A 57,671-nucleotide genomic window follows, 5' to 3' on the forward strand; every position below is an offset into this window, starting at 1 on the left:
CGGCAAGGACCGTCAGCAAGGGCAGGGCCAGCACTCTCATCTCATCATTACCTTTCTGTGCGCGTCATGCGCAGTTTGCCGTCCTGAACCGCAAAGGCCATGCGTCCTTCGACCAGATCAACGGCGTCGCGGCCAAATTGTTCATAACGCCATCCCTCCAGGATCGACAGTTCGTCCCGCACGCCCGCGGCAAGCATTTCGATGTCGTCGGATCGGGCGAGCAGGCGCGAGGCGACATTGATTTCCCGCGAACGGATTTTAAGCAACAGCTTCAAAAGGTCGGCGACCAGTGCGCCCTCCTTGCCCAGCCCCGGCTTGCGTGGATCGCGTTCAGGCATTTCATTCTTGGGCAGAGGCTGCGCCTCGTTTAACGCGTGTATCAAACGCGCGCCGATGTCGTTGGTTTTCCATGCCGCCGAAAGACCGCGGACCTTGCCAAGGTCCTCCTGCGTGCGAGGCGGGTGCGACGCGACGTCGGCCATGGTCTCGTCCTTGATAATCCGTCCGCGGGGCAGATTTTTGTCCTGCGCCTCCTGTTCACGCCAGGCGGCAAGCGCTTTCAATCGGCCAAGCACATCAGGTTTGCGGCTGGCGATACGGACGCGTCGCCATGCTTCGGCGGGGATGGTGACATAATTGGACGGGTCGGCGATCCGCTCCATTTCCTGATTGAGCCAACTGCCACGCCCGGTCTTGCGCAATTCGTCCAGCATCATCGGGAAGATCATCGATAAATGCGTCACATCGCCAATGGCATAGTCGATTTGCCGTTTGTCCAGCGGCCGCCGCGCCCAATCGGTAAAGCGTGCGCCCTTGTCCAGGCTGATCGACAGATAGGCATCGACCAGATTGGAATAGCCGATCTGTTCACCCTGGCCCAATGCCATGGCCGCGATCTGCGTATCGAACAGTGGAAACGGGGTCTGGCCGGTCAGATTGTGAACAATCTCTATGTCCTGTCCGCCCGCATGAAATACCTTCAGAACATCGACATTTTCGGTGAGCAGGTCGAGCAGCGGCTTCATGTCCAGACCGGGCGCTTTCGGGTCGATCGCGGCGGCTTCCTTGTCGTTCGCAATCTGCACCAGACACAGTTCGGGCCAATAGGTATTTTCTCGCATGAACTCGGTATCGACAGCAACGAATTCAGATTTGGAAATGCGGCCGCATAAATCGGCCAGACTTTTGCTGTCGGTAATCAACGGATGGATTTGCATATGGTCTTCGATCTTATTATTGGCTGGCCCCCTTGGGGGCAGGATATGTCAAACTATTCTGCCCTTAACAGGCCAGAACGGGTTGACAAAGGCCCGGACCTTCCCCTGTTGCATGTTTTCTTGATTTAGCCCTGATCATAGCGGGAAAGATTTATTTTATGCACCTTTATCGTACCCACAAATGCGCGGAATTACGCGCAAGTCATGTCGGGGAAACCGTTCGGGTTTCCGGATGGGTGCACAAGAAGCGCGATCATGGCGATCTGGTCTTCATCGATTTGCGCGATCATTATGGCATTGTCCAGATTGTGACGGAGGTGGACGGCCCTGCATTTGCGGTAATCGAATCGCTGCGCAATGAAAGCGTCGTTACGGTAACGGGCCGGGTCGTTGCACGTGCAAGCGAGGCGGTGAACCCCAATCTTCCTACCGGCGATATCGAAATCCGCGTCGATGAGGCAACGGTCCAGTCGGTTGCGCAGGAACTGCCCCTGCCGGTCGCGGGCGATCAGGAATATCCCGAGGATATTCGCCTGCGCTATCGCTTCCTCGACCTTCGGCGGGAACGGGTGCATGCCAACATCATGTTGCGCAGCGCGGTTATCGCATCGCTGCGCCGTCGCATGGTGGAACAGGGCTTTACTGAATTTCAGACCCCGATTCTGACCGCCAGCTCACCTGAAGGCGCGCGTGACTATCTGGTGCCCAGCCGCGTTCATCCGGGCAAATTCTATGCGCTGCCGCAAGCGCCACAGATGTTCAAACAGCTGTTGATGGTCGCAGGTTTCGACCGCTATTTTCAGATCGCCCCCTGTTTTCGCGACGAAGACGCCCGCGCCGATCGGTCGCCGGGCGAATTTTATCAGCTCGACCTGGAAATGAGTTTCGTCACGCAAGACGATGTTTTTGCAGCATTGGAGCCGGTGCTGGGTGGCGTATTCAAGGAATTTGCCAACGGCAAGAGCGTGACTGAAGGGGCGTTCCCGCGCATTCCCTATCGTGAATCGATGCTGAAATATGGCAGTGACAAGCCGGATTTGCGCAATCCCATCGAGATTGTGGATGTGACCGATCATTTTATCGGCAGCGGCTTCGGCATTTTCGCAGGAATCGTTGAAGGCGGTGGCGTCATCCGCGCCATCCCGGCACCGGGCGCGGGGGCGCTCAGCCGCAAATTCTTCGATGATATGAACAATTGGGCGCGCAGCGAAGGGCATGCGGGCCTTGGCTATATCAATATCAAGGACCGTGTACCCGGCGGCCCCATCGCCAAGAATCATGGCGACGAAGCCACCGCCAAGTTGATAGCGGCGCTCGGCCTTGGTCCCAATGACGGCGTGTTCTTTGCCGCTGGCAAGGAATTGCAAGCCGCCAGACTGGCTGGCGCGGCGCGCACCCGTACAGGCGAGGAACTGGGTCTGATCGAACAGGGCGTGTTCAAATTCTGCTGGATCGTCGATTTTCCGATGTTCGAATATGACGAAGAGAACAAAAAGGTCGATTTCTCCCATAACCCCTTCTCCATGCCGCAGGGCGAGATGGAGGCGTTGGAAACCATGGACCCGCTCGATATCCTTGCGTGGCAGTACGACATCGTTTGCAACGGCGTCGAATTGTCGTCCGGCGCGATCCGGAACCACAAGCCGGAAATCATGTACAAGGCTTTTGAAATCGCGGGCTATTCGAAGGAAGACGTGGAAGCGAACTTCTCCGGCATGCTCAACGCATTCAAATATGGTGCGCCGCCACACGGCGGTTCCGCGCCGGGTGTGGACCGCATGGTGATGCTGCTGGCCGATGAGCCCAATATCCGCGAGGTCGTTCTGTTCCCGATGAACCAGAAGGCGGAAGACCTGATGATGGGCGCGCCCGGTCAGGTTTCGGCAAAACAGCTACGCGAACTTAATATTCGTGTAGTAGAACCGCAAAAGGGCTGAGCGGAATTTACTAACTCCGTTCGCCCTGAGTAGCCATTGAGCGAAGTCGAAATGGCGTATCGAAGCGTTCATTTCCCGATGCCTCGATACGACCCTTCGTCAAGCTCAGTCTCTACTCAGCATAAACGGTTAAGGATAGGCTCGGAATGACCATAAATCTGCGCGATTTTGAAAACGGCAAGAAATATGGCGGCGATTATGACGCGGATCTGAAGGACCTTCAGCACCGCCTTGCGCGCATCCAGGTCGCCCATATTATCCATCGGCGTCGCAGCATGATTGTACTGGAAGGATGGGATGCCGCGGGCAAGGGCGGGATCATTCGCCGCATGGTGGCCGATTGGGACCCGCGCTACTTTGAGGTCTGGCCTATTTCAGCGCCGACGCAGGAGGAAAGGGATCGTCATTTCCTTTGGCGGTTCTGGCAGAAACTGCCTGCCTGTCAGGACATCAATATCTTTGACCGCAGTTGGTATGGCCGCGTCCTTGTGGAGCGGGTCGAGAGCTTTTGCGGTGAATCCGAGTGGCAGCGCGCTTATGACGAGATCAACGAATTCGAGGCGCAGCAGATCGATAGCGGCACCAACATCGTCAAACTGTTCGTCCATGTGACGCAGAAAGAGCAGGACGAACGCCTGGCTAAACGTCTCGATACCCCATGGAAACGATGGAAAACCGGGACGGAGGATTATCGTAATCGTGCGCGCCGGGATGATTATCTGAATGCGATGCACGACATGTTCCGCCAAACGGATACGCGCTGGGCGCCATGGCATGTGATCGACGGCAACGACAAGAAGGCTGCCCGCATTGCCGCCTTGACCTTTGTGGCTGACCGGCTGGAAACCATGGTGCCAATGGAAATGCCCGATGCCGACCCCGAAGTCGTGAAGCTGGCCAAGGATGCGTTCGGGTATAAGGGTTAGGGTATGCGCTGTTCCGGATAGGAAATAGCCAAAACCTCATATTCCTTCTCGCCCACGGGCAAAGTTACCTTGCGTAAATCCCCGGTCGCCGCGCCACGCAACGCTCGCGATAGCGGCGCGTTCCCGCCGATCCTACCCGCCGAGGCATCTGTCTCATCATCGCCCACCAGAGTGACGATGCGCTGATTGTCATCCTCATCGGCAATCGTGACGGTCGCGCCGAAATAGACGCGGCTCTTGTCGGGCTGTTGCCCCGGATCGATGACCTTTGCCGCCTTCATTTTTTTCGATAGCCGCCGCAATTGCCCATCGATTTCCCGCATTCGCTTGCGGCCATAAAGATAGTCGCCATTTTCGCTGCGGTCGCCATTGCCTGCCGCCCAGCTTACGATTTCGACGATCTGGGGTCGTTCGACGGCGAACAGCCGCTCATATTCGGCGCGTAATGCGGCAAAACCGGCGGGGCTTATATAATTGGGACGATTGTTCAACCTGGCTTGTTCTTGCCAAGATAGCGGCTGAGCGGCGCCTTTGAGGTTGCCTGTGCCGTGCCGGGATTGAGGAGGTCGTAAACCACCGCGTTTTCCAATACGCGTTGAACATAATTCTTGGTTTCGTAGATCGGAATATTCTCGATCCACCAGAGCATGTCGACACTGGGCAGGCGCGGGTCGCCATTGGCGGCGATCCATTTGTTCACATTGCCCGGTCCGGCATTGTACGCGGCGACGGCCAGAGGATAGCTGCCGCCAAAATAGCGGAGCATCGACCGGAAATAGGTGCTGCCAAGCTGAATATTATAGCCGGGGTCCTGTGTCAGGGCGGATGGAGTATAGGACAGGCCGATCTTGCCCGCAGTTTCGCGAGCGGTGGCGGGCATAAGCTGCATCAGGCCGCGTGCGCCTGCATGACTGACGGCCTGCCTGTCGAACTGGCTCTCCTGCCGCGCGATGGCGTGGATCATCGTCCAGTCGGCCTGATAGCCGCTGGGGATGGAGATGCGCGGGAAACCGGCTTCGCTATAGGCCAGTTGTCCGTTCGCATTGGCGCGTCGTCCGGCCATCACGCCCAGATCGGGCCTGCCGATGGTCTTTGACAATTCGTCGGCCAATAAATGATCGGCGGGCGTGATGGCGTTGTTGGCGATGGCGCGGACAAATTTGCTCTGATCCTGCCATTGGCCCTGTCGGCCCAGAACCCGTGCGGCCTGAACTACACCGCGATTGTAAAAGGCGGTGCGTTCCTCATTCGTGACCTGCACCAGCAGGACGGCAGCGGGGATGGGAATGTCGCGGCCCAGCCGTTCAAGCGCCAATTGCCCATAGAATTGGTCGGCGTAGGCGCTTGCTTGCCCCAACCATGTACTTGCCTGCGCTGTGTCGCCAGCCTCCTGAGCGGCGCGTCCCGCCCAGTAATAGCCCTTGGATACGGTTTGAGGCGACCGTGCGGCCTCGGCATAGCGCCGGAACATATCTGCGGCATCGCGCGGACGCTTGAGTTCATAATAAGCGGCGGTGCCTGCCAACCAGACAAGGCTGGTGTAATCATCGCGTTCGCCAATCGGCTGATCGCGGATATTGGTGCCCGGCATATAGGCGTCATCGACCCGGCTGGCGATGGCATAGGCGATCGACCATTGACGATCATTGGCGGCGGCGCGGGCATTGGTGAGCAGCGCCTCATACCATTTTTCGGGATTGGCGGGCGGTGTCGTCACGACGGCCCGTTTGGCCAGCAGATCGCGCGCGGCCCAGCTGTTGCCCTGATCACGCAGCCACATCGCCTTGTCGGCGATATAGCCTGCATCTCTGGCGCCAGCGGCTTCGGCGGCCTGCATCTTCAATAATGCATCCGGGCTTTTACGGTCGAGCGCCAGCCGCGCCTCGAACACTGGTCTGCGAGCAGGGGACGTATAGGCGATTTGGCGGCCGGCGGCGCTGAGAGCATTGGCCCACAGCAGCGCGTCCATTCGCACGTCATGGTCGGCGGCGGTAAATGTGCGGCCAAACAGGCTCATCAGCCGTATTTCATCGTCAAGATTGAGCGCGCCGCCTCTCCACGCCCGTCGTGCCGCATCCTGCGCAGCCGACCCATCTCCGGACCGTCCGCTTGCCGATAGGGCGATGGCATAGCGCGCCCACCCGGTATTGGAGAGTGGCGGGTATTTGCTGAAATGGGCTATGACCTGAGAAGGGGAATAGCTGAGCGGATTGATCGCCTGTTCGGCGGTCTTGCGCATCCGCTCTTCCCCCGGCCAGCCCGGATGTCCCGTCAGAAAGCTCGCATAATCAAGGAAGCTCAGCGTGTCGCTCTGGCTTAATCGGCGCCACTCATTAACCGCCGCTGTAACCTGTAACGGGTCTGGCTCCGGCGCGGCGATCGCTTTACGGACGCTTTGCCAGTCGGTTTGTGGTGCCTCCGGGGCTGCGGCCATGCTGAATGACGTGCTGCCGACCAGGGCTGTTAAAAGTGCAATTCTTGATACCATGCTGGACATAATGCCCATTCGATCCTTATCAGGCGCTGAACGCCACGCTATATAACAAGAATATTATCATCGCGTGTGTGTATTATGCCTTGTTGCAGCGCTGGATTGAAGGAGTTTTTTCATGTTTTCAGGGTCGATACCGGCTCTGGTGACGCCTTTTCGCGATGGAAGGCTGGATGAGGGCGCTTTTCGGGCGCTCGTCGACTGGCAAATCTCCGAAAAAAGCGCTGCGCTTGTTCCCTGCGGCACCACCGGGGAAAGCGCCACCATGTCTATCGAAGAACATAATCGGGTCATTCATATCTGCGTAGAGCAGGCGGCAGGGCGCGTCCCCGTGATTGCGGGCTGTGGATCGAACGACACGATGACCGCAATGGCACATATGAAGGCGGCGCAAGCCGCTGGCGCTGATGCTGCGCTGGTGGTTGCGCCCTATTATAACAAGCCGAATCAGGAAGGCGTTTTCCAGCATTTCGCCTTTCTGGCTGAACGCAGCCCGCTTCCGATCGTCATGTATAATGTGCCATCGCGCACCATAACCGACATCAGTGTCGATGTGATGCGGCGATTACGCCAATATCCAACCATCGTCGGGGTCAAGGACGCGACCGGTAATTTGGGGCGAGTCACCGCACAGCGCCTTGCCTGCGGCAGCGACTTCTGCCAGCTTTCGGGCAATGATGAAACAGCGCTCGGGTTCGCTGCCATGGGCGGTGTGGGATGCATTTCCGTGAGCGCCAATGTCGCGCCGCGCCTGTGCGCCGAATTTCAGGCGGCTTGCGCCGGCGGGGATTGGGCCGGGGCGCTGGCATTGCAGGACCGCCTCTATCCATTGCACGATGCGTTGTTCAGCGACGCTTCACCCGGACCCGTAAAATATGCGCTGGGTCGCGTGCGGCCTGACATGCCGTGTGAAGTGCGGTTGCCCATTACCTGGCCGTCGGAGGCAAGCCGCGCTGCTGTCGATCGAGCATTGGATATTGCTGGATTGATTTGATGGCCCGCCCGCGTCACGCAGAATTCGACAAGGTCAAGACCGTCGCCGAAAACCGGCGCGCGCGCTATGACTATTCGATAGAGCATGTCTATGAAGCGGGCCTTGTGCTGTCCGGCACCGAAGTGAAATCCTTGCGGTTTGGCGAAGGATCAATCGCCGAAAGCTATGCTGAGGTGAAGGGGGGAGAGGTTTGGCTGGTTAACAGCAACATCCCCGAATTCAGCCACGGCAACCGCTATAATCATGAACCCAAAAGGCTTCGCAAGCTGTTGTTGAGTCAGCGTGAGATAGCGAAAATGCATGGGGCAGTCGCACGGCAGGGCATGACTCTGGTGCCGCTCTCCATTTATTTCAACAGCCGTGGCCGGGCCAAAATCGAACTGGCGCTGGCCAAGGGTAAAAAAACGCATGACAAACGCGAAACCGAGAAGGAGCGGGATTGGAAGCGCGAACAGGGTCGATTGATGCGGGAGCGGGGCTGATTCGGATGCCGCCGAAAAAGAACTGGGTTGCCCGGAATCTTCCGACACAGGAAGCGATGCGAAGGAACCGTTTTATCGCACCCTTTGCCAGCCGGGTGCTGGCGCCTGAATTGTGGCGGTTTACGCGCCGATCGGTGCCGCGCGGTGTGGCGCTGGGCGCGATTGTCGGCATCATCGTTCCTTTCGCGCAGATCGCGGCGGCGGCGTTCCTGGCGCTTAGTTGCCGGGCGAATGTCCCGGTGGCAGCGCTCACCACCTTCATCACCAATCCGATCACGACGCCGTTAATCTGGGTCGTCGCTTACAAGGTCGGACAATGGATACTGCATCTGGACGCCATGACTTACGGCCAGCCACTCAATACGCAGGTGCGCAGCGGTGATCCGGGCACCTGGCTGCAATGGTTTACCGGCGCAGTTCCAGTCACCGCTTTTGGCCTCCTCGTGCTGGCAGCGATTTTTGGTGGGCTGGGCTATCTGGTGGCAGGCTGGGGCTGGGAGGCATGGATTGCGCGGAAATGGCGTAGAAGGCATCGTCATAAAAGGACGGGGGCCTGAAAGGCTGAGGTATAAAAGAACGGGTGCGCATTCGGGCCATGTCGGATATTCAGCTACGGCCCAAATTTTTGGCGGAAAGGTAATCTGTGCCGACGCAGGCCGTGCTGCATAATAATGACGATGTAGCGATGCTGGCAGGGCAGGTTTCGCTGCGCGGTCTGATCCCTCTGATTGCCGCGACGGCCGTTCTGACGGCTGGTCTTCTTTACTGGATAATCGGAGAGCCCGCGTTTGCAGCCGGTTTCGCGGCCGCCATTCTGGGGATCGCGGGCCTTGCCATCTATTTCAGGCGGCTGTTTCCGCCAGCGCCATTGGTGCATGGGGTGTTGCCGGACTGGACCATCGCGCGCGCGGCGGCGGACAGTTCCAATGTCGCCATTGCCGTTACCGATCGTGCGGGGCGGCTGGTCTGCGCCAGTGACCTTTTCGGCAACTGGTTTGAAGGATTTCCTACCCCGCCAGCTATTGGGGTGGAGGGAAATGCTGCCGACAAGCTGGGGACCGCGGGCCGTGCTGCCTGGCGCGACGGCGTAGGGCGGATCAATGGACTTGCAAAAGGCGCGCTGAAATTCGATGTGGAAATCACCCGCACCGGCCGATCGGAGGATTATCTGCTCTGGCGTTTCATGCCGGTCAAGCAGGCCAACATCATCGACGATTATATGAAATTGCTGCTGGGTGAACCGGGGCGGCAGTTCACCGACGCAGGCATCATGGGTGCGCTGATCGGCGGGGAAGGGCGGATCAGGGCGGCCAATCCTGCGTTCCTTTTGCGCGCGACCGGGCGTCATGATGCGACGATCACAGGGCGCGATTTTGCGTCCTTCATGCGTGTGGATGCCAAGGGGCGCGTCTTTTTTGCGCGGGAAGAGCGCAGCGCCATCCCCATACGTCTGTTGCAGATTCCCGTGCGGCGGGATCGTCCCGACGGACCGATGCTGCTTTTGATGCTCGACGAACAGGCCGGCGGCGGCGATGGCGGCAGTGCGCTTTCCTATATTGAAACGCTGCTGTCGTTGCTGCCTTTTGGTCTTGCCATGGCGGATCGGGAGGGGCGCTTCCTGTTCATCAACAATGCTTTTGCCCGTGCCGTCGGGGTCAAGGACGGCGAAAAGCCTTCCTATCCCGGCGATCTTGTCGTGCGCGAAGACCAGTCTGCGGTGGCCGATTCCATCCGTCGCTATGCTGTGGGACAACAGCTTTCGGGCGACATAGCCGTGCGTATGCGCAACCAGCCCGATGAGCCGGTTGCGCTCAGCCTTGCCGGTGTTCGCGGACTTGGCGAGGCGGCTGTGCTGCTCAGCCTGAAGGACAATAGCGAAGAATCAAAATTGAAGCGGCAGGTGGCCCAGGCAACCAAGATGCAGGCGGTTGGTCAGCTTGCGGGCGGTGTCGCGCATGATTTCAACAATATCCTGACCGCGATCATCGGCCATTGTGACTTGATGATGATGCGCCATACGCCGGGCGACAGCGATTATGACGACATTCAACAGATCAAGGGCAACAGCAATCGTGCCGCCGCACTGACCCGCCAATTGCTCGCTTTTTCGCGGCAACAGACGCTGCGTCCGCAGATCCTGCAATTGCCTGACATCATTTCGGAAGTTTCCAACCTGTTAAAGCGCCTGATGGGTGAAACCGTGACTCTGGAGGTCAATCATGGCCGCAATCTGGGCGCGGTGCGGGCCGATCCGGGACAGTTGGAACAAGTGATCGTCAACCTTGCCGTCAATGCTCGCGACGCCATGCCCACGGGTGGACGCCTGTTCATTCAAACCTATGGCGTGACCGCAGGCCAGGTGCGCGAAATGCGCAGTGATATTCTGCCCGTTGGGGATTATACGGCGCTTCGTGTCACAGATACCGGGACCGGCATTCCGCCCGACATGCTTAACAAGGTTTTCGAACCGTTCTTCACGACCAAGGAAGTCGGCAAAGGGACCGGTCTTGGCCTTTCCACCGTTTACGGCATCGTCAAACAGTCAGGCGGTTTCATTTTCGCGGAATCGGAAGTGGGCAGGGGAACCAGCTTCATTATTTATCTGCCTGTCTATTCGGCCCCAGCCGCTGCGCCGGCGGTCAAAACGCCCGCAGAGAAGAAGAGCGATATTTGGGGCACTGGCACGATTTTGCTGGTTGAGGACGAAGACATGGTTCGTTCCGTTGCGGAACGGGCACTCTCGCGGCAAGGGTACACGGTTTTGACCGCAACTGATGGTGAAGAGGCACTGGAGGTGCTTGGCCGGGGCGAGGCGATCGACCTTATGATTTCCGATGTGGTCATGCCCAATATGGACGGTCCGACCATGGTGCGTCAGGCGCGGAAGTCCTTTCCAGAGCTGCCGGTGCTGTTCATGTCGGGCTATGCTGAAGAGCAATTGCGCAAATCGATTGATATTGACAATGTGTCGTTCCTCCCCAAGCCCTTCTCCGTTACCCAATTGGCGGAAGCCGCGCGGGATGCCTTGGGAAAAAAATAGACGATCTGGACTGAATGATTGTGGATAGAGTGTAATGCCGGAACGAAAGACAATATTCATTGTCGAAGATGAACCGATGATCGGACTGATGCTGGAGGATTTTCTGGAGAGTCTGGGCTATGGTTTGTCCGGTCTCGCCGATACGCTGGAATCGGGCTGTTCAGCCGCGCGCGCGGGGGGCTTTGATGCGGCCATACTCGATTGCAATCTGCACGGGGACAAAGTTTGGCCCGTTGCCGAAGTGCTGATCGAAAAGAATGTGCCTTTCCTTTTTGCCACCGGCGGCAGCTCAGATGATATCCCGGCGCATTTCACCGCTTGCCCGACTTTGGAAAAGCCCTTCACGATGGCGAATGTGGAAAGCGCCTTGCAGCAGCTTTTCCCTGACGAATAAAAATTCGTTCCCCTATTGTTCCAACAGAACAAATGCGGTACATGGCAGTCACGCGTTGATTGGAACGCGCGATCAACCTACGAGGGACCGGGGCTATGGCCGCACAGCTGAAACTTATCGATTCCGAGGACAAAAAAGCCAATATGGATAGACAAAAAGCTCTCGAAGCCGCCTTGTCGCAGATTGATCGCGCTTTTGGCAAAGGCTCTGCCATGAAGTTGGGCAGCCGTGAAAAAATGGAGGTCGAATCGATTTCTTCCGGTTCGCTGGGTCTGGACATTGCGTTAGGCATTGGCGGTTTACCGCGCGGACGCGTTATTGAAATCTACGGCCCGGAAAGTTCGGGCAAGACCACATTGGCCCTGCACGCCATTGCCGAGGCGCAGAAGACCGGCGGCACGGCTGCGTTTGTCGACGCCGAACATGCGCTTGACCCCATTTATGCCAGGAAGCTGGGCGTAGACATCAATGAACTGATTGTATCGCAACCCGATACCGGCGAACAGGCACTGGAAATTGTCGATACGCTGGTCCGTTCCAACGCCATCGATGTGTTGGTCATCGATTCGGTCGCCGCTCTTGTTCCGCGTGCGGAAATCGAGGGTGAGATGGGCGATAGTCATGTCGGTCTGCAGGCTCGGTTGATGTCGCAGGCATTGCGCAAACTGACCGGCTCGATCAGCCGTTCGCGTTGTATGGTGATTTTCATCAATCAGGTCCGTATGAAAATCGGCGTGATGTACGGCAACCCGGAAACCACGACGGGCGGCAACGCGCTTAAATTTTATGCTTCGGTTCGCCTCGACATTCGTCGTACCGGTCAGATCAAGGATCGTGACGATATCGTTGGCAACACGACACGCGTCAAAGTGGTGAAGAACAAGGTGGCGCCGCCATTCAAGCAAGTCGAATTCGACATCATGTATGGTGAGGGCATTTCCAAAATTGGCGAGATTCTCGATCTTGGCGTCAAGGCGGGCATCGTCGAAAAATCCGGTGCCTGGTTCAGCTATGATTCGGTCCGCATTGGTCAGGGCCGTGAAAATGCGAAGACATTCCTGAAGGAAAATACCGAGCTTGCGGAAAAGCTCGAAAAGGCGATCCGCGGCAAAACCGAAAGCGTTGCCGAAGCCTTGATGACCGGTCCCGATGCGGATGACGAAGCCGAATAATTCGTCAGTCACGCGTCAAAACATGAAAAGGTCCGTCGCACGGGAGTTCGCATCCTGATCGGCGGACCTTTTGTTTTGCTATTCTGTCTGGTGTCCTTTGGGGGATTGAAAAAAATTCGACGATTCAGTCGTTGCGTGATGCAGATCACAGCATTGCCGGAGGAATATGGTAAATATCCGCTTGCGACCCGAGGGACGGAGAGTTTGACTCCAAGTCCTGACTACTGGCCCGGCGGACTATGTTCGCCGGGTCTTCTTTTGCAGGTTTTGTTGCGGGCGGACCGTAAAGCAAAAGGGCCCGGATTGCTCCAGGCCCTTTCGTTTGTCTTGGAGCGGGCAGCGTGAAATCTGAATCACCCCGCCCGCTCTATGTTTTTGTTGTCACATCGTTTACTACGGAAAACCGGTTCCCACTTTTCCGCACGATGCTCTAGCTGATGGATCAGCTGCTGTAGTACATGTCGAATTCGACCGGGCTGGGGGTCATTTCCCAACGCGCGACATCTTCATACTTCAATTCGATATAGGCTTCGATCTGATCCTTGGTGAACACATCGCCCTTGATCAGATAATCATGATCCGCAGCCAGTGATTCCAGTGCTTCGCGCAATGATCCGCACACGGTTGGCACCTGGCTCAATTCTTCAGGCGGCAGGTCGTACAGATTCTTGTCCATGGCCTCGCCCGGATGAAGCTTGTTCTGGATGCCGTCCAGACCAGCCATGGTCAGCGCCGAATAGCATAGATACGGGTTGGCCATCGCATCGGGGAAACGCACTTCGACGCGCTTGGCCTTTGAGCCGGTGCCATAAGGAATGCGGCAGGAGGCCGAACGGTTGCGGGCTGAATAGGCCAGAAGCACGGGTGCCTCATAGCCCGGAACCAGCCGCTTGTAGCTGTTGGTCGACGGATTGGTGAAGGCATTGAGCGACTTCGCATGCTTGATAATGCCGCCGATGAAATACAGGCACATATCGGACAGTCCGGCATAGCCGTTGCCTGCGAACGAGGGCTCCTTGCCATTCCAGATCGACAGGTGGGTGTGCATGCCCGAACCATTATCTTCCTTGATCGGCTTGGGCATGAAGGTTGCGGTCTTGCCATAGGCCTGCGCCACCATGTGCACGACATATTTGTAGATCTGCATGCGATCGGCGGTGGTGGTCAATGTGCCAAAAGTCAGGCCGAGTTCGTGCTGAGCCGCGGCGACTTCATGGTGGTGCTTGTCGCAGGGCAGGCCCATTTCAAGCATGGTGGAAACCATTTCGCCGCGAATGTCCATGCAGCTGTCGACCGGCGCGACCGGGAAATAACCGCCCTTGGCGCGGGGGCGGTGGGCCAGATTGCCGCCTTCGTAGGATTTGCCGGTGTTGGTCGGCAATTCGATGTCGTCGATCGCGTAATAGCTGGTTGAATAGCTGGTTTCGAACTTCACGTCATCAAACATGAAGAATTCCGCTTCCGGGCCGATATAGACGGTATCGCCAATGCCGGTGGTCTTGAGATAGGCTTCGACGCGTTTTGCCGTAGAGCGCGGATCGCGGGAATACAGTTCGCCGGTGGATGGTTCAACGATGTCGCAGAACAGGATCATCATTGGCGTCGCGCTGAACGGGTCGAAATAGACGGCGTCCAGATCGGGTTTCAGGATCATGTCGGATTCGTTGATCGCCTTCCAGCCTTCGATGGACGAGCCATCGAACATGAAGCCATCGGCCAGTTCGTCTTCGCCCACGACGACGGAACACATGGTCAGATGCTGCCACTTTCCCTTGGGATCAGTGAAGCGCAGATCGATCCACTCGACTTCCTTTTCCGCGATCATTTTCAGAATATCTTTGGGCGTATTCGCCATGTTTGCTTACCTTCCTTGTTTAACTTGAAATGTGCCGTGGTTTCGAAATTATGATCATGCGCGGACAGCCCCCATGTCAAACCCGCGTCATGCAGAATGGGTTGATGTCAGATTGCGTCTGAATCCCGTTCGCCGGTGCGGATGCGAAGCACGGTTTCGACCGGCACCACGAAAATCTTGCCATCGCCAATACGGCCCGTCTGGGCGGCTGCGGCAATCGCTTCCACCACGCGGTCGGCCAGATCGTCGTCGACAACCACCTCCAGCTTCACCTTGGGCAGAAAATCGACGACATATTCGGCGCCGCGATACAGTTCGGTATGCCCCTTCTGTCGCCCAAAGCCCTTTGCTTCAGTCACCGTGATGCCGGACACGCCGACTTCGTGAAGCGCTTCCTTGACCTCGTCCAGCTTGAACGGCTTGATGATGGCTTCGATCTTTTTCATTTCGGTCTTCATCCCCCAATAGCGGAACGCCGAACTGCAAGCAGGTTGCAGAGTGCGCAAATTTTCAAGACTCGCGCGCGCGGACCGCACGCTCTTGCACAATCAATTAGCGTGCCAATTCACGAATCGCCAGAAAAGCATCGGCGATTTTGAAAACTTTGTCGATTCTGCCCACTTTAAGGGCAATATAGGACAGGCATGCCTAATTATTGGGCAACCAAAACAGGTTTCAGGGGGCGTAAATTTGCTGCGCCGCAAGATGGGATGCGAAATTCGGCTTTGGTCCGATCTGGAAGTTTAGGAAGTTTAGGACTGTGACGGGCATATCTGACGCACGGCAGAGCTATTCGGAACGACGGTGAGAAAGAGCCGGTCGGATGATAGTGGGGGGCGGGCATGTAGGAAAGGGCGTTGTGATGTCGGCTGTGCGCGACATTTGTGTCGTTAGAGCGCCGTGACCGGCTCCCTAAAAGCGGACCGGCAGCTTTTCCGATGTAGGCAGCAGAAGCAATGTCTGAAAAGTCGGGATTCCTGTCTGACGGCTTTCGGGCAAAAAACTGGTGAGGCTGCCCTTCGCTCAAATTTTGTCAGGAAGAAGGCTAACCACGAGCGACCGCCTCATCGTTCGCCTGAGCGAGGTCCGTCAAATTGGACCGGCGAGCGAGAGCGACGATGTGATGCGCGTCGAACAATTGAACGCCAAGGGCTTTGGCCGTGTCCTGTGCAGGTTTGGTAAAGCCATTCACGGCGAATACGACCGGATGCGCATTGGATCGGCTGCAAACGCCGGCAATCTCACGGATCGGTGCGACAGAGATGGGTGTTGCATGCCCTTTGCACTGGCGCCACATGACCGCGTCGCCGATCTTCACGACTAGATCAACACCGCCATCGCCGGATACTTTTGTCGTCTCGACCTCACATCCACGCTTCTGAAAAAGCCGCATCAAGGCGCGTTCGAGATCGACCCCTCGCATTTCTCGCCAGAAGACCAAACCAGTCTCAAGTTGGCTTTCCATCCAATCATCGCATTTGGCTTCCCATGCGGCCTGAGCGGCGTCGTAAGCGGCAAGCCGCTGAACTTCCTCGTCATTGTTCAGGGTATTGTCCAATTTGGCTTTGACATAGCCGAATATAAGCCATAGCGACAATCCGGCGATAGAACCCAATGGCCATTTGTTGTCGCTTGGGTTTTCGAGAACATTTGGAAAGAAGTTCACCGCAACAAAATAGGTGACTATCGTCGTATAGATGGCCGAAATGACGAACGCTTTGATTGCAGCATTGGTCCTCTTCGACTGTTGTTCTGCCTCGAAAGTGTTGCGCATGAAGGAAGCCGGAAATCCATAATCGACCATCCTCGGGCGAGGCACATCAAACCCTGCCTTCACTGCGCGATCATATTTGCTCCGAAACATCATGCGGCTTGCCCCTTTGTCCCTCCAATTCTTATCAGCATCACACCTCACCACAATCGTACTGCTAAATCGTTCTCGTCCTGCCATTATGCTGGCATGACAGAGCCTGTTTTCTTGCCACGCGCCAAATCACCCCAGACGACCCTCACCCGCAGTGGGTTAGTGCTTCGGCTCAATTTGAGAGACAATCTTTTTTGCCGTTGCACGCGCTTCCTTTAGATGTCCGTCCTTCAGGTAAGGAACCAGCGCCTGAAAATAGGTCGATAATTGAGAAGCCTTTTGGTCGGCGTCATCAGACAATCTAGGAATTTTGAACCACGCTTTCCGAAAGGTCACAAGCGCGGATTCGCCGACAATATTCGATTGCGTGTAGTTTATTTTCCCTGTCGCCCATGGATGCATTGCTGGGGTTGGTATTGATGCCAATGCGTGATCGGCGGCAATGTGCAACGTACGTACTGTTGTCGGGCCTTTTGGAGAAGGCCAAAAAAGAAGGACAACGCCAATAACAACCAGGGCGACGCTAATCCATCCTCCCCACTGCCAATGCGCGATCTGAGCCCATGATAAGTGGTCAGCAATGTAGTCCAATATCCGATCGATACCCCACCCGAATACTTCATTTATGACAAATGCTGCCACAATAAACAGGAGACCAGCGAATCGCTTTCGGGTGTTGGGGCTGCGAACCATGACGGCTCTGTAACACTGCCGGTGTATCGCTTGGAGTCTGTTGGGAACATTTCAAACGGAACCGCTACCGTGTTTATAACCGGCATCCGTGGCGTCCGCTGTGTCGGCGTGAATCGACACCGCATTTTCCGATGAATGAACGGTCGCTTTACTCGGTTGCCGCCCAGAACCCGCCTTTCCGGAATCGGCAACGGTTCGGCGATACGGTATCCCAGCGTTCCCCAATCTATTGAGCGAGCGCATCGGTGCCTTCAGGTGATTCATTCGATGCAAACGATTGGCCGATATGCGTGCGATATGGCGAACAACGGCAAATCATATCCCGGCGACCAGGCTGGCCCAATTCCGCTACGACTGCTCGCGGACCAGTATCGACGCGCTGCGGACGTGCTTCGGGACAGCGGTCAGCGAGGCCACCCGATGAGCTGGGCACCTTTCCGCCTCACTGCCGTACAGGCGATTGAATTATATCTGACGGCGTTCCTTCTCCATCGCGGCTGCGGCGCCGTCGAGGTGAGGCGGATGGGGCACCATCTTGGATTAAGAGCGGATGCCGCGGCCGCAGCTGGCCTGAAACTGCGGAAGCGGACGTACGAGCATCTCGTCTCATTGAGCGTGTCGCGGGAGTATCTCATAACCCGGTACTGCCCTGACGGCCTTGAATCTGTGTCTCAGATCAACCGCCTAACTGCAACACTTGCGGAGGTGACCCACAAAACGGCTGTCGTCGGTGCGTCATTCCCAAGTCAATCGGACATCGATCGCTAATCTCCGGCGCATCGAACGTTGGCCGCAGCTGGTCACGATTGGTGATACCACACCTCCCACACCCTGTCCTTTATTGTGGAGCTATAGAAATAATGGGGCGCGGCCTTGTGCTCATATTTGTTCAACAGTCGCGCTCGGCTCAAGCTTCGGCGCGAGCCCGTCACAGTTTTCGGCCGACGTCTCGGCGCTACGTTTAACCCTCCGCCGAGTGTAGCGGAAGTTCGTCCGCTTTCTTGTATTTCCGCTCCAGAAGCCGCCTGCCCGGACACGGCAACAAAGCTGCCCGGCGACAGAGCGCCAATTACTTTCAGTCCACTTAGCACCGCCATATCTCAAAAATCGATGATGTGGCGGAAATGCGCGAAGTACATTTGGCCGTCGCTCACTTGGTTACGCACGCCCAAACTGCGGATGAATGATTTCCGCTCCATCGCGAAGCTGTTTCAGTGCCCTGATCTGTATGACGGTGAGCATTGGGGCCTCATATCCAGAATGACCGTTGAGGCCCCCAGATTCGAGCCCCCAAATCATCCGGATGAGGATGAATTGGGCTGGACAATACCGGAAAGTCGATGCCTCAATATACCAGTATTTCCGATGTTTTTCGAGGATTTTCGGCCCCCTAGACGGAGGGATTCTGGTGCCGCTTACAGGACTCGAACCTGTGACCCCCGCATTACGAATGCGATGCTCTACCAACTGAGCTAAAGCGGCCTGTTCCCTGGTAACGCTCTACTGACATACTCCAATGGAAGCCAGTCCTGATTGTCGCGTCCGCCGGGACGGGATGGCGGCGCTTACCAATGTCCCGGGCGCCTGACAAGCCGGGATTGCGCGGCCCGGCAATATTATTGGCGGCCCCGGCAAAGGTTAACGCTGCCGCAAGACAGATTCATCCGATCTTTACCATCGCCATGGCAAAACAGTCAGCGATCAGGAATTTTTTGACAAGGCCAGACGATGGATAATCCGCTTGGACATGAGGCCGCTCATAATCTGGAGGATATGGATTATGCGGCGGAGGATTCCGGCATAGAGGCGCCGCCCGAAATCGGCAATGATGAGCGACGGATGCATGTGCGCGCCTATAATTACTGGGCGTCGCTGTTGCAGGACCGCAGTTTTCCGTCGATTGAGGATCTCGATCCCGCCGACATCGAAGATTTTGGACCGCATAGCGTTTTGCTGGATTTTACCGCGGGAGTCGAAAATCCCGCCCTCGTCTATCTGGGTTCGGCGCTTCGTCAGGAGTGTGAGATCGAGAGCGAAATCCATTATATCGCCGAAGTGCCTAGCCGGTCGCTTCTCTCGCGCCTGACCGATCATTATCTGCAGATCATCGCCAATGGCGCGCCCATCGGTTTTGAAGCGGAGTTCACCAATCAACGCGGTGCGGAAATCCTCTATCGCGGCATACTGATGCCGTTTTCGTCCGACGATGACACCATCGACTTTGTTTATGGCGTCATAAATTGGAAGGAAATTGCCGACCGTAATCTGACCGACGAACTGGTGCTGGAGGTGGGTCAGGCGCTGCGCAGCGCGCCGACGATAAACGGAACCACGCCGGTCTGGGCCGACGGGCCGTCAGCGGGAGGCGCTTTGACCAGTGGTGTGGCCAAAATGCCCGCGCTTCTGTTGCCGGTCGAAGATGCTGGCGAACTGGTACTGGCTGAGCCGGACGGCGATGCATCGCTTGCCGACTGGCTGGCGCTGGCGCGCGATAGTGCAGGCGAAGCGGTTAGCTGCGAAGGGCGCAGTCGGCAGGCGCTGTACCGGGCCATCGGGCTTGCCTATGATTTCGCACTGGTCACGCGGCGTTGCCCGGACGATTATGCCGAACTGCTTGCCGATGCGGGGATCAAGGCGCAGGCGCGGGCGCAAATGACGCCGATCGTCAAGCTCGTCTTTGGCGCGAATTACGATAAAACCCGTCTGGCTGAATATGCTGCCGCCCTCGATCATGCGACCGCGCGGGACATGGCATGCGGAATGCTTGCGGCCTATCTGGACGCCTATGAAGGCGGTCTGAAAGCGCTGGTCCGTGACGAACGGCAAGCCCGCCGCAAGGTGAAGCCAGCGGGTGTCAGTCGGGTCGATGCAGCGCGCGGCAGGTTGCGGTCTGCGCCAGCGATTTCGCTCGATGACGTGCCTACCGACGTCCACGGCTTTGCGGTACTGGTGGCGCGGCGGGAGGAGAATGGCGCCTTGTCGATCGTGGCCACGGTTCAGGGTGACTCGGCCCTTGCCGAACAAGTGGTTCGGAAGGTTGGAAGCTGACCTTAAGGCATTCTGACAAATGCCGTATATAAGCAGCATGTTCTATCGTTTTATTTCTTTCTTTCGAAACTTTATTTCTGATTTCGGGTTGAGAGTCCTGTACGGGGCAAGTTATAATTAAAAAATGGAGCGACTTCCTGAGGCTCCCGACAGGATGAACCAATGGCTACCAAAGTCGCCGAATCTGGCGCGAATCATATCGTCCATGCGTTACAATCCGCCCTTCGCCATGGCGCGTTGCCAGGGGAAAATGAAGGATTTGACGAAGGGGCGTGCGAGGAAGCGGCCAAATTCCTGGGCAGGGCCATTCACCTTCGCCTGACAGGGGATCCGGTCATATCGCTGGAGACATTGGCAGGGCCAGAGGGGCAGCGGTTGATGCGCCTCGCCATCATCAATGACGACATGCCTTTCCTGGTGGACTCCGTTGCTGGAACCTTGTCGGCGCGGGGACTTGCCATTCACCGGCTGATCCATCCCGTTGTGCGCGTTGCGCGTGACGAACAGGGTGTGCTGACGGATATATTGCCGCCGGACAGCAGCGGTGCACGGCGCGAATCCATCATCTATTTTGAGGCCGATCGTGCCGACGCCCGGCAACGTCATGCCTTGATAGAGGATGTGCGGACTACATTGTCGCATGTGCGCGCCGCCGTTACGGACTGGCCGGCAATGCAGCAGGCGCTGTTACACGATGCGGATGCCACGCACGACAACGAGGGTGCGGCCCTCTTACGCTGGTTTCATGATCGTAATCTGACTCAATTGGGGCATGAAATCCGCAAGCGTGATGGCGAAGCGGAAGCGCAAATCGGCATTTGCGCTGTTGCGGGCGAACCCATGCTCTCTCCTTCATCAGTCGAATCCGCTTTCACCTGGTTCGAAGAGGGCAAGCCAAGCCCGCTGATCGTCAAATCCAATCGCATTTCCTGCGTGCATCGCCGGGTGCTGATCGACCTTGTCATCCTGCCGGTGCGGGAGGGGGGCAAGCTTGTCGCACTGTCCATCCACGCAGGACTGTGGACCAGTTCAGCATTGAGCGCACCGCCCGAAAAGGTTCCTTTGTTGCGGTCCGCCCTTGCAACGATGATGGAAAAGTTCGGGTTCGATCCATCGGGCCATGCCGGCAAGGCGCTGTCGCATACGCTGACTGGTTTGCCGCATGACCTGCTGATCGGGTTCAGTAGCAAGGCGTTGGAGCATGTCGCACTGACGGCCATGTCCTTGTCGGATCGCCCGCGTCCCAAAATGGCGGTGGTGAAAAGCTCGCTCGGCCGTCACTTGTTTGCGTTCGTATGGCTGCCGCGTGACGACGTATCGACGGGCCGCCGCGTTGCGATTGAAGATATGTTGGTGGATGCGGCTCATGCACGCCTGTTAAGCTGGTCTATCGCCCTGGAGGATGGCGGCCTTGCCCTTATCCGCTATGTGCTGGACCTACGTGAGGGCGGGCGGATGCCCGATACGGATACGCTCAACCGGCGGTTGGAGGAAATGGTCCGCGGCTGGGCGCCTGCCGTTGAAAACAGTCTTGCCGAAATGGGCGAACACAGCCGGGCCATTGCATTGGCTGCGCGCTATGCGGCATCCTTTCCGGCGGCTTATCGTGTCGGAGCCGGTCCCCGGGAAGCGGCCGTCGATATATTGCAGATTCACGGTTTGACCAATGCGCGCAGCCGTAGCGCCCGGCTTTATCGTAATCGCGAAGATGCGCCGACGCGTTTGCGCTTGAAACTCTATAGTGTGGACTCGATCGTGCTGTCGGAAGCGGTTCCCGCGCTGGAGAATTTCGGTTTCCGGGTGATCGAGGAAATGTCGACGCCGCTGGGCGACGGCACTTTGGGACATATCCAGAAGTTCATACTCGACCTCGCGCCGGGGCTGGATGGGGCGCAGGTGATCGAACGGGCCGACACGGTGCAGCAGGCGATTGCCAATGTGCTGGAAGGGGCTGCGGAAAATGACCGGTTCAATGAACTGATCATCGCGGCCGCGCTGGACCCGCGCGCGATTATTCTGTTTCGTTCGATCTTTCGGTATCTGCGTCAGACCGGCGTTGCCTATGGTCTTGCCACCTTTGTCGATGCGTTGCGCCGCGAACATCCGATTGCCCGCAATCTGGTCGAATTGTTCGAGGCGCGGCATGATCCCGCACGCGGCAGCAAGGGGCCGTCCGACGCGGCGAAGGCCGATAAAGCCATCGATGCCGGACTGGAAGGCGTATCGGCGATTGACGAAGATCGCATGTTGCGGCTGGTCCGCGCTGTGATGATGGCGACATTGCGCACCAATTTCTATGCGCCCGCTGCCGAGGAAGCACTCGCGTTCAAACTGGACAGTGCTCAGGTGCCTGGCCTGCCCGCGCCGCTGCCCTGGCGGGAAATCTGGGTGTACAGTCCCCGTGTGGAGGGCATTCACCTGCGCGCCGGACCTGTCGCGCGCGGCGGCCTGCGCTGGTCCGATCGGCGCGACGATTTCCGTACCGAAGTTCTGGGCTTGATGAAGGCGCAGCGCGTCAAGAATGCCGTCATCGTGCCGACCGGCGCAAAGGGCGGCTTTTTCCCGAAAATGCTGCCCGACTCTGCGCTGGACCGCGATGCGTGGCTGGCGGAAGGAACCGAAAGCTACCGTATCTTCATCCGTACCCTGCTTTCGGTCACTGATAATCTGGTCGATGGCAAGGTCGTCCATCCGCAATCCGTCGTCATTCATGATGGCGAGGACCCGTATTTCGTCGTTGCAGCGGACAAGGGCACAGCGACCTTTTCCGATGTCGCCAACGCCATCGCGCTCGACCGCGATTTCTGGCTGGGCGACGCCTTCGCAAGCGGCGGCAGCCATGGTTACGATCACAAGGCGATGGGCATCACCGCCAAAGGCGCCTGGGTCAGCGTTCAGCGGCACTTCCTGGAAATGGGCGTCGATGTGCAGAAAGAACCAGTGCGTGTCATTGGCTGCGGGGATATGTCGGGCGATGTGTTCGGCAACGGCATGTTGCTCAGCAAGGCGATCAAGCTGGTTGCTGCCTTCGACCATCGCCATATTTTCATCGATCCCGATCCCCATCCGGCGGCAAGCTGGAAAGAACGGCAGAGGATGTTCAATCTCCCCCGCTCAAGCTGGGACGATTATGACAAGAGCCTGATTTCCAAAGGCGGCGGCGTATTCCCGCGCAGTCAGAAAAGCATCCCGCTATCGCTACAGATGAAGGCGTTGCTGGATGTAAGCGACGATGAAATGGAGCCTGCACAGCTCCTTTCCGCTATCCTCAAAAGCCCGGCCGACCTGCTCTGGTTCGGCGGCATCGGCACTTATGTGAAGGCGGCGGCGCAAAACCATATCGAGGTGGGCGATCCGGCCAATGATCGCTTGCGCGTCGATGCCGAAGATTTGCGCGTAAAGGTGGTGGGCGAGGGCGCCAATCTGGGCGTGACGCAGGCCGCGCGCATTGCCTATGCCCTGCATGGCGGACGGATCAACACCGACTTCATAGACAACAGCGCAGGCGTCGATTGTTCGGATAATGAGGTCAATATCAAGATCGCGCTGAACAAGGAAATGCGCGCGGATCAGCTTGCCTTTGCCGACCGCAACACGCTGTTGGTGTCGATGACCGATTCAGTGGCCGACATCGTGCTGGAGGATAACCGGCTTCAGGCATTGGGTCTTTCGATTGCGCAGGCCGGCGGCGTGGCGAGCCTGCCCTCCTATGTCCGTTTGATCGAGATATTCGAAACCAGTGGGCGGTTGAACCGGCGGGTCGAAGGGCTGGCCGGAAATGAGGAATTGCTGCGCCGCATCCCCGATGGTCATGGACTGACCCGGCCTGAACTCGCCATTTTGCTTTCGACCGCGAAACTGGCGTTGCAGGACGCGATTGAACAGAACGGCATCGCGCAAGATCCAACGATGGCGGGGGAACTGACCGCAGCCTTCCCGCCTGCCATGCAGGCCGGGCATGCGACAGCCATCGCGGAACATCCGCTTCGCTGTGAAATCATCGCAACCAAACTCGCCAACCGGATCGTCAATCGTCTGGGCATCATCCACCCCTTTGAACTGGCGGAGGAAGAGGGGTGTTCGCTCGCCGACATGGCCTGTGCCTTTGTCATGGCCGAACGGCTGTTTCATGTGTCTGATCTGTGGAAAGATATTGATGAAAGTCCGATGTCTGAAAGCGCGCGTCTTGGCCTGTTCAACGAAATTGCAGGCGCCATGCGTGCGCAGATCGCCGATCTGATCCGCAGCCTGTCATCGGGCACGCTACCGGGTGAGGGCGTTGCTTTGCTGCACCCTGGCGTGTCGCGTCTTGCCGACGTCGTTGACAGTCTGTTGCGGCCCGAAACCATCCACAGGGCTGATGCGATTGCCGCGAATCTGGCGGCGATTGGCGCGCCCGACCACCTGATCGATCGCGCGGTAGGGCTTTTCAAGCTGGATGGGGCGGTGGGCTTGTCTTGTCTCGCCTATCGGCTGGAGGTCAGGGAAACGGATGTTACAAAGGCTTTTACGCGATTGGGTGAAACGCTGGGCATCGACTGGGTGCAATCGACCGCGGCGCGCATGCAACCATCCGATCCGTGGGAACGCCTGCTCGTCGCGGGGGTCGCACGCGATTTGCAGCAAATCCGGTTTGAATTTCTGGGTGAAGCAAAGGGCAAGGATATCAGCGCCTATGTCGATAGCTGGCTGAAGGCGAAGGAAAGGCGGGTCCAGCAATTCCAGGCGCTTGTCAAACGCGCGCGCGCGGCGGCTTCACCCAATGCGGCAATGCTCGCGGAACTGACCGGGCAGGCGAGAGGATTATTGGCAAAATAGCGACGACAAGGCCTTACAACATGTAAGGCCCGGCTGCCGATGCCGCGAACATCAAACTGGCGAGCATGATTCCACCGGCCAGCAAACGACTGCCATGCAGGCGGGTCCAGAGCAGAAATCCGGTCAGGCTCATGGCGACCAACGCGCCCGCGATGGTGTCGATAAACAGAACCCAGGCAAGCCCCAGGCCGCTACCCTTGTGCAGATTCTTGATGACGCCAAAGATATTGTTCGCTTCCTGCCGGACGGAAACGCTGCGGGACCCCGGTACATATTCGACGGTCAGCCTGCCATTGGGTTGATTGAAGCGCTGCACCCATTTTTCCGCTTCCTCACGCTGCACCCCCATGAAGCGTTTGCGCTCTCCCTTGCCGTCACCCTTTCCTTGTGCGTCGCCACCGGGGCGTTCGGCACGCGGTTTGGTCCTGACGCCAAGCTCCTTAGCCGCCCATCCCGTCAGCGCCTTTTCATCGGGCACGCGGGCGGGATCGATGGCAATATCCATGGCGCTGACTTCAACGGCCTCGCCCGTGTCGATTTTCCAGATGCTGCGATGATTGAGCAGTGCGCCGCTTAATCCCAACAGGAAGAACAGGATCGCACCCCAAAATCCGGTCCAGGCATGCACCTTTTTCAGCCAGCGAACCACACTGGCGCGTTGCCAGCGGGCCGGGACAAACAGCAGGCCGGATTGGTTCAGACGGAAACGTGTCAAAGGTCGGCCCATTTGCGCAAAAGATTGTGATAGGTGGCGGTCAGGCCCAAAACGGCAGGATGGCTGTCGCCCAGTTCGCCACGGGTCAAGGTGATCGATCGATCGAAGCGATAGAGCAATTCGCGGTTGCCATCATCGCGGACCATCGATTGTGCCCAGAAAAAGGCCGCCCATCGGCTGCCGCGCGTCACGGGTTCTACACGATGCAGGCTGTCCGCCGGATAGAGGACGGCATCGCCCGCATCGCACTTGACCCGCTGTTCGCCATAGCTGTCCTCGATCACCAGCTCGCCCCCGTCATAATCGGCGGGGTCACTCAGGAACAGGGTGCATGATACGTCCGTCCGCATCCGCTGGCGCGCGGATGAAATGTAGCGGATGGCGTTGTCGACGTGCGCGGTAAAGCCCATGCCTTCGTCATAGCGGTTGAACAGCGGCGGAAAGACGCGAAGCGGCAGGGCGGCGGCATTGAATGTGCCATTGCCGCCCAGCGCCCGCAATATGATCTCGCCCAGCGCCTGCGCCTCGGGGGCATCTTCCGGCACCTGCAGATTGTTCTTCGCAACCGCTGACTGCACCCCGGCCGTTACCCGGCCGTCAACCCATGGCGTTTGGGTCAACACCGTGCGGCAATGCGCCACTTCCTCTGGAGATAACAGGGCTGGGATGCGGATCAGCATGGATATGTCCTTCGCGGCTTCTGTACGCTGCGGCGATCAGAAGGCAACGCCGAATGTCGCCACAAAGGCGCGGCCACCCGCCGGAACGACACGGCCGCCATTGACCTGCGCGTAATAGAGTTCGTCGGTCAGGTTATAGCCGTTCACCGCAATCCGGTAATTGCCGAAGCTGTACCCGATCAGCGCATCGAACGTCGTATAGGACGGGACGACCTGCGAATTATCCACATTCGCATAGACCCTGGACTGATAGTTGAGGCCGCCGCCGACCTCCAGCCCCTTGAGCGGTCCTTCGACCGGCTTGTAGTTCGCCCACGCCGACAGCGCATGTTCGGGGACGTATCGCACCTGATTGCCGACCACTTCCGGATCAAGTTCGCCTGCCGCGCTCGACCGGATCTCCGCATCGACATAAGCATAATTGACATTCAGCATGATGTCGGGCGTTACCATCCCGCTGGCGCTCAGTTCAAAGCCACGCAGGCGCTGCTTTGGTTCGGACGAAGCGATCAGGCTGTTAGTCACCGGATCGATCTCGACCGAATTCTTGCGATTGATCTGATAGACTGCCGTCTGGATCAGCAGGCGCTTGTGGAACAGATTGAGCTTGCCGCCCAGATCAAAGGTCTCGGTCCGTTCGGGATCAAGGTTGGCGCGGCTGATCGAACCGCCGTCAGCAGGTACTTGCAACGTATCGCCATTGGCGACCGAATTGCCCGGCGGGTTCGATGCGCGGCTATAGGTGGCGTAGAACGTCATTTGTTTTGATGGTTCCCAAATCGCTGACACCTTGGGACTCCACAAGTCATGGGTCGCGCTGCCCTCTTCGAAACAGGTCGTATAGGTGCCCGTCACGCCATTGCAGCTTGTGATCGCACCGCCGGTATTACTGGAAAATTCGATCTGCTCCTGCGTCGCTTTGTAATGTTGAAAGCGCAGTCCGGCATTGATGGAGAATTTGGGCGTCAGCCATAGTCGGTCATCGATAAAGAGGGAAATGTCCGTCGCACGGCTGTCGCGTTGGCTGTAGATGGCGGTCGAATAATTGGGCAAGGGCGAACGGACGGGATTGAACAGGTCCTGTTCATAGGGATCGGGACGCACCTGATCCGATCGGTCATTGGTCTGGTAGGACATGTCCCAACCGATGACCAATTCATTGCGCATCGCGCCCAGCGGCTTGGCCACGGTCAGAGCCGTGACGTTCTGAATGCCCTTGGTCGTTTGGAAATAGGCGCCGCGCGGCGTGGTGCGAGCGACAGGAACGGTGGCGGGATCGCCGTCGAGCAGGAAATCGCCGCAGTTCTCGTTGGTCCGGCAACCCGGCACCGTCTGCCGGAAACTGCGCTTGTAGACACCCAGCTTGGTGTCGCTGGTGACGGTCAGCCAGTCACCGGCGCGATGGCTGAACTTGCCGGTCACCGTGTTCACGACGACATCGTCCCTGTCCGCGCCGAAGCCGTAGAAGTTGCTGCGGGGAACACCGAATTCCGTCACCGGACGTTCCATGTCGTCAGGGTCGGTGGTCTGGGCAAATGGCACGCCGTAATCGACCAGCTTATTCTCTTCCTGATGGAAGTAGATCAGCGTGAAGCTGGTGTCCGTGCCAAGGCCGAAGCCGATGGCAGGCGCAAAGCCCCAGCGGCGGGCATAAATCTCATCACGGTCAACGGCGTCATTATCATGCGCCATGAAATTGAGCCGAAGGCCGATCGTATCGGTCAGCGCCTTGTTGGCGTCCACCGTAATGCGGCCATAGTCGCCAGTACCATAGCCGCCCGTAGCGCTGAAGAAATCCGTCGTATGCGGCTGCTTGGACGTTGTGTTGATCGCGCCGCCCGTCACGCCCCGGCCCAGCGCGGTGGAGGACGAACCCTTCAGCACCTCTACCGATTCATAGTTGAAGGCGTCGCGGGTAAAGACACCGAAATCGCGCAGGCCGTCCGTGAAGATGTCGTTCTTGGCCGATTGGCCGCGAATGGTGAACTGGTCGCCGTTGAGCGCGCCGCCCTCGCCGACCTGTGTGGTGACGCCCGCCACATTGCGCAGCGCCTGTTCAAGCGAGGTGATCTGGCGGTCGCGCAGTGTTTCGGATGTAATGCTGTTGACCATTTGCGGCACGTCGATGATCGGACCGCGCACGGTGGGAAGGTCGATTTCCTGCCTCTCGCCGTCGACGTGAATACCGTCCTGGCGCGCGGCCTCCATATCCGCATCGGCGGCGAAGGCCGGACCGGCCATGATCATGGCGGCGGCAATGGAGCATGGAGCGATGAGCAGAGGACGAGCGGCGGGATTGATAGACATCTGAATAGGGACCCCCTTGGTTGAGGAGGCGACAGCTATTGCGAATCATTCTTACTGTCAACACTATTGAGAATGAATATCATTAAATATATGCTCGTTAAACAGCCACAGCCGTATGGCGCTTGCCAGATTCGGTGGATCGTCGACGGATATGCGCGCAAGATCGATTTGCGCGATCAACGCATTCAGCGGCAATGCGCGCCGCGCCGCCTCTTTCCGCAAAGCATCCCAGAACAAAGGCTCAAGGCTGATCGATGTCTGATGGCCCGCAATCGTCACGCTACGTTTGACAGGGCCAGACAGATAATGGGTCATGAGGCCCCCAGCCTCAATACATATGCTGACCGCCATTGATCGACAGGGTCGAACCCGTGACAAAGGCACCCTCATCCGCACAGAGGAAAGCCACGCCCCGGGCGATTTCCTCGGCATGGCCAAGGCGGCCGACCGGGATTTTGGCGACGATCTTTTCCAATACTGCTTCGGGCACTGCGGCGACCATGTCCGTGTCGATATAGCCGGGCGCAATGGCATTCACCGTCACGCCATATTTGGCGCCTTCCTGGGCCATGGCCTTGGTAAAGCCGTGGATGCCGGACTTGGCCGCGGCATAATTGACCTGGCCATATTGGCCTGCCTGGCCGTTGATCGAACCTATGTTGACGATCCGGCCCCAACCGCGTTCCCGCATGCCGGGAAAGCATGCCTTGGCCATATTGAAACAGCCGCCCAGATTGACGCGGATGACCTCATTCCAGTCATCGAAGCTCATGCGTTGCAACACGCCGTCGCGGGTGATGCCGGCATTATTCACTACAACGTCAACGGGGCCAAGTTCGTTGCTGACCTGTGCGCAGCCATCCTGACAAGCGTCATAATCGCCGACGTCCCATCTGTAACTGGCTATGCCGGTGCGGTCGGTAAAGGCTTTGGCCTTTTCCGCATTGCCGGCATAATTGGCCGCCACCGTCATGCCCATATCCTTGAGGGCGAGGCTGATCGCTTCGCCGATGCCCCGCGTGCCGCCGGTTACTATTGCTACTCTGGACATCCTAACCTCTCCTTCGCCTGTGATATATGACCCACCACTACGGGCGCTGCCACCAGCCCGATAGTTCGCGACCCAGAATCTTGTCGTACATCAGGATAGCCTCGTCCTCGGCGTTTAAACAGGGAAGAAACGCGAATTTTTCGCCGCCATGGCGTAAAAAACTGTCTCTTCCCCGAAGCGCGATTTCCTCCAGCGTCTCGATGCAGTCCGCGCTAAAGCCCGGCGTTGTTACCGCAATATGACGAATGCCTTCTTCGGCCAATCGGGCCAATGTCTTATCAGTCGCCGGCTCCAGCCATTTTGCCCTGCCAAAGCGTGACTGGAAAGCAGTGACAATATCCCGGCCCAACGCTTCGCCCAGCAGGCGGGCCGTCTTCTGGCAATGGCAATGATAGGGATCGCCCAGTGCCAATGTACGCTGAGGCATCCCATGAAAGCTTGCGACCAGCACATCAGGCACGAAATCCAGCGCCGATAATTGTCGTTCGATCTGCGACTTGAGCGCATCGATATAAGCCGGATCATCATGATAGGGCGCCAGCGTCCGGATCGCGGGCTGCCTGCGCAGGGTGCCGAGTACGCGAAAAACTTCGTCCTGAACGCTTGCCGTGGTGGCCGCGCAATATTGGGGATAGAGCGGCGCGACGAGCAGGCGCTCGCAACCCGCATCCGTCATGGCGAGAAGGCGGCTCTCAATCGACGGATTGCCATAACGCATGGCCCAGTCGATCATCAGATCATCGCCCATATGCGCCTGAAGCGCCTGTGCCTGCGCTTTGGTAATGCTGGCCAGCGGCGATCCATCGGGCGTCCAGATCTGGCGATAGGCATGGGCGGATTTTTTCGGGCGCACATTCAGGATGATGCCGCGCAGAATCGGCTGCCAGATGACCGGCGGGATTTCGATAACGCGCGGATCGGACAGAAATTGCTTCAGATAACGTTTGACCGCTTTGGGCTCGGGCGCGTCCGGCGTGCCCAGATTGACCAGCAAAATGCCGGTACGTGGCGCGGATATGGGCGGATGTTCGTCTGGCAGGCTTGTCATTTCATCGTGCCGCCAGCAATGGCAGGGTACGAAAGCGCTCGCCCGTGGCGGTAAACAGCGCATTGGCGATGGCCGGAGCGACTGCCGGCACCCCGATTTCGCCGATACCGCCCGGTTCTTCATTGCTGCGGATGAATTCCACCACCACCTCTCCTATGTCGGCAAGGCGAGGCAGGCCCAATTCGCCCAGCCGCATGGTTGTGGGCATGGCGCGTTCATAGGCGGTCGATCCGCCCAATGCAGATGTCAGGCCAAAGATCAGGCCGCCTTCTATCTGTTGCCGGGCGATGTCGGGATTGACCTGCGCTCCACAATCCACCGCCGCGACGATGCGCCCGACATGCACGCGGTTCTGCTTGATCTCCGCTGCGACCAGAACCGCAATATGGCTGCCCGCCATGCTGTGACAGGCGATGCCCTGACCGCTGCCCGCGATGCCGCCTTCCCAACCGCCCAACGCCGCTGCGGTGGACAGGCAATGGGCAAGGCGCGGCGCGTTGCCCAGCATCTGCATACGAAATGACATTGGCTCTATGCCTGCAACCTGCGCCAGTTCATCGATGAAGCATTCGTTGAAAAAGGCATTATAATGATCGGCATTGCCGCGCCAGCGACCGGCAGGGATGCCGACAGCCGCAGGATAATGATCAATGGCGAAGGCCTTCATCGCATAGGGCGGCAGCGCCCCCGAAATCGCTGCACGCTCAGTCGTTTGCGCGGCCTTGTCCATCGCTTCATGCGGCAGGGCGCCATCGGTCATCCGCGCCCAGAGCTCCGTCATGGTGGCGGGTGCGGCGATCTTGGCCAGCCATCCCTCGATATAGCCGCCACGCGCAAGCTTTGCCGCCATGCGCGCATGGGCGGGGGCGCGGGGACGGTCGTGCATGATGTCTTCTGCGCGCGACCACAAAAGCTGCACTGGCCGCCCCATCTCCTGCGCGATGATCGCGGCCTGCACGGCGGCCTCGGCCTCCATCTTGCGCCCGAACGATCCGCCTGCGAGCAGCGGATAGAGAATGACGTCGGATTGCGCGAGGCCCAGCGCATCGGCGACGGCGGCACGGGCAAAGGCGGGGGCCTGCGTCGGCATCCAGATTTCCGCCTGCCCGTCATGCACATGCGCGGTTGCCGCCATCGGCTCCATGGCAAGGTGGAGCGCAGGCGCTACCTGATATTCGCTGGCAACGATTTGCGCCCCGCCGAACACCGCGTCCAGATCGCCCTGATGGACAAAACGTTCGCCATCGTCACTGTCAAACGCTCTCTCCAATGCGGCATCGATCGCTTCATTGTCGATCAATCTGCCATCGACCGTAAATACCGGGTCGAGCAGATTGAGCGCCTTGTTCGCCGCCCACCAATTACTGCCGACCACCGCGACCCAGCGATCTTGTTTGATGATCTTCAAAAAGCCCGTGACCTTTTTCGCCTCGGCCTCGCTGAAGGACTTGACCCTTGCATTGCCGATCGGTCCCTGTCGGATGGAGGCGAAGACCATGTCCGGTAAACGAATGTCGGCGGCATAATTGGCCGATCCGTCGATCTTTGCCGGCAGGTCGAGGCGCGGCAGGTCCTGACCGACCAGGCCCTCGTCATCTTTGCCATCGCTGCTGGGCCGCATCGGCAATATGGCGGGCAGGTCATAATCCATCGCCTCTGCGGCCAATTCGCCAAAGCGCAGCTTTTGATCGCCCAGCACGACAAAGCCGTCCTTCGTTTCGCACGCTTCCCAGTCCACGTCCCAGCGCGCCGCCGCCGCCTTGCACAGTAAAATGCGCGCCGCCGCGCCTGCATCCCGATATTGGGGCGCGAACATCCGCACTGAGCTCGACCCGCCGGTCAACATCATCGCGGATCGGATGGCATATTCGCGCGTAGCCCAGGCGCCGGCCTTGCCAACCAGGCTCGGCATGTCGTTGCCCAGCCATTGCCCGGCAATCAATGTATTGGCATAAAGCGAGCTGATCGGCGCAGGCTGCACCGCAATGGTGCGCCAGTCCGCGCCCAGCTCATCGGCCAATATCTGGGGCAATACCGTATAGACGCCTTGCCCAAGCTCGGCCTGCGGCACGATCACGATAATCTGCCCGTCTTCCGCGATTTTCAGGAAGGCGTTGACGACATGCTCGCCCTTCGCCGCATTCAGGTTGGGCGTATAACTGCGCGGCCACACCGCCCACGCCAGCAACAACCCCACGCCCGCTCCGCCACCGATCAGCAGGTGCCGACGGCTGATCCCGCTCTTTTCCTCTATACTGCCCCGCAATCGCGTCATTCCAGTCTGATAGAGGGGGAATGGGCGTGGTGGAAGGGGGGATTGTTCAGGATTCGACCGGCGCGATGCCAAGGCGCGGAATTTCGATCTTGGGACAGCGGTCCATGACCACTTTCAGACCCGCCGCTTCGGCCCGCGCGGCGGCGGCTTCGTTGATAACGCCCAATTGCATCCACACCGCCTTTGCGCCGATCGCAATGGCTGCATCCACAGCCTCACCGGCCGCCTCGCTATTGCGGAATACATCCACCAGATCGACAGGAACACCAATCTGGTCCAGTCCGGCCCAGACGAATTCGCCATGAATATGTTCGCCCGCAATCTGCGGATTAACAGGCATGACGCGATAGCCCTGCTGTTGCAGGAAGGCCATCACGCGGTAACTGGCGCGCTCTGGATTGTCCGACGCCCCGATCATGGCGATCGTGCGGGTGTCGCGCAAAAGCTGGGCAATATCTTCATCGCGGGTCAATGGCATGGATATTCTCCTTCACCCATCATGTAGGGAGCGGGTTGGAGATTCCAAAGGTCGCCGGGATAAGCCGGAATAAGAAGTAGCCATCAATCCCCCTCTCTCCTTCAGGGGAGAGGGCCGGGGAGAGGGGGCCGTGGGTCGCCCTTCCCCTCTCCCGGTTCGGCTTCGCCTCACCGCCCTCTCCCCTGAAGGAGAGATGGCAGAGAAGACCCGCCTTAACGCGGGCGGCTATTCTCAATCCACCGCGCAACTTTTTCCGCGATCGCCATGAATGGCGCACCCTGTTCGCCATCTGTCGCTGCGGGTGGCTCGCCTGCGTCGGACGCCGTGCGGATCGCAATGTGCAGAGGGATGCGGCCAAGGAACGGCATGCCCATCTGCCTGGCTGCCGCCTCCGCGCCGCCCGTGCCAAAGGGATCGGAAATTTCGCCGCAATGGGGACAGGCATATCCGGCCATATTCTCAACCAGGCCGATCATCGGAATATCCGCCTGTTCAAACAGATTGACCGCGCGGGTTGCATCGATCAGCGCCAGATCCTGCGGGGTTGAAACGATGATCGCGCCTGCGGGTTTGTGTTTTTGCATCATCGACAATTGCACGTCACCGGTGCCGGGCGGCAGGTCGACGATCAGCACGTCGATATCGCCCCAATGCGCGTCGATCAACTGGCCCAGTGCATTGCCGGCCATCGGTCCGCGCCAGGCGATTGCTTGACCGGGCTGGGCAAGCTGGCCCATCGACAGCATCGGCACGCCATAGGCATTGGGAACAGGGATCAGCTTCTTGTCTTCTGCCTGCGGCCGCGTGCCTTCGCTGCCCAGCAGGCGCGGTTGGGAGGGGCCGTAAATATCCGCATCGACAATGCCGACCTTCATCCCCACGCGTTTCAGCGCAATCGCCAGATTTGCCGATAGCGTCGATTTGCCGACGCCGCCCTTGCCACTGCCCACGGCGATCAGGCGGACCACCTTCTTTTCCGCTGTCATGGCGATCCGCACGTCGGTGATGCCGTCCAGGGATTTCATCTGGCCCCGAATACCGGCCTCTATCACCTCGCGCTGCATTTCGGACAGGCCGGTCACGTCCAGAACCAGACTGAGCACGCCATCTTTGAGGCGGGGTGCGCTTGCGCGGCCTTTGGCGGCTGTTTCCAGCACCTTCGTGATATCTTCAATGTCGGTCATGGCGGTGCCTTAGTGGAATATGATCGGAAAGGCACTGTTTTTCCATGCCGGGGCTTCCTATAGAGGGTGCATGACAAAAATTACCCGATGGTTTGCACAGGTTGGCGCAGCAATGAATACAGGCGGCCCATGGGGCGGCGGCTCCGATGGCGGCGGCACAGGCGGCGGCGATGATGGGGGCGGTAAAGGTCCGCGCAATCCATGGAATCAACCTCCGCCGGGGGGGCGTCCGCGCGGACGTGGCCCCACGGCGCTTGATGAGTTGTTGCGCCGGGGCCGCGAGGGCTTTGGCGGCGGCATGCCTCAAAGTCCCGGCGGCAGGCAATTATGGCCGATTCTGGCGATATTGTTCGTCATCATCTGGATTGCTTTGACCAGCGTTCATCGCATCGGGCCGCAGGAACGCGGCGTGCTGACGCGACTGGGCAGCTATGTCAGTACCATGACGCCGGGTATCAGCTTCAGCCTGCCTGCACCCTTCGATAGTGTGCAGGTTGTCGATGTGGAGGAAATCCGCACCATCGATATTCCCACCGGAACCGGGGAAAAGCTGGTACTAACCGGCGATCAGAATATCGTCGACCTGGCCTATTCGGTACGCTGGAACATCCGCCGCGCCGATTTCTACAAATTTGAACTGGCCAATCCGGAAGAAACCATCCGGGAGGTCGCGGAATCAGCGATGCGTTCGGTCGTTGCCACTGTTTCGCTGAATGACACCATCGGTTCGGGCCGCACCGAAATCGAACAGCGCGTGCAACAGCGGATGCAGGAAATTCTGGACGGCTATCGTTCGGGCATATTGGTGCAGGGTGTCGCCATCAAGCAGGCCGATCCGCCCGAAGCGGTCAATGACGCCTTCAAGGAAGTGTCCGCCGCACAACAGACAGCGCAAACCTATATGAACGAAGCGCGCGCTTATGCCCAGCAATTGACCGCAAAGGCGCAGGGTGAAGCCGCCGCCTTTGACAAGGTCTACAGCGAATACCGTCTGGCGCCAGAGGTTACCCGCCGCCGCATGTATTACGAAACCATGGAGGAAGTGCTGGCCAACCTCGACAAGACCATCGTCGAAACTGGTAACGTGACGCCTTATCTGGCCTTGCCCGAAATTCACAAGCGCACGCAGCAGGCAACCCCTGCCAGTCCGGCCGGGGGAGGCCAATAATGAATTATTTGATGCGTAATCCGGTTGTGCTGGCGATTGTGGTCGTTGCGCTGCTGATCCTGATCGGCAGCACATTTTCGATCGTTCCGGAAACTCGGCAGGCGGTGATCGTCCGCTTTGGCGAACCTGTGCGAATAGTGAACCGCTTCAAACCCAATGAAGGTTTCGGCAACACCGGCGCGGGCCTGATCGCCCGTATCCCCTTTGCCGAACAGATCGTGTGGATCGACAAACGCGTGCTGAGTGTCGAAATGGAGCGCCAGCAGGTATTGTCCACCGATCAGCTTCGCCTGCAGGTCGATGCCTTTGCCCGTTACCGCATCATCAATCCGTTGCGCATGTATATCACAGCGGGCAGCGAGGGCCGCGTGTCGGACGAATTGCGTCCAATATTGGGTTCGGCATTGCGTAACGAACTGGGCAAGCGACCATTTGCGGCGCTGCTCAGTCCAGAACGCGGACAGGTGATGCGCAACATCGAGGCAGGCCTTAATCGTGTCGCCCGCCAATATGGCGCGGAAATTATCGACGTGCGGATCAAGCGGGCCGATCTTCCCGATGGCACGCCGCTGCAAAGCGCGTTCCAGCGCATGCGCACGGCGCGCGAACAGGAAGCACTCACCATCCGGGCGCAGGGTGCCAAACAGGCGCAGATCATCCGTGCAGAGGCCGACGCCACCGCATCGCGCATCTATGCGGACAGTTTCAACAAGGACGCGTCCTTCTATGAATTCTATCGGGCGATGCAGAGTTACCGGATCACCTTCTCGCAACAGGCGAAGGGCGAGGCATCCGTCATATTGTCGCCCAATAACGCTTATCTGAAGGAATTTCAGGGGCGTTAGTGCTGTAGCCAGTTTGAGGAACCGGCTTATTCAATATAGGTTAAGACTACAGGCGACATAGGGCCAGTCCCGCGAGGTCGCTTTCGGAATGAGAGGAATTTTGAACGTGCGTTACGCTTACGCGATTACTGCAGCTCTTCTCCTGGGTGGCACAGCCATCGCCGTAACATCGCAGCAGCCGTTGGGCGCGCAAACCGCCCAGAACGAGGGCCCAGCGATGCAGGCCGCGGCACCGCGCGGTGCACCGACGAGCTTTGCCGACATGGTCGAACGCTTGCAGCCCGCCGTCGTCAATATTTCAACGCGCCAGCGCGTGAAGGTCCAGAACCCCTTTGAAGGCACGCCTTTTGGCAGCTTGTTCGGCCCGCCCGGCGGCCAGCCGCAAACGCGCGAGGCGCAGTCGCTGGGTTCAGGCTTCATCGTATCGTCCGATGGCTATGTCGTCACCAACGCCCATGTCGTGTCGGGCGGGACCGCCAATGCCTCGGTCGATTCCATCACGGTCACTCTGCCCAATCGCAAGGAATATGAAGCAAAGTTGATCAGCCGCGATGTCGCCTCTGATCTGGCTGTGCTGAAGATTGATGCAAAGGGTCTGCCCTTCGTAAAATTCGGCGACAGCACGAAAACGCGCGTGGGCGACTGGGTGCTCGCCATCGGCAATCCCTTTGGTCTTGGCAGCACGGTCACGGCCGGCATCGTATCTGCGATCCACCGCAATACGGGGCAGGGCGGCGCTTATGACCGCTTCATTCAGACCGATGCATCGATCAATCAGGGCAACAGCGGTGGCCCGATGTTCGACCTTAGCGGCAATGTCATCGGCATCAATTCGCAGATTCTGTCACCCACCGGCGGCAATGTCGGGATTGGTTTCGCCATCCCCGCCGAAACCGCCGGGCCGATCATCGACAAGCTGAAAGGCGGCGAAACAATCAGCCGCGGTTATCTGGGCGTCGGCATTGGTCCGATGTCGGATGATCTTGCCGAATCGCTTGGTCTGCCAAAGAATCGCGGCGAATTCATCGGCCAGGTCGTGCCGGGCGAAGCCGCGGCCAAGGCCGGTATCAAGGCTGGCGATGTCGTCGTAAAGGTGAAGGGCGAGGACGTCACGCCTGACAATACCTTGTCCTATATCGTCGCCAATCTGCCGGTCGGCAGCAAGGTGCCGATCGAACTGATCCGCGACGGCAAGCGTATGACGGTAACCGCCATAGTCGGTGAACGGCCATCCGAAGAGGATCTGACCAGCTTTGGCCAGCAACCGGATGATGATTTCTCCAATCAGGACCCGCAGGGCAGTCAGCAGGCGATGCAGCAATCGCTGGGCGTTGCGGTAACGCCGATAACGCCGACCATCGCGCGCCAGCTTGGCGTTGGTGCGAGTGTGAAGGGCGTAGTCATCACGGGCGTCGATCCGTCATCGGACGCTGGAGCAAAGGGCCTGCGTCGGGGCGACATCATCCTGACCGTCAATAATGATCCGGTGACGACCGAAGCGGCGCTGACGAATGCGGTCAAACAGGCACAACAGGCTGGCCGCACCGCTGTCCTGTTGCAGGTCCAGCGTGGCAGCGGGCAGCCTGCGTTCATCCCGGTACGCATAACGAAGCAATAGAGCGACGGGGCGAGAGCCGCCCTTGAACCGACTAAAAAAGGGACGGCAGCATATCCCAAACCGCCGTCCCAATCGGTGCGACCCGCCGGGATTGCATATGTTGCATCCCCACAAATGCGGTTTCCCCTCAACCGTCCTTGCGACGGAAAGTTCCTATCAATCTGATTTAGCGAAGTTTTTTATCGTCAAAAAAATACGCCCCAGCGCACGCTTGTGGGCTGGGGCGATAAAAGCAGCCGTTTAGAACTTGCCGCGTAATGTAATCCCATAGGTGCGTGGTTCGGCCAGATAGGCGGAAATCAACTGGTTCGCCATGGCCGCCGTCGGGAACTGGCCGGTCGACGATGTACCTGGGCTGCTGCTTTGCAATGGGGCGCTGAACGCGATCTGGGTATAGTCTGTGTCAAAGATGTTCTGGCCCCAGAATTCGATTGCCCAGCGCTGATCGGGACCGCGTAAACCGATGCGGGCATTGACCACGCTATAGCCATCCTGCGTCTTTTCCGGGTACAGATCGGACCCGGTATTATAATCGCTGGTCATGCGGCCATCGATATAAAACAGGGCCGACAAACCATTGGAACCGATGTCGGGCGTCCACGCAAGGCTGGCCGTGGCGACAATCTGCGGCGCGTTGGAATTGATGTTACCGGGCAAAAGGAACAGCGCCGGATCAAGCGGAATGGTGCCATCGCTGCTGCCAACCAGTTGATTGGCATATTTTGCGCGCGCATAGGTCAGGCCTCCCGTCGCGAGCACATTGCGGACCGGACTGGCGCTGAGTTCCAGCTCGACGCCCTGGCTGACAAGGCCGGGTTCCACATCATCCTTTGCGCATCGTCCGCCGCCCGCCGCGTTCGTTCCGGGGGTCAGCGTGCCGCCGCATCCATTGATGTTCTGCACGACAAAGCTGGTGCCGTTGAACGTGTTAAGCTGGAAATTCGTAAATTCCTGACGGAAGGCCGCGATATTGGCGCTCCAGTTCCGCGTGGAATATTTCAGGCCCAGTTCGAACGCATCCACCGTTTCGGCGGCAAAGCGCAACGTGGCGGCATCGGCATCGGATCGTGGCGAAAATACCGCCGGAATGACATTGGTGCCGGTGGTGCCAAGTTGGAAACGATCCAGATTATAGCCGCCCGCCTTGTACCCGCGCGAATAGCTGGCATAGACCAGCAGGGGATCAATGGGCTTGTATGACAGCACCGCAGTGCCCGAAAATTCGCCTTTGCCGAAGCTGTCCTGAAGGTTGAGGGCATTAAGCGCGTTGCTGCTGTTGCCAAGGCATCCGAGTGTCAAGATTCCTTGTGCCAGCGCGGTGCCTGTGCCGAACGATCCCGTCGCCAAGTCATACAGGTCATTGGGTCCACCAGGATTTTGCGCCTGCAATGCCGCGCATGTTGCATTGTTGTTGTTGAGATCGGCCGAGAAATCCTTGCTTTCATGGGTGTAGCGCAGGCCCAGCGTCAAATCGACCTTGTCTGTGATATGCACGATATTATGCGTGAACAGCGCCCAATTTTCGCTTGTCTGGAAATAGCGCGTATCGGTATCGCCCGTTCCGGCGGGTATGCCGGCCAGCGCTTGCAGACCACCCAGCAGGATTGGATTGGCGCCCACAGCCGTGAATGGCAATGTCGCCTGCAAAGCGGCGGCATTGTTACAGGGCAAGGCAAGCTCCGCACCTGTTGACGTGACGCCCGCCCCTGCAAGCAGGCGACAGGTCGTAAAGGTGCCATAGTCCGCACCAAAGCGGATATTATCGCGCAGCGTCAGCTTTTCATGGGCATAATAGCCGCCCACCAACCAGTCGAGCATCTCGCCAAAGGCCGACCCCTGCAACCGCAATTCCTGGGTAAAGGTCTTGAACTCCCGGTATGTGCCGGGGTCGCGATAGAGCAGGTCGGCGGTGTTGTAATCATAATCGCCATAATCCTGGCTCTTGTAATTACGATAGGCGGTGATGCTGGTCAGTTTGGCCGCACCGAAATCCCAGTTGAGTTCGCCCGATACGCCCCAGTCTTCCAACTTGCTGACATATTCGCGGCCCGGCGTGATGGACAGGTTGCGGTCATAAGGATCGCCGGGGAAATAGGCGCCTTGCCGCTCCAGCAATGCGACGATCCGGTTATAGGGATTGACGGTAAAGCCGCCCGCCGCCGCCGGAACCCGCTCGCGCGTTTCGATATAGGCCGCGCCGCAGCAGCTTTCGTCGCGATTGGTATAATCGCCGATCAATCGCACCGACAGCGTATCGCTGGGTTCCCACAATGCCTGGCCACGCAGGAAATAGCGGTCCCGGTCATTGGTGTCGCCCACCTTGTTGCCGCTGGTGTCGACCAGATCGTAAAAACCATCACGCTTTGACCATACCCCATCCAGGCTGAGCGCCAGATCCTGTGTTACAGGACCAGTTACCCGGCCAGACAGCCGCCAATAATCGTAATTGCCATAGGTGATTTCGCCATTGGCGCCGAATTTGAACGAAGGCGACTTGCTGACGATGTTGAGCAGACCGGCCGAGGAATTGCGCCCGAACAACGTACCCTGCGGTCCGCGCAGCACCTCCACCCGTTCAATTTCGCCCAGATCGTTCAGGCCTGCGCCGGTTCGCGAACGGTAAACGCCATCGATGAACACCGCGACGGAGCTTTCCAGCCCCGGATTGTCGCCAACCGTGCCGATGCCCCGGATACGCGCGGCCCCATTGGCTTCTGTGCCTGACGAAGACACCAGCAGCGAGGGGGCAAGCTGGTTCAACTGGCGAATATCGGATGCGCCGCTGTTCTGCATGGAATCGGCGGTTACCGCCGACACCGCGATCGGAACGTCGCTCAATGGGCTTGCGCGCCGGGTCGCGGTCACGATGATCGCGTTGCTGTCATATGTTTCCAGCGCGGATTGCGCTTCGGTATCATCCTGCGCATGGGCGGGAACGATAAGGGCGGTGACGCCGGCGGACAGCAGCAACAGGCATTTTTTCATGATATGTCCTCTCCCATATGTCGCTAGTTAAACCACAATTAATCCTATCGGTACGCCATATCCATGCAAAACAATTGGCATTCCCGCTGCTTGTTAAAATTTGCAGCATTTTTGCAACAGTCGGTATGGTCAGTGCGCATATGTTCGCCCTCTTTTACCGCAAAACATTAACCGTTCTCTAAATCCAGCACGTAAAAAGAGCGAAATCACGCCCCGTCGCCAGTCCATGGTGGTTATGCGTGATGAATATGTCACGGCTTTGAATGGGGCATTCTCTATTGTATAGGCCGCGCCATGACCGCTCCCCCTGTTCCTGCCTCCGTCATGGTCGCAGCCCTTTATCGCTTCGCGCGCTTCGACGATCCCGCTGCCCTGCGCGCGCCGCTGCAGGCGGTCTGTGACGCTGCGGGGGTAAAGGGCACGCTGCTGCTGGCGCATGAAGGGATCAACGGAACCATAGCGGGCGAGGACAATGCGCTCGCCGCCGTCATCGCTCATATCCGCACCCTGTCGGGGTGCGCCGATCTGGATGTCAAATATTCCGCTGCAAGCGACATGCCCTTTTACCGGATGAAGGTGCGGATCAAGCGCGAAATCGTCACCATGGGGGCAGGGGAGCTTGATCCCGTGACGAATGCCGGAACCTATGTCGAGCCGCGGAACTGGAACGCGCTGATTTCCGACCCGGACACGATCCTGATCGACACGCGGAATGGCTATGAAGTCGCAATCGGCAGTTTCGAAGGCGCAATCGACCCCCAAACCACCAGCTTTGGCGAATTTCCTGCCTGGTTCGATACCTATGCGCAAAAACTGGAACAGGGGAAGCAGCCGAAAATCGCCATGTTCTGTACCGGCGGCATCCGATGCGAAAAATCGACGGCTTTCGTCAAAAGCCGGGGGTTTGAAAACGTCTATCATTTAAAGGGCGGCATTCTAAAATATCTCGAAACCGTGGATCAGGAAGACAGCAAGTGGCGGGGCGAATGTTTCGTGTTCGATCAGCGCGTGGCCGTCGGCCATGGTCTTGCGGAGGGCGAATATGGCCTGTGTCATGCCTGCCGCATGCCGCTGTCGCCGCAAGATCGCGCCTCACCCCTTTATGTGGAGGGTGTCTCTTGTCCCCATTGCCATGACGAACGGGACGAGGCGCAGCGCGCACGCTATCGGGAGCGTCAGCGGCAGATAGAAGCGGCGCAGGCGCGCGGCGAAGCACATATCGGGGCGGCGCCGGGCACGAAGGCGTGAGCGCCGACTATCCCATTCTCTACAGCTTTCGCCGCTGCCCCTATGCGATGCGCGCCCGCATGGGGCTTTGGGTCAGCGGGACCCTGTGTCGCCTGCGTGAAGTAAAGCTTTCCGACAAGCCCGAAGCCCTGCTGACCGCCTCACCCAAGGCGACGGTCCCCGTGCTGGTTCTTCCTGATGGTACGGTCATCGACCAGAGCCTCGACATTGCCTGTTGGGCGCTTGGTCGTTACGATCCAGAAGACTGGCTTGATTATCCGCCAGAAGCCGACGCGCTGATCGCCCGCAATGACGGCGCGTTCAAACATCATCTCGACTGCTGGAAATATCACGCCCGCTATCCCGGTGAAGACCCGGACCTTCATCGCGCCTCGGCTCTGGAAATCGTTCAGGATCTCGATGCCCGGCTGGCGGCCAAAGGCGGGGCATTGTGCGGCGCCCGCCGGACATGGCCCGACATCGCCATTTTTCCGTTCATCCGCCAATTCGCGCGGCACGACCAAAGCTGGTTCGACGCACAACCGCTGACGCTTCTGCACCGTTGGCTTGCGGACCTCGTCGCCAGCCCGCTCTTTGCCGCGATCATGCAGAAATATCCCGTATGGCAAGACGGCGACGGCGAAGCGATCTTCGGACAAACGGGTCAGACTGCGCCAGCCGGCCTTTAATATGGTGGAATCGAAACTCTCAACATGCAAGTTCGTCACCCTGAAACCGGTTGGCAATTGTGCCCTTGAAACATGTAGCCAATCTCCCTCTCCCCTGTGGGGATCGTTGCATAATTCCATTTTACCGTCATCCCCGCGAAGGCGGGGATCCATCTCCTGACCTAACCGCTTGATTTTGCGTCGGGAGATGGGTTCCCGCCTTCGCGGGAACGACGAAAATCAGGAAATGCACGAATGATGCGACAGTCCCTTCAGGGGGGGCTATGATGGCGAGCCCAGCCTACTTGTCGCAACGGTATGATTCCCAACTGGTTTCAGCGACTTGCCAGCCGCACGCCCTGATCGGTTTCAGCCCCATCGGGCAACAGAAAGTGGACACGCTTGTTGCCAAAATCCACGGCGACCCGATCAAACCGGCGCAGCACATCCATGCCCAGCAACAGCGCCGGTCTGTCGTCCAGCCCAAGTTGATGAAACGGGCTCACGTCCGTGAACACCACCGCCAGTTGCTTGATATTGACGCCACCGATGCGGACCTGTTCAATGACATTCCACCCCCCGATCAGCCTGTCGCCGGTGACGCTTATCATTTCCACTGGCCGCAGGGCATCGATCTTCCGTTTCCGGGTCAATTTGCGCAGCAACGCCAGATTGCCGATGCTCCGTTCCGTTCCGGTGTCCAGTATGACATGAATTTTTTCGCCATTGGCCTGCGAATCCACCAGGACGAGCTGCCCGAAGCGGCGGCGGGCGCGTACGACGATGGCGTCAGGATCGCGGAACATGGGTTGGCTGCTGTTACTGATTTCCATTTTCTGTTTGCGAAAATCGATAAGCAGCCGTTTGGATTCCAGGCCGTCCAGACCCAGAAGCCCTGCCGCACCCAGATTATCCGCATCCAGCACGGGGGCCTGCATGTCGGGCATTTCGCCATGGCCATAGGACAGGCGGGGGATCATGACGGTATCGACCTGGGATATGCCGCCAATGCTGTTCAGCTTTACCGGCGTATCGGCGACAAGCGCCAGCCTGGTCGCCAGCTCGCGCGATATGACGGTGCGCTCTGCCCCGGTGTCCACGACGAAATTGAACGGTCCCTTGCCGTCGATATGGATTGGCAAGGTGATCCGTTTTGATCCGTCATTGCCCGTTGCTACATGGATTGCCGCTGGATTGGTAATCGACGGCGCGTCTTGCGCTCCTGCCGCGACCGCAGGCGTCAACAGCATCGCTGCCGCACTCAACCCGCTTGCAAGGATTGTTCCCCGCATGACATCCGCTCCGTCTGTCCTGTGCGTGAACAATAGCACCGGGCAGGCACATCGGCAACGATGCGGCGCGCCCCGCTTGCGCTGTATCGACACGCAGTTTCCATCGGCTCGGCATGTCGAAAAAAAAGGCCGCCCAAAGGACGGCCTGAAAGTTTTAGGAGAGGATGCCTGAAAGGCAGGTTATTTGTGCACTGCAATAATGTTTTTTGCAAGAGGAAATTTTCATTTTTTAAGTCCCGGCATTTTTCTTTCGGTCGGAACCGATCATTCGGCATTATCTTGCTTTTTTATGGCTTAGCAGAAACTGAAAATGTCGACGCTGTAAACGAGAATACAATATAAATCATTTAATATCAATAAGTTATAAAAAATAATACCGCTGCACCAGCCGCTGGCGCGCAAGTCATGCAAATCTCTGGGGGAACAGTGTCAGCGCGCCGACAGGGAAGCGGATGGCCCATCATCAGGCATTTTTTCTACCGCCCAAAAAAAAGGCCGCCCCGAAGGACGGCCCGAAAGTTTTAGGAGAGGATGCCTGAAAGGCAGGTTCTTTTTGCGTCGCAACAGACCGATTTGCAAATGCGAAAAGCTCAAGCGCGATTGCATTTTTTGCAATCGTGCGATTTCCCTTACAGAATATGTCGTTTTAAGGTCACTGATGGTGAAGTTTTATTTCAGTGCCCCGCTTGCGGCCCCCGCTGCAGGCCCGACTGCGCAAGCTGATCATCGATCTGTGTCATGAGTCGCGCAAGGCCCGCCTCATCCTTTGCTTCGGCACGGGCGACCAGGACGTCCTGCGTGTTCGACGCACGCAGCAACCACCAGCCATCGGCGGTATTGACGCGGGCGCCGTCGGTATCGTTCACCTCCGCGCCACTGCTGCTCAGGCGCGCCAATATCTCGTCGATCACCGCGAATTTCCGGCTTTCATCGACCTGAAAGCGCATTTCGGGCGTATTGACCATGGCGGGCATTTCGCTGCGCAACTGCGTCACGCTCTTGCCAAGCGTCGTTGCCGCCCGGATCAGGCGCACCGCGGCATAGATGGCATCGTCAAAGCCATAATATTGGTGCTTGAAGAACACATGCCCGCTCATCTCGCCTGCCAGCGGACTGTCGGTTTCCTTCATTTTGGACTTGATCAGACTGTGCCCGGTTTTCCACATCAGCGGCTTGCCGCCCAGTTCCGCAATCCGGTCATAAAGCGCCTGACTGGCTTTCACATCGGCGATAATCGTAGCGCCGGGCAGTTCCTTCAATACCGGTTCGGCAAAGATGGCGAGCAATTGGTCGCCCCAGATCACCCGGCCTTGCCCATCGATCGCCCCGATCCGGTCGCCATCGCCATCGAAAGCCACTCCGAAATCGAGGTTTTTCTCCGCGACGAGCGCCTTCAGATCGGCCAGATTCTTTTCTTCAGTGGGGTCAGGATGATGATTGGGAAAATTGCCGTCGACATCCATGAACAACAGGTGATGCTCACCCGGCAACAGCTTGACCAGCTTTTCGATCACGGGTCCTGCCGCGCCATTGCCTGCGTCCCATCCGATGCGATAGGCGGCTCCGTCGAAATCCTGCAACAACCGCTGGACATAGCGATCCATGATCTCGACGCGTTCGGACCCCGCCGTGCCCTCCACCCAGTCACCCTGCGCCGCCATGCGGCCCAGCTTCTGGATGTCGGCGCCGAAAAATGGGCCGTGCTGAAACACCATCTTGAAGCCATTATAATTGGCGGGATTATGGCTGCCGGTTATCTGGATGCCGCCATCGACATCCAGCACCGCCTCGGCATAATATAGCATCGGCGTTGGCCCCATGCCGACGCACACGGCATATATGCCGCTGGCGTTCAACCCTTCGACCAGCGCGGCCTCCAGCACCGGCGAGCTCAACCGCCCGTCATACCCCACCGCCACCCGGCTGCCCCCGGCGCGGGCGATCAGCGTACCGAAACCCCGGCCAATAGCATAGGCGTCCTTTTCGGTCAGCGTTTCGCCGACAACGCCGCGTATGTCATATTCACGAAGGGACGTCGGGTGGAAATTGTGGGTCATGCTGTGTCCTTCTGATCGTGTCTGATCCGGGCGTTCTGGCTTAATCGCGTTCCGGCGGCACCTGTTTTTCGGTATAATGACGCAATAGCACGTCGCGCGCGGCATTGACCTTTCGGGCGAGTGCCTCGGTCCCGCCACGGTCGGGATGCGTCAGGCTGATAAGCCGGCGGTGAGCGGCGCGTATGGCATCGGGATCGGCATTCTCATCAACGCCCAGTATCGCCCGTGCTTCGGTTATATCAAGGCTGACCGGATCGGCCGGGCGGGTGATGGTGGGCGTGCGCAGACGCCATAGGGCATAGACGCCCGTCATTATCATCGGGGCCAGGCCAATCAACGGCTTGCCCTTGGCCAACAGCATCGCCCCGATCACACCCATGCCGATCGCCATACCGTCGCGACCGGTGATGCGCCGTAATTTGCCGGTCCACCACAGCCAGGCTGCAATCCCGGCAATGATCAGCGCGAGTGGCCCCATCAAACGGCGCCTTGCTCCGCCCTCAACTCCAACCCCAGCGGCAGGGACAGGCCCGACACCATTTCGCGCAATTCCTGCCGGGCGGCGATATGGCTGACACCCAGTTCACCCAATTGCCCCTTGTCCAGCAGGGTCAGGCCCGAAGGAAACAGCTCACGATAGACAACCCGCTCCGACAGGCCGGGAATCACGCGAAACCCGACCCGTTTCGACAGTTCCAGCAACGCATCGCCCACCCGGCGCATGTTGCGCGCCTCGATATGCTGAAGCCGGTTGCGCAGCAGCACCCAGTCGATGGTGACGCCATCGCTTTTGGCCCGCGTCTTGCGCGCTTCCCAGATCAGTTCGGAATAAAAGCTCAATTTGCGCACCTTGAAACTTTCGGGATCGACCTGCCCGATCAGGTCGAAATCGACGAAGCTGTCGTTCATCGGCGTCACCAGCGTATTGGCGCGCGTGGCCATATATTTGGCGAAGCGGTCATCGCGTCCCGGCGTGTCGACGACGATATAATCCGCATCCCGCGCCAATGTTTCAATGCGCTGCTCCAAAGACGCCAGATTATCGTCGTCATGTACGGCATAGACGGGGGTGGGCAGGGCGATGTCACGCCGGCGACAGGTTTCCTCCCGATTCTCCAGGTAACGCGTCACGGTCCGCTGCCGGGGGTCCAGGTCCAGCACAGCAACCGTGTGCCCCTGCATCGACAAGGCGACGGCGACATGCACCGCCGTGGTCGATTTGCCGGTGCCGCCCTTTTCATTGGCAAAGACGATATAATGCGGCTGTCCGTTCGACATATGCCTGCTCTTCCCCCAAACGCGATTCGCGATCTTGATCCTGTCACCTTGCCGCTGCATAGCAATGGGGACAGGCATGGATTGCCCTTATCGGAGCCTTTATCAACGTGCAAATCATCCGTGAACTTGCGCTCCTTCGGGAAGCGGTTGCCGCATTGCGCGAAACTGGTCCGACAGGGGGCAAAGCGCGAATCGCACTGGTGCCCACCATGGGCGCGCTGCATGAAGGACATCTGGCCCTGATCGCCGAAGCGCGGGCGCACGCCGACCACGTCGTTGCATCCATTTTCGTCAATCCGACCCAATTTGGTCCCAATGAAGATCTGGACAGCTATCCCCGGCGAGAGGCAAGCGACGTCAAATTGCTGACCGATCACGGCTGCGACCTGTTGTGGGCGCCGCCGGTGGAACAAGTCTATCCGCCCGGCTTTGCAACCGTCATTTCGGTCAGCGGAGTTAGCGAGGGGCTGTGCGGCGGCGCGCGGCCCGGCCATTTTGACGGGGTTTCCACCATTGTCGCCAAATTGTTCAATCAGGTGCGGCCCGATGTCGCTGTATTCGGCGAAAAGGATTATCAGCAGCTTGCCGTCATCCGCCGTATGGCCCGCGATCTGGATTTCGACATCGACATCATCGGCGTACCGACCCAACGCGATGCGGATGGCCTCGCTTTGTCATCGCGCAACGCTTATCTGACCGAAGAGGAGCGCAAGGCCGCCCACGCCCTCCCGCGTGCGCTGGGTCAGGCGGCAAGCCGAATCGAAAAGGGCGGCGATGTTGATTCGGCTTTGGCGAAAGTGAAGGCCGCCCTGACCGCTGCGGGCTTTGATTCCATCGACTATGTTGAATTGCGTGACGCGGTGACGCTGCAACCCGTGACGAATGCGAAACAACCGGCGCGTTTGCTGGCCGCCGCAAAGCTTGGGCAGACAAGATTGATAGATAATATCGAAGTAAAGCCGAAATAATATTACGCCATTACATCGATTTACGATCCAGCCGCGACATGCTTTTCATGGCGTTAACCATTTCTTTATCCCGCCCAAGCCAAAGTCCACCCTGACGAAATCCAAAAGGGGTTCAATGTCATGGGTAACAGTATCAAGAGTGCTGCGTTCCTGATTGAAAGCCGACTCGCCGACGCAGCACGCGGCGACCCGAATGCCTATTTCGACCTGGGTATCGCCTTTTCTTCCGGTGGCGGTGGCCGCGTCGTGGATCTGGTTCAAGCCCACAAATGGTTCAACCTCGCCGCCCTCGCTGGCAGCGAAGAAGGCCAATACTGCCGCGCCGAAATCGCCGACGAAATGTCCGCCCGCGAAATCGCCGAAGCCCAACGCCAGGCCCGCGCCTGGCTCTACGAAATCAACCGCGACGCGGCGTAAGATAGGGGGCAGGAGCGGACAAAAATGCCCCTCCCTGCCGTCACCATGCGCTGCGTGAGCGTCCGCAGTCTGGCGTCAGTTGGGCCGCTTTTATTATCAACCATGCGGGCGCTGCTCTATACTTTCCCGCCTTTCCATGGGCTTGGCTGTCCTGCCTTGCACGCGCTGCCGGGCCAGGGGGCATCCAAGCAACCGCTCATATTCTGCCTCGGCTACACCGTAGAAATCATTCGCATAGCGTTTGAGCCCTATTATATCGGTGATGGTGATCAACCCCCGTGTCGATCGGATGAGGCGCTCACCCTCCAGCTCGTGCAATGCGACGGTTATGCCTGCGCGCCGCACACCGACCATGACACTCAAAGATTCGTGGGTAAGGCGCAGGTCATTACCATCAACCCTGTCGTGAGCCATCACCAGCCAACGTGCCAGGCGCTCATTGACATTGGCCTTGCTGTTGGCAAGCACCGTTTGCGCGATTTGAACGAGAAACGCCTGGACAAACGAGTTCAAACGAAGCTGCAAGCTGTCGCTTGAGGACAGGACGTCGGTCAATGCTGCAGTTTTCATGCTCAGCGATGTGCAGGGAATCTGGATGATACTTGAATTGGGGGAGCGGTCTGTTCCCAGAATGAGCGGTAGTCCTGACACGCCTTCGCTTCCGACAATGCCAATTTCAATCTGCTGGTCCCGCGACGCGCTTGTCACCACCGAGAGGATGCCGGATTCAATAAAATGAACACGGTCGAATTTCTGATTGAAAGCTTCCAAGGTAGTTCGCGCTGGAAGCTCTTTCCGTTGCAACAAGGGCTGGAGAAGCGCCATGTCTTCCGGCGATAGCCCTGACAGCAATTTGTTCGGTGTAGTGGTTAGATCAATGGAGATGTCACTCATCGCTCTTGTCCCTTGGGCAGGAGCGCGTATTGTTGCCAACATTCTCCCAAGCGCCCGCAGGCCAGGCAGGATACGGACGATATCTTCAGTATACACCAATAATGGCCTGACTGATAGGCCATCATGCTGTTGCCTACCCATACGCTCTGCTTCAATCGACTGAAATCAGGATTCCATCATGCGAATGAAGCGAATCACAGGTTTCCGTACGAATCCGTACGGGAAAAGGCATTGCGACTCAGGTGAATAAAAGGTTAACCAATAATTCTTGTCGCAATTATGCGTGATTGTTAACGGACCATAGTCTGACAGTCATCGCTCTAAAAAAACTGGGCCGTGCGGCGGGGTATTTATATAAAAAAATAAAGAGGATGCTTGAAAATGGCTCTAAATCGACTCTCTAACGATCCCTCAAATCGCAACGGATATGCAGACCTGCGTCGCATTCTGCCGCGCTTGCCGCATCATTCATGGGAAATGAGCAGCCGATCGCCGACGCGCCGCTCAATCCCTCCGCAGGAAGCGCATGAATTGTTGAAGAGGTTTTGGGAATCCATCGACACCTGATGGTTTACGTCCGCATTCCGGAATGACCTGTAATCCCATCCATCCATTCATCTGAGTATCATCTCGATGGAGACATTCATGAAACGTGCGCAACTACGCTCTCCCATCTCTTTGCAAGGCACCGACGAAATGGCGTTCGGATCCCAGGCGAATGATGTTCATTATATAGCCAAACGGTACGAAGCTGAAATGCTATGCGCCAGGACAGCCTCCTGTGCGGAAGCGCGTTTGGCACATGAACAAATGGCGCGCGCTTATGCTAAATGCATATCCGCGGACCGGCGGGACAAGTGGCGGGAAACAGAACGTCCAGGTCGATGAGGACACCGCCAGTCATTTCTTCCGCAGAACATGGGAAAGCCGCCGTGGCTCGACCATGTCGGATACTGGCAACTTACCGCACTCGGCCGCCCCCCGTAATTGGTCATAGCCGTTTTAGTCTTTCCTGAGCGGCACCCATTCCCTCCACCGAAGCCTCCCCTTTATGATCCAGGTAATCCTGGCCGCGTAATTGTGGAATACCTCGAAAAAGTCTGCCCGATAATTGACCAAGCCATCGTAGTCTGCCCGCCCGAGGAGTCGCAATGGTGTTACGATCAAGGGTAATCCGGTCAGCGCTTGTGGACACATATGTCCATCACGTCCCTGACTTCAGAGGGAAATGGCGGCTGCTGGCGCCTTTGGCACGCGTATTGGATGGCACTCCGGTGCGCTCCCGTTATGGAGGGGTTCTCCTTGGCCTCGATGTTCGCGACCGCACGCATCAGTTGGGGCTTTCCGGCAAATACGGAGTCGTCGTTTCTGGCGAGGTTGAAAAGCTCAACCCAGGCGACTGCTTTATCGATGTTGGGGCCAACTGCGGTGTCTTCAGTCTTTTGGCCGCCGAGCGTGTTGGGCCGGACGGGCTGGTCGTCTCGTTCGAACCGTGCTTTGCGACGTTTGCAAAGCTGGTCCGTAATATCGGCCTCAACCATCTGGATAATGTCCTCCCCTTCAACATGGCGATTGCCGCGCTCTCCGGGCCGGACCTGCTAGACAGCCGATCGGAGGGTCATTCGGGTCGCTATGCCATCGCTCCGGAGCCGATCGAGACGGGTGAGCGCGTCATGTCTCTTTCGATCAGGGATTTTCCCGGACTGATGAAGCTGATTGGCGACCGCCCAATTATCGTCAAGATCGATGTCGAAGGTTTCGAACATGCCGTGCTTCAGGGGTTGGAGCGGGTCCTTGTCCTGCCCCAAACACGCAGCATAGTCGTCGAAATCGATCAGCGGAACCTGAACCGGTACGGCAGCGATCCGCAAGCCATCTATGCGCTGCTGGAGGGACACGGATTCTCACGGTCCGATGCAACGGACAGCACCATGCACTTCGATGCTGTCTTCCATCGCAAAGAGCCGGTTGCCGCCCGGTCCGAACATATCGCGCGCGCAGTGCATCCCCGGCACGCGCCGCGGAACAGGGCGGCGCTACCGACGCGTAAGGCGAACTGGCATCGCCTGCCACAGATCGCAGCGGCGATGATGCTGCTGGCCGGCGGGTGGCTTATCGGAAACGCCAGCTTCCCGTCTGGCATGGAGCAGGCCGAAGAAAATTTCGTGGAGGAAGCGCTTCAGTCCCATAATATTGCTCAGGTGCAAACAAAGCTGCGCCGCTCGCCGCCTGCTGTAGTCAATCCGGTCGAAGTCGGCTCGTTGACCCGTATCGCACTCCCCATCTTGCCCAAAGGATGGTATGTAATAAATATTCAGGTTTTCCCGTCAGACAGTGGGCCTAGCCTTCAGATGAATATCACCAACGGGAAGTCCACACCGATATCGCTATTTGCGGTGCGCGATGACAAGGTTGCGCCCTCACGACCCGACGTCACGACCCGCGACGGCAATGCGATCGCCTATTGGCAGGAGGGGGACTTGGCCTATGCTTTGATTAGCAAGAAGTCACCTGAAGAACTGGATCGCTTGGCGGAAGATATTGCCGACAATATCACTTCCTGAGTTCTGCTGGGTAAGGGGCGCATCACTATCACATCACCCCTTCCTGAACGGCACCCGCTCCCCCAGCCATTCCCGCTCCTGCGCCGATGCCTCGCGCTCCTGCTCCAGAAAGTCGCGCACTGCCCGCCGGAAGCCCGGATCGGCGATATAATGGGCTGACCATGTCGGCACCGGCCCATAACCGCGCGCCAGCTTGTGTCCGCCCTGCGCGCCTGCCTCCACGGTGGCAAGGCCGCGTGCGATGGCCACGTCGATCGCTTGATAATAGCACAGCTCGAAATGCAAAAACGGCACGTCCTCCGCGCAACCCCAATACCGCCCGTACAGCGTGTGCGTGCCGATCATGTTGAGCGCGCCTGCAATCGCCCGCCCGTCGCGCATGGCGAAAATCAGCAATATCTTGTCCGCCATCCGCTCGCCCAGCAAGGAAAAGCATTCCCGCGTCAGATAAGGCTGTCCCCATTTGCGCGCGCCGGTATCCTGATAAAAGTGCCAGAATATGTCCCAATGCGCCTCGGTGATCTCCGCCCCGGTCAGGTGCACGATGTCCAGTCCCGCCACCGCTGCGGCGCGTTCCTTGCGGATGTCCTTGCGCTTGCGGCTGGACAGTTCGGCCAGAAAATCGTCGAAACTCCCATAGCCGCGATTGGTCCAATGGAACTGGCTGTCGCTGCGGATCAGCCAGCCCGCCGCCTCGAACATCGGCAATTGCGCTTCTTCGACAAAGGTCGCGTGCGCCGACGACAGGCCGTTCTGGTTCACCACCGTTTCCGCCGCCGCCAGCAATGCGGGCGCCAGTCGGGGATCGCGCAGCAACAATCGCGGTCCCGGCACTGGCGAAAAGGGCGAAGCGATCTGCAACTTGGGATAATAGCGCCCGCCCGCCCGCTGGAACGCATCCGCCCATGCGTGATCGAACACATATTCGCCTTGGCTGTGTCCCTTTACATAAGCGGGCAGCGCCCCTGCGATCCGCCCGTCCGGCCCGTCGATGACGATGGGCAGCGCCTTCCATCCCGTGCCGGGGCCGACGCTGCCCGAATCCTCCAGCGCGCTCAGAAAGTCGTGACTGACGAATGGATTGTTCGTCCCCGCGCACGCATCCCATTCCTCTTTGGGCAGCGCCGCCACCCCTTCTGCGATCCGCGCGATGATGCCGCCTTCGGGATCGCGGTCAGCCATTGCCGACCTTTTCATAGATGATCTGATCCGCCTCGCGCATGGCCACCTGTTCCTGCGCCGCATTGGCCACGGTCCATGTCAGCACCGGCAATCCTCGCGCCCGCGCCCGCGTGGCAAAGGGGGAGGGCAGGTCGCGGATGTCATAGGCCAGAAACTCCGGCTTCCCCACCCACAGCGACGTCGTGCGCTCGATCCGCCCGCGCAGGCCCGCCTTGTTCTCTTCGCTCACCACCAACCCGCGCACAATATGACGGGCATGCGTGGCGAACCACCCGGAAATCAGCGGATTGAAGGACATGATAGCCACCTTGCCCGTATAGCCTTCCAGTGCGCGGCGCACCGCATAGCACAGGCCGGTGATATGTGACCCCTCCGCCTTGATTTCAATCAACAGCGGCGCCCGCCCGCCGATCAGCGTCAGAACATCGGTCAGGCGCGGCAGGCACTCGTCCGTCCCGGTCAGCATGATACGGTCCAGTATCGCGGCCGAGCGGTCGGCCACCGTCCCGGCTTCGCCCGTCATCCGGTCCAGCGCATCGTCATGAAAGACGAACGGCACATCGTCCTCGCTCATCTGGACATCGCATTCCATGCCGTGCCCGGCGCGGATCGCCGCTTCAAACGCCGCGCGGCTGTTCTCCGCAATATCACCGCCGTGCAGCCCACGATGGGCAAAGGGTTGCGAGCGCAGAAAGGCAACGCGCCCCGGATCGGGTGGCGGCGAAAGCCGCGCCTCAAGCCGGGCGAACAGCGACAATCGCGTCAATTTCCACAACAGCGTTCAGCGGCAATACCGGCACGCCCACGGCATTGCGCGCATGGCGGCCCGCATCGCCGAATATGTTCTGTATCAGTTCGGATGCGCCATTGGCGACCTTTGGCTGGTCGGTGAAATCGCTCGTGCTGCTGACAAACGCGCCCAGCTTCACAATCCGTTCGACCCGCTCCAGATCGCCCAGCGCCAGCTTCATCTGCGCGATCAGCATCAGGCCGCATCGCTCCGCCGCCTTCACCCCGAACGCCAGGTCCCGGTCCTCGCCCATCCGCCCGGTCATCAGCACGCCGTCATCAAACGGCAATTGCCCGGAAATATGCAACAGCCCCCCCGCCTCAACAGCAGGAACATAGGCGGCGACGGGGGCGGCGGCTTGCGGCAGGACGTGACCCAGCGCAGCGATCTTTGCTTCAATGCTCATGACGCAGGAGAAACAGCACCCGACCGCCGAGGTCAAGGGGCAGCGGCCTCCCCCCGTGCAAAAATATCCTGTATCCAGCCCTTTGCCTCCCCCCAGCGGTCGATCCGCGCATGGGCAAAGGGGGCAGGGGGAATGATCGGGGCCAGCTCCGGCTCCCCCACCATATGCAGCCGCCATGCATCGGGCGCGTGCGTGGCTGATGATTCATGATGCGTGCCCAGATCATCGACAAACACCGTCACACTCGGCTGATATTCCGCGATCACCCCGGCCAGCGGCACCCCCTTGCCACCCCGGTTGCCGATCACGCGATGGTCGATCCCCACGCGGGCAAGCTGATCGGCCCGGCTCGCCTGCGCCTCTTCGCCAATGTTGGTCAGGATGACGATGTCCGCCCCCTGCGCCAATTCGCGCAAAGCCTCCACCGCCCCCGCGATAGGCTGCTGGCGATGCATTTCCGTTTCGAAAAAGCCATTGAGCAACGGCCATACCTGCTCCCGATCGACCAGATCGCCGGTGAATTTATGCCGCAAAGCCCGCGCGAAATCGCCGCCCGCAAAGTCAAAATGAATCTGATGCGTCTCATCCAGCCATTGCCGGAACGGCACGACCATATGCAACAAAACCTCATCGCAATCGGTAACCAGCAAAGGACGGCTCATACAATCTTCCTTCTTACACCCCTCCTCTTCAGGGGAGAGGGTCGGGGAGAGGGGAAGCGCGCGTTCGCACTCCCCTCTCCCGGTTCGGCTACGCCTCACCACCCTCTCCCCTGAAGGAGAGAGGGAAACAAATTCACCCCAAAGCCCGTCCCACAGCGATCAGCAATTCCGGCTTAACCCCCATGGCATCGGCGCACGCAATCAAATCCGGCTCATGCCCCTCCAGAAATCCGATGACAGCGGCCAGCAAGTCCCGCGTTCCCGCCCTCGCCCGCAAAGTTTCGGGGTCAAGGCCGGTGATCGCCAGCAAGCGTTCGGCCCGCCGTTCATCGCTCAAAAGCCACGTCAGCGCGCCCAATGCAACCATTTCCGGGTCATCGGCATTTGTAAGATCGGCCTGCATCATTTACATCCATGGGAAAGGGGGCGGTCCGCCCGCGCCTGTATATTGGTATAAGGGTAGGTTGGTGGCAAAAAGAGTTCTCGTTGTCGAGGATAACGAACTCAACCTGAAACTGTTCTGCGATCTGCTGCGCGCCCACGGCCACGCAACGGAGCCGGTCCGCGACGGCCGCGAAGTGCTCCAGCGCGCCCGCGATTTCAGCCCCGACCTGATCATCATGGATATCCAACTGCCCCATATCAGCGGCCTGGAACTGATCGAGGCGCTGAAAAAGGACGAAGCCCTCTCCCCCGTCCCGATCATGGCGGTCACCGCCTACGCCGGCAAAGGCGACGAAGACCGCATCCGCGCGGCCGGCGCGGAAGCCTATGTCTCCAAACCGATTTCAGTGATCAAGTTCATCGAAACGGTGGAGGGATTGTTCAAGGGGAAGGTGGCGGCTTGACCCCATTCCTCCCCGGCACGGGGAGGGGGACCGCCCGAAGGGTGGTGGGGGGGGGTCGTGATTTTCGATGACAGATACGAAAACCCTGAATATCTCTCAAACAGGACCGTCGGCGACAGGCAATTAAGGGGTTATTGCACCTGTCACCGTAATTCTGAAATTATTCAAGATGTAGTGGATTATGAGAATTTTCCATATTTTCTATTACGGGTTTTAATTCATTAAGAATATTTGCTTCCGTTTCGAGATAAGTAGGAAAATCGGTAGTAAATATTGGAATGGATTCTGTTGATGACCATTCAATAGCGTTATTATCCGATTTTTTCCTTTTTCCTTTCTCGAACACCAATCGAAACCCGTTAGGAGTCACTCCAATAAACGGTAAAAAGCTGACTTTTTCTTTAGTAATTTCATCTATGGAAACGGAGTCTTCATAAAGTTCTCTAACCATGCTTTTGTAATATGGTTGGAGATATTGTACTTCTTTAATACCCGAAGCTACAATAAGTTTTGTACAGAGATGGCATGGCATTGTTGTGCAATATAATTTTCCATCTTTTGTCTCTCGACCGAAGCGAGCGGCATCTGTGATGGCATTCATTTCTGCATGAACCATTCGGCCATATTCAATAACGTCCGAGATCATTGCTTGTGCTAACGGTCCTTTGACGGTCTCGGTGTCAGTTAGAGCTTCCAAAGACAAGTCGTCTGGTGACATTCCTGCCTTGGTCACATTCAACCACCCCGCATCCCGAAGACGGGAAAACATGTCTCGAATCATATCAGATCGAACACGCGCATTGGAGTCGTAACCCAGTTGAAAATCGCGCGAATCTGGTAAATGATCTAACCAATATGTGCCGCCACCAAATGCAGGAACTTCATTGCAACCCAATGAAACGATTTCGTGCTTTGGTCCAAATATTGCTGCCCCAACTTGTCTTGATAAGTCAGTTGATCGCAATGAAGCCGATTGCGCGAGATACATACCATGTTCGTCCCTCGTAGGGCTAACGAAGGGATAGCCAAAGAAGCATTCTATAAATCTATCAAGTGATTTTCGAATAGAATTTGGACTGGAACAATCTAACACAAAATCAGAATATGGATACGCGTCTAAAAATCTCTGACCG

General features: G+C 58.2%; 48 protein-coding genes and 1 tRNA gene (1 of these 49 cut by a window edge). 19 read left to right on the forward strand and 30 right to left on the reverse strand.

Features of this window, described 5'->3' with window-relative positions; translation table 11 throughout:
- Positions 1-40 carry the 5' end (the start) of an I78 family peptidase inhibitor gene (locus L3X40_RS04090; protein ID WP_237364518.1) on the reverse strand. 254 nt of this gene lie to the left of the window's left edge, so only the first 40 of its 294 coding nucleotides appear in the window; it begins with the start codon at positions 38-40; its stop codon lies beyond the left edge, outside the window.
- A gap of 7 nt (positions 41-47) precedes the next feature.
- Positions 48-1,217 (reverse strand): ribonuclease D, encoded by a 1,170-nt coding sequence (gene rnd, locus L3X40_RS04095; RefSeq protein ID WP_237364519.1) that lies wholly within the window; start codon positions 1,215-1,217, stop codon positions 48-50.
- A 158-nt stretch (positions 1,218-1,375) separates the two neighbouring features.
- Between rnd and aspS the strand changes: the two genes are divergently transcribed.
- Both aspS and L3X40_RS04105 read left to right on the forward strand, forming a co-directional pair.
- Positions 1,376-3,154, forward strand: a complete 1,779-nt coding sequence (aspS, locus tag L3X40_RS04100; protein WP_237364520.1) for an aspartate--tRNA ligase — start codon at positions 1,376-1,378, stop codon at positions 3,152-3,154.
- 146 nt (positions 3,155-3,300) lie between these two features.
- Positions 3,301-4,080, forward strand: a complete 780-nt coding sequence (locus L3X40_RS04105; RefSeq protein ID WP_237364521.1) for a polyphosphate kinase 2 family protein — start codon at positions 3,301-3,303, stop codon at positions 4,078-4,080.
- Here L3X40_RS04105 and L3X40_RS04110 read toward each other — a convergent pair.
- Both L3X40_RS04110 and L3X40_RS04115 read right to left on the reverse strand, forming a co-directional pair.
- Complete coding sequence (locus L3X40_RS04110) at positions 4,077-4,571, reverse strand: GreA/GreB family elongation factor (RefSeq protein ID WP_237364522.1); 495 nt, start codon at positions 4,569-4,571, stop codon at positions 4,077-4,079. The two genes, L3X40_RS04105 and L3X40_RS04110, sit on opposite strands and share 4 nt — an antisense overlap.
- The gene (locus L3X40_RS04115; RefSeq protein WP_237364523.1) at positions 4,568-6,514 is read right to left on the reverse strand and encodes a lytic transglycosylase domain-containing protein; all 1,947 of its coding nucleotides are present in this window, start codon (positions 6,512-6,514) and stop codon (positions 4,568-4,570) included. Before L3X40_RS04115 ends, L3X40_RS04110 begins: the two co-directional genes overlap by 4 nt.
- 175 nt (positions 6,515-6,689) lie before the next feature.
- On the opposite strand from L3X40_RS04115, the gene dapA reads away from it, so the two are divergent.
- From dapA to recA, 6 genes are all read left to right on the forward strand, one after another.
- Entirely contained in the window at positions 6,690-7,565 is an 876-nt protein-coding gene (dapA, locus tag L3X40_RS04120) for a 4-hydroxy-tetrahydrodipicolinate synthase (RefSeq protein WP_237364524.1), read from the forward strand.
- Positions 7,565-8,047 carry an SsrA-binding protein SmpB gene (smpB, locus tag L3X40_RS04125; RefSeq protein ID WP_237364525.1) on the forward strand — a complete coding sequence of 161 codons (483 nt, stop codon included), beginning with the start codon at positions 7,565-7,567 and terminating at the stop codon, positions 8,045-8,047. Before dapA ends, smpB begins: the two co-directional genes overlap by 1 nt.
- A 5-nt stretch (positions 8,048-8,052) precedes the next feature.
- Positions 8,053-8,604 carry a DUF2062 domain-containing protein gene (locus L3X40_RS04130; protein WP_237364526.1) on the forward strand — a complete coding sequence of 184 codons (552 nt, stop codon included), beginning with the start codon at positions 8,053-8,055 and terminating at the stop codon, positions 8,602-8,604.
- 128 nt (positions 8,605-8,732) lie between these two features.
- The gene (locus L3X40_RS04135; protein ID WP_237364568.1) at positions 8,733-11,087 is read left to right on the forward strand and encodes a hybrid sensor histidine kinase/response regulator; all 2,355 of its coding nucleotides are present in this window, start codon (positions 8,733-8,735) and stop codon (positions 11,085-11,087) included.
- Positions 11,088-11,121: 34 nt separating this feature from the next.
- The gene (locus L3X40_RS04140) at positions 11,122-11,481 is read left to right on the forward strand and encodes a response regulator (protein ID WP_237364527.1); all 360 of its coding nucleotides are present in this window, start codon (positions 11,122-11,124) and stop codon (positions 11,479-11,481) included.
- A gap of 95 nt (positions 11,482-11,576) precedes the next feature.
- Positions 11,577-12,653, forward strand: a complete 1,077-nt coding sequence (gene recA, locus L3X40_RS04145) for a recombinase RecA (RefSeq protein WP_272907919.1) — start codon at positions 11,577-11,579, stop codon at positions 12,651-12,653.
- Positions 12,654-13,095: 442 nt separating this feature from the next.
- On the opposite strand, the gene glnA is transcribed toward recA, so the two are convergent.
- The 5 genes from glnA to L3X40_RS04170 form a co-directional block, all read right to left on the reverse strand.
- Positions 13,096-14,508 carry a type I glutamate--ammonia ligase gene (glnA, locus tag L3X40_RS04150; protein WP_237364529.1) on the reverse strand — a complete coding sequence of 471 codons (1,413 nt, stop codon included), beginning with the start codon at positions 14,506-14,508 and terminating at the stop codon, positions 13,096-13,098.
- Positions 14,509-14,615: 107 nt separating this feature from the next.
- A complete protein-coding gene (locus tag L3X40_RS04155) occupies positions 14,616-14,954 on the reverse strand; it encodes a P-II family nitrogen regulator (RefSeq protein ID WP_237364530.1) in 339 nt (112 codons plus the stop codon).
- Between the two features lie 599 nt (positions 14,955-15,553).
- Complete coding sequence (locus L3X40_RS04160; protein WP_237364531.1) at positions 15,554-16,375, reverse strand: restriction endonuclease; 822 nt, start codon at positions 16,373-16,375, stop codon at positions 15,554-15,556.
- 156 nt (positions 16,376-16,531) lie between these two features.
- On the reverse strand, positions 16,532-17,065 hold the full coding sequence (locus L3X40_RS04165) for a hypothetical protein (RefSeq protein WP_237364532.1): 534 nt from the start codon (positions 17,063-17,065) through the stop codon (positions 16,532-16,534).
- A 1,406-nt stretch (positions 17,066-18,471) separates the two neighbouring features.
- A tRNA-Thr gene (locus L3X40_RS04170) sits at positions 18,472-18,547 on the reverse strand.
- A gap of 246 nt (positions 18,548-18,793) precedes the next feature.
- On the opposite strand from L3X40_RS04170, the gene L3X40_RS04175 reads away from it, so the two are divergent.
- Positions 18,794-20,113: a PAS domain-containing protein gene (locus L3X40_RS04175; protein ID WP_237364533.1), complete on the forward strand. Its 1,320-nt coding sequence runs from the start codon at positions 18,794-18,796 to the stop codon at positions 20,111-20,113.
- 162 nt (positions 20,114-20,275) lie between these two features.
- Complete coding sequence (locus tag L3X40_RS04180; RefSeq protein ID WP_237364534.1) at positions 20,276-24,931, forward strand: NAD-glutamate dehydrogenase; 4,656 nt, start codon at positions 20,276-20,278, stop codon at positions 24,929-24,931.
- Positions 24,932-24,944: 13 nt separating this feature from the next.
- Here the strand turns inward: L3X40_RS04180 and L3X40_RS04185 are convergent, their stop codons facing one another.
- The 9 genes from L3X40_RS04185 to L3X40_RS04225 form a co-directional block, all read right to left on the reverse strand.
- Positions 24,945-25,646 (reverse strand): PepSY-associated TM helix domain-containing protein, encoded by a 702-nt coding sequence (locus L3X40_RS04185; protein WP_237364535.1) that lies wholly within the window; start codon positions 25,644-25,646, stop codon positions 24,945-24,947.
- Positions 25,643-26,326 carry a Fe2+-dependent dioxygenase gene (locus L3X40_RS04190; protein WP_237364536.1) on the reverse strand — a complete coding sequence of 228 codons (684 nt, stop codon included), beginning with the start codon at positions 26,324-26,326 and terminating at the stop codon, positions 25,643-25,645. Before L3X40_RS04190 ends, L3X40_RS04185 begins: the two co-directional genes overlap by 4 nt.
- 36 nt (positions 26,327-26,362) lie before the next feature.
- The gene (locus L3X40_RS04195) at positions 26,363-28,633 is read right to left on the reverse strand and encodes a TonB-dependent receptor (RefSeq protein WP_237364537.1); all 2,271 of its coding nucleotides are present in this window, start codon (positions 28,631-28,633) and stop codon (positions 26,363-26,365) included.
- Between the two features lie 63 nt (positions 28,634-28,696).
- Complete coding sequence (locus L3X40_RS04200; protein ID WP_237364538.1) at positions 28,697-28,948, reverse strand: ribbon-helix-helix domain-containing protein; 252 nt, start codon at positions 28,946-28,948, stop codon at positions 28,697-28,699.
- Positions 28,949-28,961: 13 nt separating this feature from the next.
- Positions 28,962-29,684 (reverse strand): acetoacetyl-CoA reductase, encoded by a 723-nt coding sequence (phbB, locus tag L3X40_RS04205; RefSeq protein ID WP_237364539.1) that lies wholly within the window; start codon positions 29,682-29,684, stop codon positions 28,962-28,964.
- Positions 29,685-29,721: 37 nt separating this feature from the next.
- Entirely contained in the window at positions 29,722-30,732 is a 1,011-nt protein-coding gene (hemH, locus tag L3X40_RS04210; RefSeq protein WP_237364540.1) for a ferrochelatase, read from the reverse strand.
- 1 nt (position 30,733) lies between these two features.
- Positions 30,734-33,007 (reverse strand): xanthine dehydrogenase family protein molybdopterin-binding subunit, encoded by a 2,274-nt coding sequence (locus L3X40_RS04215; protein WP_237364541.1) that lies wholly within the window; start codon positions 33,005-33,007, stop codon positions 30,734-30,736.
- Between the two features lie 46 nt (positions 33,008-33,053).
- Positions 33,054-33,485, reverse strand: coding sequence for a CoA-binding protein (locus L3X40_RS04220; RefSeq protein ID WP_237364542.1), 432 nt, complete (start codon positions 33,483-33,485; stop codon positions 33,054-33,056).
- 212 nt (positions 33,486-33,697) lie between these two features.
- Positions 33,698-34,669, reverse strand: a complete 972-nt coding sequence (locus tag L3X40_RS04225) for an Mrp/NBP35 family ATP-binding protein (protein WP_237364543.1) — start codon at positions 34,667-34,669, stop codon at positions 33,698-33,700.
- A 70-nt stretch (positions 34,670-34,739) separates the two neighbouring features.
- On the opposite strand from L3X40_RS04225, the gene hflK reads away from it, so the two are divergent.
- The 3 genes from hflK (at position 34,740) to L3X40_RS04240 (ending at position 38,300) form a co-directional block, all read left to right on the forward strand.
- Positions 34,740-35,837 (forward strand): FtsH protease activity modulator HflK, encoded by a 1,098-nt coding sequence (hflK, locus tag L3X40_RS04230; protein WP_237364544.1) that lies wholly within the window; start codon positions 34,740-34,742, stop codon positions 35,835-35,837.
- The gene (gene hflC / locus L3X40_RS04235; RefSeq protein ID WP_237364545.1) at positions 35,837-36,682 is read left to right on the forward strand and encodes a protease modulator HflC; all 846 of its coding nucleotides are present in this window, start codon (positions 35,837-35,839) and stop codon (positions 36,680-36,682) included. The genes hflK and hflC overlap by 1 nt, the downstream gene beginning before the upstream one ends.
- Positions 36,683-36,788: 106 nt before the next feature.
- Positions 36,789-38,300 carry a Do family serine endopeptidase gene (locus tag L3X40_RS04240; RefSeq protein WP_237364546.1) on the forward strand — a complete coding sequence of 504 codons (1,512 nt, stop codon included), beginning with the start codon at positions 36,789-36,791 and terminating at the stop codon, positions 38,298-38,300.
- A gap of 240 nt (positions 38,301-38,540) precedes the next feature.
- Here the strand turns inward: L3X40_RS04240 and L3X40_RS04245 are convergent, their stop codons facing one another.
- Positions 38,541-41,285, reverse strand: coding sequence for a TonB-dependent receptor (locus tag L3X40_RS04245; RefSeq protein ID WP_237364547.1), 2,745 nt, complete (start codon positions 41,283-41,285; stop codon positions 38,541-38,543).
- A 294-nt stretch (positions 41,286-41,579) separates the two neighbouring features.
- Between L3X40_RS04245 and trhO the strand changes: the two genes are divergently transcribed.
- A complete protein-coding gene (trhO, locus tag L3X40_RS04250; protein ID WP_237364548.1) occupies positions 41,580-42,533 on the forward strand; it encodes an oxygen-dependent tRNA uridine(34) hydroxylase TrhO in 954 nt (317 codons plus the stop codon).
- The gene (locus L3X40_RS04255; RefSeq protein WP_272907920.1) at positions 42,530-43,201 is read left to right on the forward strand and encodes a glutathione S-transferase; all 672 of its coding nucleotides are present in this window, start codon (positions 42,530-42,532) and stop codon (positions 43,199-43,201) included. The genes trhO and L3X40_RS04255 overlap by 4 nt, the downstream gene beginning before the upstream one ends.
- A 314-nt stretch (positions 43,202-43,515) precedes the next feature.
- Here the strand turns inward: L3X40_RS04255 and L3X40_RS04260 are convergent, their stop codons facing one another.
- From L3X40_RS04260 to L3X40_RS04275, 4 genes are all read right to left on the reverse strand, one after another.
- The gene (locus L3X40_RS04260) at positions 43,516-44,472 is read right to left on the reverse strand and encodes a retroviral-like aspartic protease family protein (protein ID WP_237364549.1); all 957 of its coding nucleotides are present in this window, start codon (positions 44,470-44,472) and stop codon (positions 43,516-43,518) included.
- A gap of 674 nt (positions 44,473-45,146) precedes the next feature.
- Positions 45,147-46,529 carry a phosphoglucomutase/phosphomannomutase PgmG gene (gene pgmG / locus L3X40_RS04265; RefSeq protein WP_237364550.1) on the reverse strand — a complete coding sequence of 461 codons (1,383 nt, stop codon included), beginning with the start codon at positions 46,527-46,529 and terminating at the stop codon, positions 45,147-45,149.
- A gap of 40 nt (positions 46,530-46,569) precedes the next feature.
- Positions 46,570-47,007 (reverse strand): J domain-containing protein, encoded by a 438-nt coding sequence (locus tag L3X40_RS04270; protein ID WP_237364551.1) that lies wholly within the window; start codon positions 47,005-47,007, stop codon positions 46,570-46,572.
- Positions 47,007-47,807 carry a division plane positioning ATPase MipZ gene (locus L3X40_RS04275; protein WP_237364552.1) on the reverse strand — a complete coding sequence of 267 codons (801 nt, stop codon included), beginning with the start codon at positions 47,805-47,807 and terminating at the stop codon, positions 47,007-47,009. Before L3X40_RS04275 ends, L3X40_RS04270 begins: the two co-directional genes overlap by 1 nt.
- Before the next feature lie 107 nt (positions 47,808-47,914).
- Between L3X40_RS04275 and panC the strand changes: the two genes are divergently transcribed.
- Positions 47,915-48,775 (forward strand): pantoate--beta-alanine ligase, encoded by an 861-nt coding sequence (gene panC / locus L3X40_RS04280; RefSeq protein WP_237364553.1) that lies wholly within the window; start codon positions 47,915-47,917, stop codon positions 48,773-48,775.
- 120 nt (positions 48,776-48,895) lie between these two features.
- Entirely contained in the window at positions 48,896-49,192 is a 297-nt protein-coding gene (locus L3X40_RS04285) for a hypothetical protein (protein WP_237364554.1), read from the forward strand.
- A gap of 96 nt (positions 49,193-49,288) precedes the next feature.
- On the opposite strand, the gene L3X40_RS04290 is transcribed toward L3X40_RS04285, so the two are convergent.
- Positions 49,289-50,086, reverse strand: a complete 798-nt coding sequence (locus L3X40_RS04290; RefSeq protein WP_237364555.1) for a Crp/Fnr family transcriptional regulator — start codon at positions 50,084-50,086, stop codon at positions 49,289-49,291.
- Positions 50,087-51,360: 1,274 nt separating this feature from the next.
- Between L3X40_RS04290 and L3X40_RS04295 the strand changes: the two genes are divergently transcribed.
- Complete coding sequence (locus L3X40_RS04295; protein WP_237364556.1) at positions 51,361-52,650, forward strand: FkbM family methyltransferase; 1,290 nt, start codon at positions 51,361-51,363, stop codon at positions 52,648-52,650.
- A gap of 33 nt (positions 52,651-52,683) precedes the next feature.
- On the opposite strand, the gene L3X40_RS04300 is transcribed toward L3X40_RS04295, so the two are convergent.
- The 5 genes from L3X40_RS04300 to L3X40_RS04320 all read right to left on the reverse strand — a co-directional run bounded on the left by L3X40_RS04300 (position 52,684) and on the right by L3X40_RS04320 (position 56,093).
- The gene (locus tag L3X40_RS04300; RefSeq protein WP_237364557.1) at positions 52,684-53,832 is read right to left on the reverse strand and encodes a GNAT family N-acetyltransferase; all 1,149 of its coding nucleotides are present in this window, start codon (positions 53,830-53,832) and stop codon (positions 52,684-52,686) included.
- On the reverse strand, positions 53,825-54,589 hold the full coding sequence (locus L3X40_RS04305) for a glycerophosphodiester phosphodiesterase family protein (protein ID WP_237364558.1): 765 nt from the start codon (positions 54,587-54,589) through the stop codon (positions 53,825-53,827). Before L3X40_RS04305 ends, L3X40_RS04300 begins: the two co-directional genes overlap by 8 nt.
- Entirely contained in the window at positions 54,567-55,028 is a 462-nt protein-coding gene (locus tag L3X40_RS04310; protein WP_237364559.1) for a RidA family protein, read from the reverse strand. The genes L3X40_RS04305 and L3X40_RS04310 overlap by 23 nt, the downstream gene beginning before the upstream one ends.
- Before the next feature lie 32 nt (positions 55,029-55,060).
- Positions 55,061-55,690, reverse strand: coding sequence for an HAD family hydrolase (locus L3X40_RS04315; protein ID WP_237364560.1), 630 nt, complete (start codon positions 55,688-55,690; stop codon positions 55,061-55,063).
- Between the two features lie 133 nt (positions 55,691-55,823).
- The gene (locus tag L3X40_RS04320) at positions 55,824-56,093 is read right to left on the reverse strand and encodes a DUF3572 domain-containing protein (protein ID WP_237364570.1); all 270 of its coding nucleotides are present in this window, start codon (positions 56,091-56,093) and stop codon (positions 55,824-55,826) included.
- Positions 56,094-56,157: 64 nt separating this feature from the next.
- Here L3X40_RS04320 and L3X40_RS04325 point away from each other — a divergent pair, with 64 nt between their 5' ends.
- Positions 56,158-56,538, forward strand: coding sequence for a response regulator (locus L3X40_RS04325; protein ID WP_237364561.1), 381 nt, complete (start codon positions 56,158-56,160; stop codon positions 56,536-56,538).
- Positions 56,539-56,698: 160 nt separating this feature from the next.
- Here L3X40_RS04325 and L3X40_RS04330 read toward each other — a convergent pair whose 3' ends face one another.
- Positions 56,699-57,631, reverse strand: a complete 933-nt coding sequence (locus tag L3X40_RS04330) for a deaminase (RefSeq protein ID WP_272907921.1) — start codon at positions 57,629-57,631, stop codon at positions 56,699-56,701.
- Positions 57,632-57,671: the final 40 nt, after the last annotated feature.

The sequence above is a fragment of the Rhizorhapis sp. SPR117 genome, from assembly GCF_021742065.1.

Coding starts and splice junctions, on each gene's coding strand:
- rnd (WP_237364519.1), bottom strand. CDS start 1,217: ATGCAAATCCATCCGTTGATTACCGACAGCAAAAGTCTGGCCGATTTA.
- aspS (WP_237364520.1), top strand. CDS start 1,376: ATGCACCTTTATCGTACCCACAAATGCGCGGAATTACGCGCAAGTCAT.
- L3X40_RS04105 (WP_237364521.1), top strand. CDS start 3,301: ATGACCATAAATCTGCGCGATTTTGAAAACGGCAAGAAATATGGCGGC.
- L3X40_RS04115 (WP_237364523.1), bottom strand. CDS start 6,514: ATGGCCGCAGCCCCGGAGGCACCACAAACCGACTGGCAAAGCGTCCGT.
- dapA (WP_237364524.1), top strand. CDS start 6,690: ATGTTTTCAGGGTCGATACCGGCTCTGGTGACGCCTTTTCGCGATGGA.
- smpB (WP_237364525.1), top strand. CDS start 7,565: ATGGCCCGCCCGCGTCACGCAGAATTCGACAAGGTCAAGACCGTCGCC.
- L3X40_RS04130 (WP_237364526.1), top strand. CDS start 8,053: ATGCCGCCGAAAAAGAACTGGGTTGCCCGGAATCTTCCGACACAGGAA.
- L3X40_RS04135 (WP_237364568.1), top strand. CDS start 8,733: ATGCTGGCAGGGCAGGTTTCGCTGCGCGGTCTGATCCCTCTGATTGCC.
- L3X40_RS04140 (WP_237364527.1), top strand. CDS start 11,122: ATGCCGGAACGAAAGACAATATTCATTGTCGAAGATGAACCGATGATC.
- recA (WP_272907919.1), top strand. CDS start 11,577: ATGGCCGCACAGCTGAAACTTATCGATTCCGAGGACAAAAAAGCCAAT.
- glnA (WP_237364529.1), bottom strand. CDS start 14,508: ATGGCGAATACGCCCAAAGATATTCTGAAAATGATCGCGGAAAAGGAA.
- L3X40_RS04155 (WP_237364530.1), bottom strand. CDS start 14,954: ATGAAAAAGATCGAAGCCATCATCAAGCCGTTCAAGCTGGACGAGGTC.
- L3X40_RS04160 (WP_237364531.1), bottom strand. CDS start 16,375: ATGATGTTTCGGAGCAAATATGATCGCGCAGTGAAGGCAGGGTTTGAT.
- L3X40_RS04165 (WP_237364532.1), bottom strand. CDS start 17,065: ATGGTTCGCAGCCCCAACACCCGAAAGCGATTCGCTGGTCTCCTGTTT.
- L3X40_RS04175 (WP_237364533.1), top strand. CDS start 18,794: ATGGATAATCCGCTTGGACATGAGGCCGCTCATAATCTGGAGGATATG.
- L3X40_RS04180 (WP_237364534.1), top strand. CDS start 20,276: ATGGCTACCAAAGTCGCCGAATCTGGCGCGAATCATATCGTCCATGCG.
- L3X40_RS04190 (WP_237364536.1), bottom strand. CDS start 26,326: ATGCTGATCCGCATCCCAGCCCTGTTATCTCCAGAGGAAGTGGCGCAT.
- L3X40_RS04195 (WP_237364537.1), bottom strand. CDS start 28,633: ATGTCTATCAATCCCGCCGCTCGTCCTCTGCTCATCGCTCCATGCTCC.
- L3X40_RS04200 (WP_237364538.1), bottom strand. CDS start 28,948: ATGACCCATTATCTGTCTGGCCCTGTCAAACGTAGCGTGACGATTGCG.
- phbB (WP_237364539.1), bottom strand. CDS start 29,684: ATGTCCAGAGTAGCAATAGTAACCGGCGGCACGCGGGGCATCGGCGAA.
- hemH (WP_237364540.1), bottom strand. CDS start 30,732: ATGACAAGCCTGCCAGACGAACATCCGCCCATATCCGCGCCACGTACC.
- L3X40_RS04215 (WP_237364541.1), bottom strand. CDS start 33,007: ATGACGCGATTGCGGGGCAGTATAGAGGAAAAGAGCGGGATCAGCCGT.
- L3X40_RS04220 (WP_237364542.1), bottom strand. CDS start 33,485: ATGCCATTGACCCGCGATGAAGATATTGCCCAGCTTTTGCGCGACACC.
- L3X40_RS04225 (WP_237364543.1), bottom strand. CDS start 34,669: ATGACCGACATTGAAGATATCACGAAGGTGCTGGAAACAGCCGCCAAA.
- hflK (WP_237364544.1), top strand. CDS start 34,740: ATGACAAAAATTACCCGATGGTTTGCACAGGTTGGCGCAGCAATGAAT.
- hflC (WP_237364545.1), top strand. CDS start 35,837: ATGAATTATTTGATGCGTAATCCGGTTGTGCTGGCGATTGTGGTCGTT.
- L3X40_RS04245 (WP_237364547.1), bottom strand. CDS start 41,285: ATGAAAAAATGCCTGTTGCTGCTGTCCGCCGGCGTCACCGCCCTTATC.
- trhO (WP_237364548.1), top strand. CDS start 41,580: ATGACCGCTCCCCCTGTTCCTGCCTCCGTCATGGTCGCAGCCCTTTAT.
- L3X40_RS04260 (WP_237364549.1), bottom strand. CDS start 44,472: ATGCGGGGAACAATCCTTGCAAGCGGGTTGAGTGCGGCAGCGATGCTG.
- pgmG (WP_237364550.1), bottom strand. CDS start 46,529: ATGACCCACAATTTCCACCCGACGTCCCTTCGTGAATATGACATACGC.
- L3X40_RS04270 (WP_237364551.1), bottom strand. CDS start 47,007: ATGGGGCCACTCGCGCTGATCATTGCCGGGATTGCAGCCTGGCTGTGG.
- L3X40_RS04275 (WP_237364552.1), bottom strand. CDS start 47,807: ATGTCGAACGGACAGCCGCATTATATCGTCTTTGCCAATGAAAAGGGC.
- L3X40_RS04285 (WP_237364554.1), top strand. CDS start 48,896: ATGGGTAACAGTATCAAGAGTGCTGCGTTCCTGATTGAAAGCCGACTC.
- L3X40_RS04290 (WP_237364555.1), bottom strand. CDS start 50,086: ATGAGTGACATCTCCATTGATCTAACCACTACACCGAACAAATTGCTG.
- L3X40_RS04300 (WP_237364557.1), bottom strand. CDS start 53,832: ATGGCTGACCGCGATCCCGAAGGCGGCATCATCGCGCGGATCGCAGAA.
- L3X40_RS04310 (WP_237364559.1), bottom strand. CDS start 55,028: ATGAGCATTGAAGCAAAGATCGCTGCGCTGGGTCACGTCCTGCCGCAA.
- L3X40_RS04315 (WP_237364560.1), bottom strand. CDS start 55,690: ATGAGCCGTCCTTTGCTGGTTACCGATTGCGATGAGGTTTTGTTGCAT.
- L3X40_RS04320 (WP_237364570.1), bottom strand. CDS start 56,093: ATGCAGGCCGATCTTACAAATGCCGATGACCCGGAAATGGTTGCATTG.